Origin of the sequence: Mycolicibacterium xanthum (genome assembly GCF_019710635.1) — a bacterium.
Lineage (GTDB): Bacteria > Actinomycetota > Actinomycetes > Mycobacteriales > Mycobacteriaceae > Mycobacterium > Mycobacterium xanthum.
Window position 1 is genome coordinate 111104 of sequence record NZ_JAIFZS010000025.1, and the last position, 49158, is coordinate 160261.

A 49158-nucleotide genomic window follows, 5' to 3' on the forward strand; every position below is an offset into this window, starting at 1 on the left:
CGGGTGCATGCCTGCCCGGCCGCGCCGATCAATACACTGACCTGTCGTGGGCATACTTTTCGGCTTCGCGCCGTGGATCGTGTACTGGGTACTGGTCGGCAATGTGCCGTTCCACACCGCCGTCCTCGTCGCGCTCGCCGTGTCGGTCGCCGCAGTGGTGGCGGCGCGGGTCAGCGGATCACCCGGACGTACGCTCGAAATCGGCGCGCTGGCAACATTCCTGGTCTTGACGGTGCTCACCTTCACGGTCAGCCGGCAGTTCATGGAGCAGTGGCTGCAGCCGCTCAGCAACGCCGGAATCTTCCTGGTGGCGTTGACCAGCGCACTGATCGGTCGACCGTTCGTCCGGGAGTTCGCCGTCGTCGGCCAGCCCAAGGAGGTCATCGAGAGCGAGACGTTCGCGCGGATCACCTCGGTGCTGACCTGGATCTGGATCGCCGCGTTCGCCGGGATGACGGCGTCCTCGGTGATCCCGCCGATCGTCGACGGCGACGCGACCATCCTCGACGTCCACACACCGCTGTCATTCCTCTGCTACTGGGTGATCCCGTACTCGCTGTTGGGGGTGGCGGCGCTGCTCACCCGCCTGCTGCCGGACCGGATGGTGCCGCCCCCGGAGGAGATCGTCCGCAAGACGACGTTCGTCGCGTTCGCCGAGGCGGAGATCGACCAGCTCATCTACCTGGCCACCGAGCACGCCAACCGTGAGGTCGGCGCGGGCAAGGAAGCCTACGACATCCGGATCGGCAGCAAGGGCGTCCCGCTGGTGGGCGACGACACGCGGGAATCGTGGCCCTCGACCTACAAGGTGCGCGACCGCAAGCGCTGAAAACGCGCCGGGCCCGTCGTTCGGCGTGTCACAGGCGCTGCGGACGTCGGTTCAGCTGTCATCGACCGGCCGGCATGCCATGGTAGGGACCATGCGTCGGGTCGACCTATCCCTGCCCACCGGACGGCTGGAGGCCTTCTCCGACGGGGTGTACGCGATCGTGATCACGTTGCTGGTCCTCGAACTCGACGTTCCGGCCTCACCCGATCGGCTGCTCAGCGCGCTGGCCGAGAACTGGCCGTCCTTCCTGGGCTATCTGGTCAGCTTCGCGTTCATCGGCGCGTCGTGGGTGGCGCACGTGAAGCTGACCCGGTGCATGTCGGCATGCGACGACGTGTTCGTCGGGCTGAACCTGATCAAGCTGCTGTTCGTCAGCTTCCTGCCGTTCACCACCAGCCTGATGGCCAACCACCTGACCGGGGCCGGACAACGTCCGGCGGCGGTGCTGTTCGGGCTGAACCTGGTGATGGCCAACGCCATGCTCACGGTGCTGGCCGCATACAGCCTGCGCGCCAAGGGGCTGGCCGAGCCCGAACGGCGCGCGGACCTTCGCCGCCTCGTGCGCACGCAGTGGCCGTCCACCGTGCTGCTGGTGGCCGCCACCGTCGTCGCTGCGTTCTTCCCCGCCGCCGCGGTGATCTTCTACCTGGCCATCTCGGCGCTGATGCTGATCAGGCCGCTGGTGCGGATCGAGCGCACGATCCGGGTGGGGCGTCAGTCCAGGTAGTCGCGCAGCACCTGAGAACGGCTGGGGTGGCGCAGCTTCGACATCGTCTTGCTCTCGATCTGGCGGATCCGCTCGCGGGTCACACCGTAGACCTGGCCGATCTCGTCGAGGGTGCGGGGCTGACCGTCGGTCAGGCCGAACCGCAGCCGCACCACACCGGCTTCGCGCTCGGAGAGCGTCTCGAGCACCGACTGCAGCTGATCCTGCAGCAACGTGAACGACACCGCGTCGACGGCTACTACAGCCTCGGAATCCTCGATGAAGTCGCCGAGCTGGGAATCGCCCTCGTCGCCGATGGTCTGGTCCAGCGAGATCGGCTCCCGGGCGTACTGCTGGATCTCCAGCACCTTCTCCGGGGTGATGTCCATCTCCTTGGCGAGCTCCTCCGGGGTGGGCTCGCGGCCCAGGTCCTGCAGCAGCTCGCGCTGGATCCGGCCCAGTTTGTTGATGACCTCCACCATGTGCACCGGGATGCGGATGGTGCGGGCCTGATCGGCCATCGCGCGGGTGATGGCCTGCCGGATCCACCAGGTGGCGTAGGTGGAGAACTTGTAGCCCTTGGTGTAGTCGAACTTCTCCACCGCGCGGATCAGGCCGAGGTTGCCTTCCTGGATCAGGTCCAGGAACGCCATGCCGCGGCCGGTGTAGCGCTTGGCCAGCGACACCACCAGGCGCAGGTTGGCCTCCAGCAGATGGTTCTTCGCGCGATCGCCGTCGCGGCAGATCCACTGGTAGTCGCGGCGCACCTGCGTGGTGAGCTTCTCGCCCCGGTCGGCGAACTCCTGCAGCCTCTGGGTCGCGTAGAGACCCGCCTCGATCCGCTTGGCGAGCTCGACCTCCTCCTCGGCGTTGAGCAGCGCCACCTTGCCGATCTGCTTGAGGTAGGCACGCACCGAGTCCGCCGACGCGGTGAGCTCGGCGTCCTTACGGGCCTGGCGCAGCGCCTCGGACTCCTCCTCGTCCCAGACGAAGTCCCCCGAGGCCTTGTCCTTCTCCGACGGCTCGGGGATCTCCTCTTCCTCGGCCGCGCGCTTGGCGGACTTGCCGGCCGCCTTCGGCGCGGTCTCGGCTTCGCTGTCGGCCGTGGCCTCGGCGGGGCTCTCGTCAGCGTCGGACTCGTCGGTGTCCTCGGTGTCTTCGGACTCCTCGGTGTCGTCGGACTCGTCGGTGTCCTCGGAGTCCTCGGAATCCTCGTCGACGTCGAGATCGTCGAGGTCGAGGTCCGACTCGTCGAGGTCGTCGCCGGGCTCGCCGTCGAGCTCGTCGTCGTTCCCGAGGTCCTCGCCGGCCAGCTCCTCGTCGACGGCCTCGGTGTCGCCGGCGGAGGCGGTGGCCTTCTTCGCGCGGCCGCGACCGGCGGGCGCATCGGCGGACTTGGCGGCGCGCGACCGGGTCGCTTTCGCCGGGGCGCTCTTGGCGGCCTTCTTGGCAGGCGTGGCACCGTTCGCCGACTTCGCGGGCGAAGCCTTTTTGGCGGGGGTTTTGGTGGCGGTGCGCTTCACCGGCTCATCGGTTGCCGGGCTTGCCTTCGTCGCTGCCACGTACAGCCTTTCGGTCGTGCGGTTCTCGGCGCGCACACGTGCGCCACCGGTGGGTGTCGGCCCTGTCGAATGTCGGCGTTGATCTCACTCGGGATACCTCGCCGCTCTCGGGTGGGCGGCCGCCGGTGACCATTGTAACGACAGTAGGTGCCGAGACTGCGCCGAGCGGCAAATTCGACGCGCCCGCCGAGCCGCCCGGAGGGGTTACCTGCCGGTAGCCGTGACGTCCATGGACGCCGCCATCGCGGCGCCGACGATGCCCGCGGTGTTCTGCAGCGCCGCCGCGACGACCGGTGTGCGGTTCTTCAGCAGCGGGATCCACTTGCCGGCTTTGCGGCTGATCCCGCCACCGGCGATGAACAGGTCCGGCCAGATCGCGTTCTCGATGGCGACCAGCACCTTTGTCACCTCCTGGGTCCAGCGCTCGTAGCTCCACTCCTTGCGTTCCTTGACCGAGCTGGCGGCCCGGTGTTCGGCTTCCTTGCCGTCGACCTCGAGGTGGCCGAACTCGGTGTTGGGCAGCAACACACCGTTGTGGATCACCGCCGATCCGATTCCGGTGCCGAACGTCAGCAGCACCACGACGCCGCCGTTGGCCCGGCCCGCGCCGAACCTCTCCTCGGCGAGTCCTGCGGCGTCGGCGTCGTTGAGGACCGTGACGGCCCGCCCGCCCATCGCGCCGCCGATGACCTCCTGGACGTTGGCCCCGATCCAGGCCTTGTCGACGTTGGCGGCGGTGCGCACGATGCCGTCGGTGACCACCCCGGGATACGTCACGCCGAGCGGCCCTTCCCACTCGAAGTGGGCGACGACGTCGGCGATGGTCTTGGCGACGGCCTCGGGTGTGGCGGGTTGCGGGGTGAGCAGTTTGAACCGATCGCCGATCAGTGCTCCGGTGTCGAGGTCGACGATGCCGCCCTTGACGCCGCTTCCGCCGACGTCGATGCCGAAACCGCGCCGCTGCGCGCCGGTGGGCGATGGGGTGGCCGGTGACTCGGTGTCGGTCATGCAAGGCTCCTCTGCGCAGATGGGCGGCTTGTCGGGCAGCAAGGACGCGCGCTGATCACCCTATCGGCTCGCCAATTCCGATGTATGCCAGTCGCCCATCCCCGCGCCGCGCGCATGTGCTGCGATGGACGGGTGAGCGACGCGACGATCGAGTCCGGGCCCGAGCAGCTTCGCGCGGTGGCCGCGCAACTGGCCGCCGAGGCGGCCGCGTTCGTCCGGCGGCGCCGCGTCGAGGTGTTCGGCGCGCGGCCCGCAGCCTCGGGCGGAGCGCCGCCGGGGGTGCGGGCCAAGAGCACCCCGACCGACCCCGTCACCGTGGTCGACACCGAGACCGAGCGGCTGCTGCGGGACCGGCTCGCGCGGCTGCGACCGGGGGAGCCGATCCTCGGGGAGGAGGAGGGCGGGCCGGTCGGCGCCGACGACGGGCAGATCACCTGGGTGCTGGACCCGATCGACGGCACGGTGAACTTCGTCTACGGGATCGAGGCCTACGGGGTGTCGGTGGCCGCACGGCGTGACGGTGCCTCACTGGCCGGGGCGGTCGCCGACGTCGCGGCCGACGCCGTGTACTCGGCCGCGCTGGGGCACGGGGCGTGGCTGTCGCGAGCCGGCGCCGTCACGCCGTTGCGCTGCAACGCGGTCAGCGAGCTGTCGATGGCCCTGGTCGCCACCGGGTTCGCCTATCAGCGCGACCGCCGCAGGCGACAGGGCGAGATCGTAGCGAAGCTGCTTCCCGAGGTGCGCGACCTGCGCCGGATCGGTTCGTGTGCGCTGGATCTCTGCATGGTCGCCGCGGGCAGGCTGGACGCCTACTACGAGCAGGGCGTGCACGTCTGGGACTTCGCGGCGGGTGTGCTGATCGCCGCGGAGGCCGGTGCACACGTCCGATCGTCCGAATCGGCCGACGGCGGGACGCTGGTGGTCGCGGCCGCGCCGGGGATCGGTGCGGCGTTCGAGGAGGCACTGGCCCGTGCGGCCGCGCTCGCGGCCGGCGAGGTCACCGACGGAGGCTGACGCCGGGCCGCCGACTCAGCAGGTGCCGTTGTGGATCTTGGCCAGTAGCGCCGGGTCGGCCGGCTGGGTGGCCTCGGGCATCAGGCTGGCGAGCATCGCGTCGATGTCGTCGCTGTGGGTCAGCTCGCTGAAATCCGTCCCCACCGCCAGGTCGACGGTGTCGTCGGTGCGCTGATCCTGGAACAACTCGGTGCAGGGCGCCACCAGCCAGACCGCGGCGGCCGCGGCGCGCCCAGACGGGCCGAACCGGATCTGGCCCTGGCACTGCAGCCGGACCGATTCGTAGATCGTGTCGTTGGCCGCCTCGGGTTCGGCGAAGCCGAGGTCGCGCAGCGCGCCGGCCACCTCGGCGGCCTGACCGCCCTGTCCGCTGGCGTTGAGCACCCGGATGTGGGTGTCGGCGAGCTTGGCGGGGGTGACCTCGATCATCGACTCGCGCGACACCTGCTCACCGAGGTCGATCGGGGGCGCGTTGGGGTCCGCCGGCGCCGGCGGCGGATTGCAGACCGCCGCTTCCTGGATATCGGGTGGGCGCGACAGGGCCATCACCCACACCAGCAGCGCCGCCACTGCCAAGGCGGCGAACATCAGCACGGCGGGCACGAAACGGCGCCGGCGGAACGGCCGTCCGTGCTTGTCGAAGGCGGTGCCTTCGGTGATTTGCGCGACCACGCTGAGCACTCTAAGGCCACCGTCGCCACCCTTACCGACCGGCGGCGGAAGTGATCGGGTCCGAGGTGTGATGCAAATCACATTAGAACCGGTGTCAATACGGGCACGAATCATTTGGCGGATGCGTTCGACGCTGGTACAAAGCACTGCTGCAACAAGCTTCACGGAGGGGACAATGGCTACCGACTACGACGCCCCACGGCGCACTGAGAGCGACGATGTTTCCGAGGACTCCCTCGAGGAACTGAAGGCACGGCGCAACGAAGCCCAATCGGCCGTCGTCGACGTCGACGAATCCGAATCTGCAGAGTCCTTCGAGCTTCCCGGCGCCGACCTGTCGGGCGAGGAATTGTCCGTGCGGGTGATCCCCAAGCAGGCCGACGAGTTCACCTGCTCGAGTTGCTTCCTGGTCCATCACCGCAGCCGGCTCGCCACCGAGAAGAACGGCATGATGATCTGCACGGACTGCGCAGCCTGACCGCTGCCCGGTCAGCTGGCGAGCGCTGCCAGCACCTTGTCCGGACGTCGCGCGCTGACCAGCCAGTACGGCGTCGGATCGTCGGGGTCGTCGAGTACCAGCAGGACCATCGGCCCGACCCACGCGCGGTGCACCACGTAGGCCGCGGGATCGAGCTGACGGCCCAGCGCGGCCGATTTGGCGGTGCGGGGCACCGCCGCGGAGCGGGCGACGACGCCGGCGGGCAGATGCGCGTTGCCCACCCACAGTTCGGCTTCGCCGTGCGCCCCGGAGACCACCCGCAGCTCGGTCCTGCCGAGTGCCAGCAGCACGGCGCCCGCCACCGGCAGCAGGACGGCGTAGGGCACCCAGCGCGGCACGGCCGGGACGCCCTGGTTGACCTCCAGGGCGATCAGCGCGGCCAGCCCCAGCGCGGGCAACCACCACCACAGGGGCACCCGGAGCCGCTCGCGGTAGCGAACGGTTTGCGAGGTGGCGCGCGTGTCGGACACGCGGCCAAGAGTAATCTGTGACGTCGTGTCCACCTCTCTGGCGGTAGTGCGGCTCGATCGTGATCTGCCGCTGCCCGGCAGGGCCCACGACGGTGACGCCGGCGTGGACCTCTACAGCGCCCGTGACGTCGAGTTGGCGCCCGGTGAGCGGGCGCTGGTGGGAACGGGCGTCGCGGTGGCGATTCCGCACGGGATGGTGGGTCTGGTGCATCCGCGCTCGGGACTTGCTGCCCGCGTGGGACTTTCGATCGTCAACAGCCCCGGCACCATCGATGCGGGCTACCGTGGTGAGATCAAGGTGGCCTTGATCAACCTCGACCCCGCCACGTCGATCGCCATCCGGCGTGGCGACCGGATCGCCCAGTTGCTGGTGCAGCGGGTGGAACTGCCCGAACTGGTCGAGGTGGCATCGTTCGATGAGGCCGGATTGTCCGACACCACCCGCGGCGACGGCGGGCACGGTTCCTCGGGTGGGCACGCGAGTCTGTGACACTTGACCGAACGCGCAGCGAAATGGCAGGAAAATGGCACTGAGACGGCACCGCAAGGACAACAGCACCGAGACCCCCGCCGAACCCGACGAGGTCACCCCGGCCGAGGCTGAGGACGAGCTGGACGGCCCGTTCGACATCGAGGACTTCGACGACCCGGCGGTGGCTGCGCTGGCCCGGCTGGACCTGGGCTCGGTGCTGATCCCGACGCCCGAGGGGGGGCAGGTGCAGGTCGAGGTCAACGAGACCGGTGTGCCCAGCGCGATCTGGGTGGTCACCCCGAACGGCCGCTTCTCCATTGCGGCCTATGCCGCGCCGAAGTCGGCCGGGCTGTGGCGCGAGGTCGCCTCAGAGCTCGCCGATTCGCTGCGCAAGGGTGCACCCCAGGTGAGCATCGAGGACGGGCCCTGGGGCCGCGAGGTCGTCGGATCCGGCGGTGAGGGATCGGCCGTGGTCCGCTTCATCGGCGTCGACGGCTACCGCTGGATGATCCGCTGCGTGGTCAACGGCCCGTTCGAGCAGATCGGCGCGCTGGCCGAACAGGCGCGAAATGCACTGGCCGACACCGTTGTACGCCGTGGTGATACGCCGCTGCCGGTGCGCACCCCGCTGCCGGTGCAGCTACCCGAGCCGATGGCCGCACAACTGCGCGCCGCCACGGAGCAGGCCGCCGCCCAGCAGCAGCGGGCGACTGCGCAGGAGGCGCCGCCGCAACCCGTCGCCCGCCGCAGCACCCCGGGCTCGGCGATGCAGCAGCTGCGCACCATCACCGGCGGCTGACGGGTCAACCTCGCACGCTTCTGCGCGCCGGGTTGTCGGCCTCCCACAGCGCCTCGAGGCACTGCTCGCCCAGCACCGCAGGATCGGCGCCGATCTGATCCAGCCTGACCGTGCGCAGCGACGCCACCGGCGCCGCCGAGACCCACTCGATGCCGACCTCCACCGGGTGTACCGGGTCGTCGACGGCCGAGACCACGCCCATCGGCACGTCCAGGCCCTCGAATTCCCCCGTCGTCGGCGCGACGTAGTGCGCGGCCTCGTCCATCGCCTCCGGCAGGTCCGGCCACAGCCCGAGCCACGACCGGGCCAGCTCGTCGGCCAGCCACTTCGGGCTGGACGCCTGCATCTGGGCGGTGGCCGACACCAGACCGTCGCGGCGCAGCAGCTCCGCGGAGTGCCGTGCGGCCAGTGCGGCCGGCGCGGCATCCGGGTCGCCGGTCCACGGCGGCAGCGCGGCCAGCACCGCCACCGCCCTGCCCGGATGCGCGAGCGCCCACTCGGCGGCCACGGCGGCGCCGATCGAGATTCCGCCCACCGCGATGGGTCCCGACATCGCGGCGGCGTGCAGCGCGTCGCGGTAGCCGCCGAGCAGGCGCCGCGGCGTCGGCGCCACCGTCACGACGGCCGCGCCGACGTCGTGCAGCGCGTCCGAAAAGGCCCGGTAGACGAAGTCGTCGTCGGAGCCGGTGCCTGGAAGCAGAACCGTGGTCACGCCGCGCAGATTGACTGCCATACCCTGATCGTGCCCGCTCGCGGATTTCCCCGGCGCGGCGGCCCGCCTCCACGTGGCATCCGGCTGACAAGAGGGCTACCGTGGCCCTTGGTTGAGCAAATCCACAGTGGATTGACAGAAGGTGAACGCCATGGCCACGGCCGAGGGGTATCTACGGCGGCTGACCCGTCGGTTGACCGAGGACCCGGAGCAACTCGACGTCGAGGAAATCAGTGAGGACCCGGCCAACACCGGCGCGCAGAAGGCGATCGACTGCCAGCGCGGGCAGGAGGTCACCATGGTCGGAACCCTGCGCAGCGTCGAATGCAACGGCAAGAGTTGTGCGGGCGGAGTGAAGGCCGAACTCTTCGACGGCACCGACTCCGTGATGCTGGTGTGGCTGGGGCAGCGCCGCATTCCCGGCATCGAGTCGGGCCGCACGCTGAAGGTGCACGGGCGGGTCGGCAAGCTGGACAACGGCAGCAAGGCGATCTACAACCCCCACTACGAGATCCAGAAGTGAGTGAAGAGATCCCGAAGTGAGTGATCCCGGCACCGAACCGGGCAACCAGACCTCACCGGCGCGCGGCGGTGCCCTCCTCGAGCAGATGGGCGGCATCAGCGGGCTGATCTACTCCTCCCTGCCCGTCCTGGTGTTCGTGCCCGTCTCATCGGCGTTCGGGCTGATGCCCGCGATCGGTGCGGCGCTGGCGGTGGCGACGCTGATCCTGATCTGGCGGCTGGTCCGCCGTGAGTCCGCCCAGCCCGCCATCTCGGGTTTCTTCGCCGTCGGGATCAGCGCGTTGATCGCCTACCTGGTCGGCGCATCCAAGGGCTATTTTCTGCTGGGCATCTGGACATCGCTGTTCTGGGCGGTGGTGTTCACCGTCTCGGTGGTGATCCGCAGGCCGGTGGTCGGCTACATCTGGGGCTGGGTGCACGCCACCGACCGGCACTGGCGCGACGTCCGGCAAGCGGTGCTCGCCTTCGACGTCGCGACCCTGGTCTGGGTCGCCGTCTTCACCTCACGCTTCGTCGTCCAGCACCACCTCTACGACGCCGACGAGACCGGCTGGCTCGGCGTGGCCCGCATCGCGATGGGCTGGCCGCTGACCGCGGTCGCGGCGCTGGTCACCTACCTGGCGATCCGTCGCGCACAGCACGCGCTGCGTGCGCGGGACGCCGCCGAGGGTGGGCCGGACGTCTCGGCCGCGGCCGGGCAGGACGGAACCCGCGACGACGCTCAGCGCTGAGCGGGGTGCAGCAGCAACTCGCGTAGCTGGTCCTCGACCTCGGCGACCGCGACGAACAGCAGCTCGTCGCCGCCCTCCAGCGGCTCGTCGCCCTCGGGCACGATCACCCGCGGGCCGCGCAGAATGGTCACCAGCGCGGCGTCACGGGGCAGCTCCAGGCGTTTGACCGGCTTGCCGCCCCACGGGGTGTCATCGGGCAGCGTGATCTCCACCAGGTTGGCCTGGCCCTGGCGGAACTCCATCAACCGCACCAGATCGCCGACCGACACCGCCTCCTCGACCAGCGACGCCAGCATGCGCGGGGTGGACACCGCCACGTCGATGCCCCAGGCCTCGTCGAAGAGCCACTCGTTGCGGGGGTCGTTCACCCGGGCCACCACACGCGGCACCGCGAACTCCGTCTTGGACAGCAGGCTGACCACCACGTTGGCCTTGTCGTCGCCGGTCGCGGCGATGACCACGTCGAACTCCTCCAGCCTGACCGACTCCAGCAGGCTCAGCTCGCAGGCGTCGCCCAGCCGCCAGTGCGCCGCCGGGATCGCATCGACGTCGATATGGTCGGGGTCGCGCTCGAGCAGCGTGACCTCATGGGTGTCGACGAGCTCGCGGGCGATGGACCGGCCGACCGCGCCGGCCCCGGCGATCGCGACTTTCATCTGCGCCGCTCCTCATGATCGTCGTCGGCGGTGTTCATCTGCGCCGCTCCTCATGATCGTCGTCGGCGGTGTTCATCTGCGCCGCTCCTCGCCTGCGCGGCATCACTCCTCCGCCTCCTCGCCCGGCGGCAGCGCCGCGATGGCCAGGGCCTCGGCGATGTGACCGGAGATGGCCGCCAGATAGACCTGGTCACCGGCCTGGATCACGGTCTTGGCATCGGGCAGCAGGCCGGCTCCGAACCGGATCATGAACGACACCCGGCCCGCGGTCGCGGTCTCCAGCTCGGTGATCTTGCGGCCCACCCAGTCCTCGTGCAGCGCGAGCTCGGCGACGCCGACGTTTCCGGTGGGGTCGCGCCATTTGGTGGTCTCGGTGTCGCGGGTCAGCACGTGTAACAGCCGGTCGGTGGTCCACGGCACGGTGGCGACCGTCGGGATGCCGAGCCGCTCGTAGACCGCCGCCCGCTTGGCGTCGTAGATGCGTGCCACCACCCGCGGCACGCCGAAGGTCTCCCGGGCGACCCGGGCCGAGATGATGTTGGAGTTGTCGCCGGAGGACACCGCCGCGAACGCCGCGGCGTCCTCGATCCCGGCCCGGACCAGCACGTCGCGGTCGAAGCCCATCCCGAGCACCCGCTCCCCGGGGAACTCGGGGGAGAGCCGGTGAAACGCGGTGCCGTCGCGGTCGATCACCGCGACGTCGTGGCCGATCCTGGCCAGGCTGTCCGATAGGGATGCGCCCACCCGGCCGCAGCCCATGACCACTACACGCACCTGACGGTCCTTCCCGGCCGGAGCCAGACGTGGCGTCCGCGGGTCTGCGGTTGTACAACCCGCGCCCGGAGAACGCTACCGCTTTCCGACGGCGAAGGGTCTGCGGGCTTAGTGTTGGCACTCGTGTCCAAGCTTTCGACGGTCGCCCGGCGCCTGGTGCTGGGTCGGCCGTTTCGCAGCGACAAGCTCTCGCACACCCTGCTGCCCAAGCGGATAGCCCTGCCGGTCTTCGCCTCCGACGCGTTGTCCTCGGTGGCCTACGCCCCCGAGGAGATCTTCCTGGTGCTCTCGGTGGCCGGGCTGGCCTCCTACTCGATGGCGCCGTGGATCGGGCTGGTGATCGCCGGGGTGATGCTCATCGTCATCGCCTCCTACCGGCAGAACGTGCACGCGTATCCGTCCGGCGGCGGCGACTACGAGGTGGTGACCACGAACCTCGGTCCCACCGCCGGACTCACCGTCGCCAGCGCGCTGATGGTGGACTACGTGCTGACCGTTGCGGTGTCGATGTCCTCGGCGATGACCAACATCGGCTCGGCGGTGCCGTTCGTCGAGCACCACAAGGTGTGGTTCGCGATGTTCGCGATCATCGTGCTGGCGTCGCTGAACCTGCGCGGCATCCGCGAATCCGGCACCGCGTTCGCGATTCCCACCTATGCGTTCATGATCGGGATGTACGCGATGCTGGCCTGGGGGTTCTTCCAGATCTACGTCCTGGGCACCCCGCTGCGTGCGGAGTCGGCGGATTTCGAGATGCACGCCGAGCACGGCGAGGTGCTCGGTTTCGCGATGGTGTTCCTGGTCGCGCGGGCGTTCTCCTCCGGCAGCGCCGCGTTGACCGGGGTCGAGGCGATCAGCAACGGCGTCCCGGCGTTCCGGAAGCCCAAGTCCCGCAACGCGGCGACCACGCTGCTGATGCTGGGCCTGATCGCGATCTCGCTGTTCATGGGCATCATCATGCTGGCCAGGGCGACCGGCGTGCAGATCGCCGAACGCCCCCTCGAACAACTCGTCGGCGCGCCCGCCGACTACCACCAGAAGACCCTGGTGGCGCAGCTGGCCGACGCGGTGTTCCACGACTTCCCGGTCGGCCTCTACCTGATCGCCGGCGTCACCGCGCTGATCCTGGTGCTGGCCGCCAACACCGCGTTCAACGGATTCCCGGTGCTCGGCTCGATCCTGGCGCAGGACCGCTACCTGCCCCGTCAGCTGCACACCCGCGGCGACCGGCTGGCGTTCTCCAACGGGATCCTGTTCCTGGCCTTCGGCGCGGTCGCCTTCGTGGTGGCGTTCCAGGCGCAGGTCACCTCGCTGATCCAGCTCTACATCGTCGGCGTGTTCGTGTCGTTCACACTGAGCCAGATCGGCATGGTGCGGCACTGGACGCGGCTGCTGCGCACCGAGACCGAGCCGAACGCGCGAAGCGCGATGAAGCGGTCCCGGGTGATCAACACCATCGGCTTCCTCTGTACCGGCACCGTGCTGATCATCGTCGTGATCACCAAGTTCGTGGCCGGCGCGTGGATCGCGATCCTGGCGATGGGCGGGCTGTTCGTCATCATGAAGATGATCCACAGTCACTACGCCGCGGTGAGCCGCGAGCTCGCGCTGCGCGCGGCCGAGACGCAGGACATCGTGCTGCCCAGCCGCAACCACGCCGTCGTGCTGGTGTCCAACGTGCACCTGCCGACGCTGCGCGCGCTGGCCTACGCCAGGGCGACCCGCCCCGACGTGCTGGAGGCGATCACCGTCAGCGTCGACGACGCCGAGACCCGCGAGCTGGTGCACAAGTGGGAGGACAGCGACATCAGCGTGCCGCTGAAGGTCATCGCCTCGCCCTACCGGGAGATCACCCGGCCCGTGCTCGAGTACGTCAAACGGGTGTCCAAGGATTCCCCGCGCACCGTGGTCACGGTGTTCATCCCCGAGTACGTGGTCGGGCACTGGTGGGAGCAGGTGCTGCACAACCAGAGCGCCCTGCGGCTCAAGGGCAGGCTGCTGTTCGAGCCGAACGTGATGGTGACGTCGGTGCCGTGGCAGCTGTCGTCGTCGGAGCGGCTCAAGAACCTGGAGCCGCAGTCCGCGCCCGGTGATGCGCGCAAGGGGTTCCTGGGTTGAGCCCGGGTGCCGCCGATGAGCTGACGCTGACCACCGGTGCCCCGGCCAACGGCGGCAGTTGCGTGGCCCGCTACGAGGGCCGGGTGGTGTTCGTGCGCTACGCGCTGCCCGGCGAGACGGTCCGGGTCCGCCTGACCGGCGGGACGGGCCAGGACCGGTCGTACTGGAACGCCGAGGCGATCGAGGTGCTCGAACCCGCCGCCGACCGGGTGGCGCCGCTGTGCCCGATCGCCGGTCCGCACGGCGCGGGCTGTTGTGATCTCGCGTTCGTCGACCCAGCGGCGGCGCGCCGGCTCAAGGGTGCGGTGGTGGCCAATCAGCTTGCGCGCCTTGGCGGTTACCGCTGGCGCGACGAACAGGAGGCGACCGCCGAGCCGGTCGGGCAGCAGGGTGCCACCGGATGGCGCACCCGGGTGCGCCTGGCCGTCGCGCCCGACGGGCGGGCCGGATTCCACCGCTACCACAGCGCCGAGCTGGTGCACCGGCTCGACTGTGCGCAGCTTCCCGCGCCGCTGATCGCCGACGTGGCCGGGAAGCGCTGGCCCGTGGGCGCCCACCTGCACGTGGTGCTGGACGACGACGGTGTGCGGCACGTGGTGTCGGCCGGGGAGCGCGGCGGGCGTCGCACGACGGTCCTCGAGGGTGGCTACGAGGCCGTGCAGCGGGTGGGGGAGCGAACCTGGCACATCCCGGTCACCGCGTTCTGGCAGGCGCACCGCGACGCGCCCGCCCTCTACAGCGCGCTGGTGGCCGAGTGGGCGGAGCTGCGACCCGGCATGACGGCCTGGGATCTCTACGGAGGGGCGGGCGTGTTCGCCGCGGCGCTGGCGGCGGGCGTCGGCGACACCGGCAAGGTGCTCACCGTGGACACCTCCCGTGGGGCCTCCCGTGCCGCCCGGGCCACGCTGGCCGACCTCGGGTACGTCTCGGTGCTCACCGACTCGGTGCGCCGCGCGCTGGCAGCGCAGCGCGGCCGCGCCGACGTCGCCGTGCTCGATCCGCCCCGCACCGGCGCCGGCCGCGAGGTGATCGACCTGTTGTCCGCCGCCGAGGTGCCGAGGATCATTCACATCGGTTGCGAGGCAGCATCTTTCGCACGTGACGTCGGACTGTATCGAGAGCGCGGCTATCAGGTCGAGAAGCTGCGCGTGTTCGACTCGTTCCCGTTGACCCACCACGTGGAATGCGTCGCAGTGCTGCGTCGATAGTCGGCGTGATCGACAGGGGTGGCATAGCATTGCCGACAGGTGAGCCGGGAAGCCTGGTCGGCGCGATCTTGTCGACTCCAACCGAAGGCAGATGGTGATTTCAAAACCCCGAGGACGAATCCCACGAGCGCTGTTCTCGCGAGGATCGTGGTCGGAGACCAGCAGGATCTCCGAGATCCTGCGCAAGGAGACCGTCGGCGGCGTGATCCTGCTGGTGGCGGCCGGAGCCGCCCTGGTGTGGGCCAATTCGCCGTGGAAGGAAAGTTACTTCGGGGTGCGCGACTTCGTCGCCGGCGGGCATTGGCTGGGCCTGCACCTGGACCTGAGCATCGGGGAGTGGGCCGCCGACGGGCTGCTGGCGATCTTCTTCTTCGTCGTCGGGCTCGAGCTCAAACGCGAGTTCGTCGCCGGTGACCTGCGTGACCCGGGCCGCGCCGCGCTGCCGATCGCCGCGGCGGTCGGCGGGATGGTGGTGCCCGCGCTGATCTTCGTCGCGGTCACCGCGCAGGTCGGCGACGGGGCGTTGCGCGGCTGGGCGATCCCGACGGCCACCGACATCGCGTTCGCGGTCGCGGTGCTGGCGGTCATCTCCACGCACCTGCCCTCGGCGCTGCGCACCTTCCTGCTGACTCTGGCGGTCGTCGACGATCTGCTCGCGGTGACGGTGATCGCGGTGTTCTACACCGATTCGATCAACGTGTATGCGCTGCTCGGCGCGCTGGTGCCGCTGGCGCTGTTCACGATCTGCGTGCAGCGCGGGGTGCAGTCGTGGTGGATCCTGGTGCCACTGGGAGTCGTCACATGGACCCTGGTGCACGAGTCCGGTGTGCACGCCACCGTCGCCGGCGTGCTGCTCGGGTTCGCGGTGCCGGTGCTGCGCCCGGCGACCAGGAACGGCCAGAAGGTCGGCGCGAGCATGGCCGAACACTTCGAACACCTGCTGCGCCCGATCTCGGCCGGCTTCGCGATCCCGGTGTTCGCCTTCTTCGCCGCGGGCGTGAGTATCGGCGGGCTGTCCGGCCTGGCCCGGGCGTTCAGCGATCCGATCACCCTGGGCATCGTGCTGGGGCTGGTGCTGGGTAAACCGATCGGCATCTTCACCACCACCCGGGTGCTGGCGGCGGTGACGCGCGCCAACCTGGACAACTCACTGCGCTGGATCGACGTGGTGGGCGTGTCGATGCTGGCCGGAATCGGCTTCACCGTCTCGCTGCTGATCGGCGACCTCGCCTACGGACTGGGATCAGAACGTGACGAATTCGTGAAGATCGGCGTGTTGTCCGGATCACTGTTGGCCGCCGCGCTCGCCTCGGTGCTGCTGCTCTCCAGAAACCGTGCCTACCGGCGCATTTGCCGCGACGAGGAGGTCGACGCCGACCACGACGGGGTGCCCGACGTGTACCAGGCTCGACAGGACTGACCTTCGCCCGCGTGCGTACACTGACCTAATGCTTGAACAGATCCGCGGTCCCGCTGATCTGCAGCACCTGTCTCAGGCGCAGCTGGACGAACTCGCCCGCGAGATCCGCGACTTCCTGATCCACAAGGTCGCGGCCACCGGTGGGCACCTGGGACCCAACCTCGGCGTCGTGGAGTTGACACTGGCGCTGCATCGCGTCTTCGATTCCCCGCACGACCCGATCCTGTTCGACACCGGTCACCAGGCCTACGTGCACAAGATGCTCACCGGGCGGTGCCAGGACTTCGACACGCTGCGCAAGAAGGACGGCCTGTCGGGCTATCCGTCGCGCGCCGAGAGCGAGCACGACTGGGTGGAGTCCAGTCACGCGAGTTCGGCGCTGTCCTACGCCGACGGTCTTTCGAAGGCCTTCGAGCTCAACGGTCACCGCAACCGCCACGTCGTCGCGGTCGTCGGTGACGGCGCCCTGACCGGCGGTATGTGCTGGGAGGCCCTGAACAACATCGCCGCCTCGGGTCGCCCCGTGGTGATCATCGTCAACGACAACGGCCGCAGCTACGCCCCGACCATCGGCGGGTTCGCCGAGCACCTCGCCGGCCTGCGCCTGCAGCCCGGCTACGAGCGGGTGCTCGAGGAGGGCCGCAAAGCGGTGCGTGGCGTCCCCGTCATCGGGGAGTTCTGCTATCAGTGCATGCACAGCATCAAGGCGGGGATCAAGGACGCGATCGCCCCGCAGGTGATGTTCACCGACCTCGGCCTGAAGTACGTGGGTCCGATCGACGGCCACGACGAGCATGCGGTCGAGAGCGCGCTGCGGCACGCCCGCGCCTTCAACGCGCCGGTGGTGGTGCACGTGGTCACCCGCAAGGGGATGGGCTACGCGCCCGCCGAGAACGACGAGGACGACCAGATGCACGCCTGCGGCGTCATCGATCCGCAGACCGGCCTGGCCCGCTCGGTGCCCGGCCCGGGCTGGACCTCGGCATTCTCCGACGCGCTGATCGAGTTGGCCGCGAAACGCCGCGACGTGGTGGCCATCACCGCTGCGATGCCGGGTCCGACCGGGTTGAGTGCGTTCCGGCAGCGGTTCCCGGACCGGTTCTTCGATGTGGGCATCGCCGAGCAGCACGCCATCACCTCGGCGGCGGGGCTGGCGATGGGCGGCCTGCATCCGGTGGTCGCCGTCTACTCGACGTTCCTCAACCGCGCCTTCGACCAGATCATGATGGACGTCGCGCTGCACCAACTGCCGGTGACGATGGTGCTGGACCGCTCGGGGATCACCGGGCCGGACGGCGCCAGCCACAACGGCACCTGGGACCTGTCGATCCTCGGTGTGGTGCCCGGCATGCGCGTCGCGGCGCCACGCGACGGAGCCCGGCTGCGCGAGGAACTGGCCGAGGCGCTCGACGTCGATGACGGCCCCACCGCCGTGCGTTTCCCGAAAGGCGATGTGGGCCAGGATGTTCCGGCAGTCGAGCGGTGCGACGGGGTGGACGTCCTCGCGGTGCCCGCCGACGGGCTGTCCTCGGACGTGCTGGTGGTCGCCGTCGGCCCGTTCGCGTCGATGGCGCTGGCGATCGCCGAGCGGCTGCGCAACCAGGGCATCGGCGTGACGGTGGTCGACCCCCGCTGGGTGCTTCCGGTGCCCGCCCAGATCGCGACGCTGGCCGTCGGCCACAAGCTGGTCGTCACGCTCGAGGACAACGGAGAGCACGGCGGCGTGGGATCGGCGGTCTCGGGTGCGCTGCGGCGCGCCGAGATCGACGTACCGTGCCGCGACGCGGCGCTGCCCCAGGAGTTCTTCGCCCACGCGTCGCGGGGTGAGGTGCTCGCGTCGGTCGGGCTGACCGAACAGAACATCGCCCGGCAGATCACCGGCTGGGTGGCCGCCCTCGGGACCACGGTGACCGATCGGGAAGTCAGCGAACACCTGGACTGACGGAGTCAGTCGATTCGGCCTGGACTGACGCAGGTCAGTCCGGTTCGGCCAGGGCCTGCGCCAACACCGGGACGGTGAGTTCGCGCTGCCACTGACGGGCCCCGGAATCCGCCAGGAACCGCTCGACGGCCGCGGCGGTGTCGGTCGTCGCCTCCCAGTCCCAGCACAACCGGCGGACGGTGTCGGGCGCCAACAGGTTCTCCACCGGCACCGAGAACCGTTCGGCGACGTCGGCCAGGCCGGCGCGGGCCGCCTCCAGCCGGGCCGCGGCTTCGGGCTTGCGCCTGGCCCACCGCGATGCCGGCGGCGGGCCGTTGGACGGTTCGTGCGCGCTGGGAGGTTCGGCGGCACGGGCCCGGTCGAGGGCCTCCAGCCACACCCGCGCGCTACGGCGCTGCTTGGAGCCGCCGAACACGGGCAACGCGGTGAGCTTGTCGACGGTGTCGGGGTTGACGGTGGCGGCGTTGATGATCGCGCTGTCGGGCAGGATCCGGCCCGGGGCGATGTCGCGACGCCGGGCGATCGCATCACGGGTGGTCCACAACTCCCGCACCGCGGCCAGGGTGCGCGGGTCGCGCACCTTGTGAATGCCCGAGGTCCGGCGCCAACGGTCGCGACGGGTCGGGGCCCCCTCGAACGTGCGCAGATGCTCGAACTCCTGACGTGCCCATTCGGACTTGCCCTGCTCGTCGAGCAGCTCTGCGATGGCGTCGCGCAGTTCGGCGAGCACCTCCACGTCCAGCGCCGCGTAGTTCAGCCAGTCATCGGGCAGGGGCCGCTTCGACCAGTCCGCCGCGCCATGGCCCTTGGTCAGCTGGAGGCCGAGCAGGCGCTGCACCATCGCGGCGAGGTTGACCCGGTCGAAGTTGGCCAGCCGACCGGCGAGCTCGGTGTCGTACAGCGTGGTCGGGCGCATGCCGATCTCGGCCAGGCACGGCAGGTCCTGGTCGGCGGCGTGCAGCACCCACTGGTCGGTGGCCAGCACCTGCGCGACCGGGGCCAGCACCTCGACCGGATCGCCCCCGTGACCGACCGGGTCGATCAGGACGGTTCCGGCCCCGGCGCGACGGACCTGCACCAGGTAGGCGCGGTTGGAGTAGCGAAAGCCCGAGGCGCGCTCGGCGTCGACCGCAAACGGGCCGGTGCCCGAGGCGAGAAGCTCGGCGGCCCCGGCGATCTCGCTGCGACTGACCGAGACGTCGGGAACGCCGTCGCGCGGGGCGAGCAGCGGCGTGGCCTCTGGTGCCGGCTGTTCGGCTGCGTCCTGCTCCCCGGTTTCCGCGGCGGATCCATCGGGTTCGGTGTCGGGCATCGAGGTCAGGCGCGGGTGCGCGAGCTCAGGTCGGTCACCCCGGCGGGCGGCAATCCTGCGGCATGTTCGAGCACCTCGCAGAACGCCTCCACATGGGGGCCGAGGTTCAGATCGGTGGCGGTCCACGAGGCGCGCAGCTCGAGCTGGTGGGCGCGGGGCGGGCCGGAGATGTCGCCGTAGCGCACCGAGGTGGTGGCGGTGACCGTGCCACCCAGCGCGGTGGTGTGCTCGGCACGCTGCTCCAGCGCATCGGCCAACCAGCTCCACGCCACCTCGGGCAGCAGCGGATCCACCGCCTCGCTGGAGTCGAGGTCGGCCTGGATGTAGGCGACCAGGCGCATCGTGCCATCCCAGGCTTCGGCACCCTCGGGATCGTGCAGCAGGATGAGCCTGCCGAACGCGTCGCCCTCGGAGCGCTCCGGGATGATCGCGGTCTCGGGATGCTTGATCTCGGCGCCGAGCGCGTAGCTGTACGGCGCCAGACGCTGCGGCGGCCGGATGGGACCGAGCTCGATCTCCGGTCGAACGGTGGTGGCATTCATCGCCGCCACCGCTTCGCGGAACTGAGCCGGTTCGGCGGTGGTCACGCCGTCTGACGGTAGTCCATTCGGGCAGGTCTGTGGTCATGGCGCGCCGATCCGGACGCGTCGGGGACATGGCAGCATGGGGGGCGATGAATACGCGCCGCGAGCTGCCCGAATCCCCCTACCTGGCCGCCGTCGCCGGTCGCAAACCGCACCGGGTGCCGGTGTGGATGATGCGCCAGGCCGGTCGGTCGCTGCCCGAGTACCGGGCACTTCGGGCGAAGAACACGATGATGCAGGCCTGCTTCGATGCCGACTTGATCACCGAGATCACCCTGCAGCCGGTGCGCCGGCACGGTGTGGACGCGGCGATCCTGTTCTCCGACATCGTGGTGCCGCTGCGCGCGGCGGGTATCGCGCTCGACATCGTGCCCGACGTGGGTCCGGTGATCGAGCGCCCGGTCCGCACGCCCGCCGACGTCGCGGCGATCGCGCCGCTGGACCCGCAGCGGGTGGCGCCGGTGGCCACCGCCGTCACGCGGCTGACCGGCGAACTCGGCGACGTCCCGCTGATCGGCTTCGCCGGGGCGCCGTTCACGCTGGCGTCCTACCTCGTCGAGGGTGGGCCCAGCCGCAACCACGAACGCACCAAGGCGATGATGCTGGGCGAGACCGCCACCTGGCACGCCCTGATGACGGCGCTGACCGACATCACGATCGCGTTCCTGCGCGCCCAGGTCGATGCCGGGGTGGACGCCATCCAGGTGTTCGACTCGTGGGCCGGCACGCTGTCGCTGGCCGACTACCGCCGCTATGTGCTGCCGCACAGCGACCGGGTGTTCGCGGCGCTGGCCGATCGCGGGGTGCCGATGACCCACTTCGGGGTCGGCACCGCCGAGTTGCTCGGCGCCATGTCCGAGGCGGTGGCCGGGCACGGTGTGCCCGCGACGGTCGGGGTGGACTGGCGGACGTCGCTGACCGACGCGGCCGGGCGGGTGCAGCGCGGGTGCGCGCTTCAGGGCAACCTCGACCCGGTGGTGCTGCTGGCGGGCTGGCCGGTGGTGCAGCGTGCGGTGCGGTCGGTGGTCGAGGACGGCAGGCGCGCGATCGACGCCGGCGCGGTAGGCCACGTGTTCAACCTCGGGCACGGGGTGCTGCCCGGCACCGATCCCGACGTGATCACCGACGCCGTGGCCCTGGTGCACGAGCTGTGAGCACGTCGTTCTGCATCGTCGGTGGCGGCATCTCGGGGCTGGTCGCGGCCTACCGGCTGCGGGCGGCGGCGGGCCCGGACGCGGACATCACCGTGCTCGACCCCGCCGACCGACTGGGCGGCATCCTGCGCACCGAGCGCATCGGCGGCCAGCCGATGGACGTCGGCGCCGAGGCCTTCGTCGCCCGTCGGCCCGAGGTGCCCGCGCTGCTGGCCGAGCTGGGGTTGGCCGGCAGGCAGATCGCGACGTCGGGGGCCCGCCCGCTGATCTACTCCGAGAACCGCCTGCACCCCCTGCCCGAGGGCACCGTCAACGGGATCCCGTCGCGGCCGTCGGCGCTGACCGGTCTTGTCGACGACGCGACGATCCGGTGGATGGCCGATGAGCCCCACCGGCCGCTGCACTGGCGGGCGGGCGCCGACCCATCGGTCGCCGAGCTGGTCGGTGACCGGTTCGGCGAGCAGGTGGTGACCCGCTCGGTGGATCCGCTGCTGGCCGGTGTGTACGCCGGTTCGGCCGCGACGATCGGACTTCGGGCTGCGGCGCCGACGGTGGCCGCGGCACTGGACCGCGGCGCGCCGAACCTCACCGCGGCGGTGACCGCGGCGCTGCCACCGCCGACGGCGGGCTCGGTGTTCGGCGCGGTCGACGGCGGCTACAGCGTGCTGATCGACGAACTCGTCCGGCGCTCACGGCTGCGCTGGGCGCAGGTCGCGGTGCACCGTGTGCAGGGCGCTCCGGGCGCCTGGGAGCTGACCGACGACGAGGGCGCGGTCTGGCGCGCCGAGGGTGTGGTGCTCGCCGTTCCCGCCCCCCGGCTGCCTGCACTGGTCGCCGGCCTGGCGCCCCGCAGCGCAGCCGCGGCCCGCACGATCCCGGTCGCCTCGGCGGCGGTGGTGGCGCTGGCACTGCCCGGCGGCACCCCGCTGCCCGAGCAGTCCGGGGTGCTGGTCGCCGGCCGCACCGGGCTGCACACCAAGGCGGTCACGCTGTCGTCGCGCAAGTGGGGGCGGCGCGGCAGCGTGGAGCTGCTGCGGCTGTCGTTCGGGCGGTTCGGCGACTCGATCGCGGCCCACACCGGCGACGAGGAGCTGCTGGCCTGGTCGGCCCAGGACCTGGAGGCGCTGTTCGGCGTCTCGGCCGAGCCGGTGGACTGCCGTGTGGTGCGCTGGATCGACGCGATGCCGCAGTACGGGCCCGGGCACGCCGAGGTGGCGGCCGACGTGCGGGCCGGGCTGCCCCCGACGCTGACCGTCGCGGGCGGCTACCTCGACGGCATCGGCGTACCCGCGTGTGTGGCGGCCGCGACGAAGGCGGCCGCCGCGCTGATGGCACGATAGGCGGATGGCCAAGCTGGATTACGACACCCTCAACTCCACCATCCGCTACCTGATGTTCTCCGTGTTCGCCGTCCGCCAGGGCGCGCTGGGCTACGACGAGGACGCGCGTGCGGCCGTCGTCGACGAGACCGCGACGTTCCTCAAGCATCAGGAGGACAACGGGGTGGTCGTGCGCGGGCTCTACGACGTCGCCGGTATGCGTGCCGACGCCGACTTCATGATGTGGACCCACGCGGAGAGCGTGGAAGCGCTGCAGGCGACCTACGCGGACTTCCGTCGCACCACGGCGCTGGGCCGGGCCTCGACGCCGGTCTGGAGCAGCGTGGCGTTGCACCGCCCCGCCGAGTTCAACAAGAGTCACATCCCGGCGTTCCTGGCCGGCGAGGATCCGGGTGCCTACATCTGCGTGTACCCGTTCGTCCGGTCGCTGGACTGGTACCTGCTGCCCGACGACGAGCGCAGGCGCATGCTCGCCGAGCACGGCATGGCCGCGCGCGACTACAAGGATGTCCGTGCCAACACCGTGCCGGCGTTCGCGCTGGGGGACTACGAATGGTTGCTGGCGTTCGAGGCCCCGGAACTGCACCGCATCGTCGATCTGATGCGCGACCTGCGCGCGACCGACGCCCGTCGGCACGTCCGCGAGGAGACCCCGTTCTTCACCGGGCCGCGGGTGTCCGTCGAGCAGCTCGTCTCCGCGCTACCGTAGGAACCTTTCCGGCGGCGGCCGGGGGAGTCGAGAATGCCGAGGCCGCAGGCGAATTGCCGAAGCGCCCGGCCCGCTCCTAGGCCTCGGCCGGGACGAGCCGCAGCGAGATCGAGTTGATGCAGTAGCGCTGATCGGTCGGCGTCGGGTAGCCCTCGCCCTCGAAGACATGGCCCAGGTGGCTGTGGCAGTTGGCGCACAGCACCTCGACGCGGCGCATGCCCAGCGAGTCGTCGGTACGCAGGATCACCGCATCGGAGTCGGCCGGATCGAAGAAAGACGGCCAGCCGCAGTGGGATTCGAACTTCTCGCTGCTGCGGAACAGTTCCGCACCGCAGGCGCGGCACTGGTACACGCCCTCGGCCTTGGTGTTGGTGTATTCGCCGGTGAACGGTCGTTCGGTACCCGCCCGGCGCAGCACCGCGAACTCCTGCGGGCTGAGTCGCCGGCGCCACTCGTCGTCGCTGAGGACCAGTTGCGGGCCGGACTCCGGACCTGTCGCTGCCATGGCTGTCAGGCTACCCGCCGGCGGCGGATGCGGGGGTGGCGTCCTTCGGTGCGGCCGTGAGCCAGAGCGGATCGATGCCGTCGTCGAGCCGACCGTCCTTGCGGGCGTCCAGATAGCGGAACAGCAGTACGCAGAACACCACGATCAACATCAGCGACCAGCCGTAGGTGATCTTGAGGTATTCCATCGCACGCCCGGTCGTCGGCAGCTGCCACAACAGGAACCGGTCCATGGTCAGGAAACCGTAGGCCGCCAGCCAGGCCACCCAGTTGCGGATCACCGAGTTCGGCAGTACCACCGTCATCAGGAACGGGAACAGTGCGATCGAGTAGTAGCCCTGGCCCAGCGAGAGCACCAACCACGAGGTCAGCAGCAACACACCCGAGGACGTCAGCATCCAGAAGAACGGGTCGCGGGTCCGGTAGTAGCGATACAACAGCCACAGCGCTGCCACGCCGAGAGCGGCGAAGGCGATGCGCAGCAACATGATCAGCCACATCGGCAGGCCGTAGTAGATGCCGTTGCCCAGGATCGAGCTGTTGAAGTAGTCGCGGGTGGAGAAGATGTAGGGCACCGTGCGGGTGATGAACCCCATCGGGTCGTTGATCAGCGGCCACGCCGCGAGGTTGAAGACCACCGGCACGATGAACGCTGCCGCCAGCGCCCGCCACTGCCTGCTGACCAGCGGGAGCAGAAGTAGCGGCGCCAGAAGGGGTTTGACCACCAGGGTGAGCCCGATGGACACCCCCGCCAGCCACTCGCTGTTGCGGTTGCCGTCCAGCAGCCACCGGAAGAACAGCACCTCCAGCAGCAGGATCACGCCGTTGACGTTGCCGAAGATCAGCGTGTTGGACACGCTCTCGGTGCAGAACATCGCCAGCAGCAGCGCCGGTGCGGCCACCGAGGACAGCGTGAACCCGAACAGCCGCAACAGGAAGTAGCCCGCGAGCACGACGGCCAGCGCGTTGAAGAAGATGAACCAGTTGCGCGAGGCCACCTCGGGCAGATAGCCGAACGGTGCCATGATCAGCGTGCCGCCCGGCGGATAGAGATAGTGCGGATCCACCTGGGTGAAGTTCTCGTCGTAGATGTCCAGGCCGAGCTTGAAGCGCACGGCCGCCCGGTAGACCGGCGCGAAGTCGTCGGTGATGTACCGGTTCAACACCAGCACATAGCTGCGGTGGAAGACCGTCAGGATCGCCAGGGGCCACAGCACCGACCGCAGGACCGTCGCGGTGGTCGGTGCAGACGTGCGAGGCCGGAAGGCCGCCAGAACAAGATCACGCACGTGCGCACCGTACACCGACGCCGGTGGCGGGCATGTCAGGCCGGGCAGTACGTGTCGGTCTCGGGCACCTCGCCGGATTCCAGGTAGCCGATCACCGGCGGCAGCGCACAGGGCGAGAAGATCGACGCGCCGTGCCCGACGCCCTGCCAGATCACCCGGCGGTTCGACGAGCCCGCGTTGATCGCGGTCGCCGCGACCGCCGCGACGCCCTCGTTGCCCACGATCGGGTCGTTCTGCACACCGAGCAGCAGGGTCGGGATCTTCAGGTCGCTGGGGTCCTTGGGCGTGCTGCCGCTGGGCCAGTTCAGGCACTTGACCATGTCCAGCGCGCCGACGGTGCCGAACTGGGGGTACATCTTGCCCCAGGCCACGACGAGTTCCCGGACCCGGTCGGGGGTCGGCCGGTTGAGGGCGTCGCTGCAGGCGTTGACGAACTGGCCGTCGGTCTGGCGCAGCGACTCGGCCTGGTTGATCAGGTTGTTCAGCCGGCTGGTGTCCCCGGAGCGGGCGTCGGCGACCGCCAGCGCGAGATCGGTCACGGCGTCGACCCGGCTGCCGCGCGGATAGGCCAGTGCGGTGGAGATGGCGTCGGCGACGGCGGCCACCGAGGCGCCGCCGGGCCCGCGGCCCGCCCGTGCCGCGTCCAGCAGCGCGCCGACCGCGTCCTTGGGGTCCGAGCCCAGCGGACAGTTCGCCGCCACGCACTGGGTGGCCCACGCGTCCAGCGCGGCCTGCTCGCCCTTGACGCGCTGCTCGGTGGCGGCCTCCGCGCCGATGCCGAGCGGCAGCGGCGAGTCCAGCACCAGCCTGGCCACCTTGCTCGGGTGGGAACCGGCGTAGGCCAGTGCCACCTGCGCGCCGTTGCCGACCCCGAGCAGGGCCAGTGCCGGGACGTCCCAGGTGGTGCGGAGCCGCTCGAGGTCCTCGGCGGCGTGCGCGTTGTCGTAGGCGGAGTCGCCGGGGGCGATGGTGTCGGTGCAGTTGGTGGTGGCCGTCATCGTGATGGCGCCGAGGTTGGCCACCGGGTCGTCGCCGGACTGGAACTGGGCCTGGTCGAACATCTCCTGCCGGTCGTAGACGTCGCGGCAGTTCAGCGCGCCGGACATGCCGATGCCACGCCGGTCCACCGACACGACGGGGTGCTGTTTGAGCACGTCGGCGCCGGATCGGGACAACCACACCGGCAGCTGAACCGACGACGGGAGATCCGAGCCGGTCGTCATCACCAGCGGCCCCGCATCGGCGGGGGTGTCGGCCGACCGCGCCCGGACCACCCCGATGCCCACGGTCCCGCTGGCCCCGCTGATCGGGTCGAGGTCGGCGTCGTAGCTGGCGCAGTCGAGGCTGACGCCGGGCACCGGGTCGACGCCGGCGCCGGTGAACACCCGTGATGTGCAGTCCCGCCAGGACAGGTCGTTCTTCGGGGCCTCCACCGGCGGCGGACCGGCGGGAGCCTCGGTGGTCTGTGGCTCGCCCTGCGGGCCCGCGCCGGCGTCGGTGGCGTAGCGGGGGTTGGCGGCCAGCCCGGGTGCGCAACCCGCGACCAGCACGGACAGCACGACGGCCGCCACGACACGCACGCGAGGCGCGGTGCGGCCGCCCCACCCGGGTCCCGGCGCCGGACGCAGATCACGCATGCCGACCACACTACTGATCGGTCTCAGCCGGTCGTCTCGGTGCGATCCCGGGTGTAGCGCAGGAACAGATAGCCGTCCTCGTCGGTCAGCACCTGCTGCAGGGTCATCGCCGCGCGGGCCTCGCCGGGACCGCTCACGATGCGCCCCGACTCACCCCCGACCAGCACCGGGGCCAGCGTCAGGCACATCTCGTCGAGCAGGTCGGCCGCGATGAACATGGCCAGGATGCCGGGCCCGCCCTCGGTCAGCACCCGGGTGAGGCCCCGGTCGGCGAGTTCGCCGAGCGCCCGCCGGAGGTCGACGGAGTCCCGCTCGACCCCGGAGCAGTCGATGACCTCGGCGAGCCCGCCGAGGCGGGAACGGGTGGCGGCAGTCGCTTCTGTGCAGGTCAGCACCAACGGGGCGACCTCGGTGCGGTGGAACAGTTTGGCCTCGCGGTCCAGTCGGCCGGAGCGGGTGAGCACCGCGATCGGCGGCACCTCGGACTGGCCGCGGCGCCGGCGCTCCTCGCGCTGGACAGCGGAGAACTGCACTCCCGAGTAGTTCTCCACCCGAGCGGTGGATGCGCCGACGACGATCACGTCGGCGAGCTCACGCAGGGCGGCGAACACCGCGCGGTCGCCGTCGCCGCCCAGTGCGCCGGATTTGCCGCCGCTGGTGGCGCCGCCGTCGGCGGAGCTGACCATGTTGCCGCGCACCCAGCTGGTGGCGATGCGGTCGGGGTAGGAGTAGCGCGCGACGAGCTCGCGCCCGGAGATCCGCCCGGCCGAGCCCAACATTGTGAACTGCGTCCCGTCACCCTGCTCGGACATACGAAGAATCACAGCACGCCGTTAAGGTGCCTGCATGCACGGGTCCAGCGATGTCGCCCATCTGGTCGACCGACAGCCCAGCGTCACCCCGGAGCGGTTGATCGCACAACTGATTCCGCCCCCGACGTTCGCCGAGGTGGGCTTCGACAGCTACCGGCCGGATCCGGCGGAGCCGTCGCAGGCCGCCGCGGTGCAGGCGTGCCGCCGGTTCTGTGAGCAGGCGCTGCAGCGCCGGGCCGGCAAGAAGAAGCTGTTCGGCAAGCGGGCGGTGCTGCCCGGGGTCGGGGTGTACCTCGACGGCGGGTTCGGTGTCGGCAAGACCCACCTGCTGGCGTCGTCGTACTACGCCGTCGGGGAGGCCGTCGGGGAGGCGGAATCCAAGCGGGCGTTCGCGACGTTCGGTGAGCTCACCCAGCTCGCCGGGGTGTTCGGCTTCGTGGAATGCATCGACCTGCTGTCGGACTACGCGCTGGTCTGTATCGACGAGTTCGAGCTCGACGATCCGGGCAACACCACGCTGATCTCGCGGCTGCTCTCGGCGCTGGTGGAGCGCGGGGTGTCGGTTGCGGCGACGTCCAACACGCTGCCCGAGCAGCTCGGCGAGGGCCGGTTCGCCGCACAGGACTTCCTGCGCGAGATCCACACCCTGGCCGCGATGTTCACCACGGTGCGCATCGAGGGACCCGACTACCGGCACCGGGGGCTTCCGCCGGCGCCGGAACCGCCGAGCGACGCCGAGGTGGCCGACCGCGCGGCCCGGGTGGACGGCGCGACGCTGGACGACTTCGACGGACTGTGCGCCCATCTGGCCACCATGCACCCGTCGCGCTATCTGACGCTGATCGAAGGGGTGAGCGAGATCTACATCACCGGCGTGCACCCGATCGACGACCAGAACGTGGCGCTGCGGTTGGTGTCGCTGACCGATCGGCTCTACGACGCCGGGATCCCGGTGGTGGCCTCCGGCGCCAAGCTCGACACGATCTTCAGCGACGAGATGCTGGCCGGCGGGTTCCGCAAGAAGTACCTGCGGGCGACCTCGCGGCTGCTGGCGCTGACCGCGGCCGGTCAGGCCGGGCGCACCATCACGTAGTCCTGCTCGATCTCGCTGCCGAGCCGGAACGTCTTGGTGCCGGCGACGGTGAAGCCGTGCTTGGCGTAGAACCGCTGGGCGCGCCGGTTCTGCTGGTTGACGCCGAGCCACACGCACGCCGCGCCCGTCCTCGCCGCGTGGGCGAGCGCGCCGCGCATCAGGGCCGCGGACGCGCCGGCGCCGTGCGCCTCCGGCAGCACGTACATCTTCGACAGCTCGACGGCCGGGCGGTCGACCACCGCGCGCACCACGTCCGGGTCGTCGGGGACGCCGCGGATCATCATGGCGTAGCCGATGATTCGGCCGTCTTCGGTGGCGACGAGCACGTCTCGGTCGGGGTCGGCGAGGTACTCGGTGAAGCGGGCGTCCGACAGGTTCTCGGCGATGAACGCGCCGATGTCCTCGGCGGTGGATGTCGGTGGACAGGCCAGCGGGAAGGTGGCCGCGGCGACGTCGGCCAGTTCGGCGGACTGGCTCGGGCCGGCCGCGCTGATCTGCGGGGTCAAGGCGTCAGGTCGCGTTCCACTGTGTCAGGCGGACGCCATTGAGAACGGCCGTGGTGGCGATCGGCGCCACGAGCCGGCGACGCATGTCAGAGCCCTCCCTCGACGGCTTTCCTCGACGTCCCCCGTCGACGTCCCTTCCGGACGTGCTTCGGATGATCGCACACCCGGCGCAGGGGGTTCACCGGCTCTGCCGGTCGGTGGGTTGCCGAGCCGTCGATCAGACGGGCGTGAACCCCGCGCTGGTGAGGATGCCGGGTTGCCACCCCTGGGCGCCGAGGCACAGCAGGGGACGGCCGTCCGGCGCCTGTGCGGCGGCCTGCGGTTGCGGGCACGGGCTGCCGATGTCCTGAACGCCGTGCAACTCGTAGGCCGCCTGCCAGAACCCGGTGTAGATCGGTGGCCACTGATTGGGGATCCACCGGCACTGCAGCGCCTCGCCGCCCGGTCCGCGGCCGAACGTGAACCGGCCCATGTTGGTGCACGGTCCGGAGAGGTGGGCGTCGTAATTCATGCCCGGTACGTCGGTCGAGTAGTGGCCGGGGTCATCGGGGAATATCGGGCCCGGCTGAGCGATCGCGGCAGGGGCGGTGCACAGGGCGGTGGCGGCGATCGCGCCGGCTGCGAGCGTCTGGCGAATCATGTGTCATCCCCGCGTCGTCGAATGCGTGCCGGTACACCGCGAACATTAGCGGCCGGGCTGTGACCGCCGCGAGCTTTCGGGACGGTAGGGACGGTAGGAAAGATCTCGGCCCGCCACCCAGGGGGGGTTGGTGGCGGGCCGAGCGTATCGGGGGATGTCTTGCACCTTTGAAGTTATGGGGACTTCCTGAGAGGAACCTGATAGTCGCTTAGGTCTGCGCTTCGAAACCGGACACGGTTGGATTGCGCCGGCGTGGCGCTCAGGTGGAGAAGACCAGGGCCGAGGTGCGCCGGGACAGTTCGGTGCGGGCACGCCGTTCGACGAACAGTGGCACGAACTCACGGACAGGGCTGTCGGTGAATCGGGTGAGCGCGGCGCGCACGACGTGCTCGACCTCGCTGGGCGGTAGGTCGGCGTAGGTATCGGTGAGGGATTCGATGATCTGGCCGATGACCGCCTCTTCACTGAAGTCGCGCATGCACCAAGCGTGGGGCCAATCTTTACACCCGTCAAATTCTGCGGGTAAGGCCTTCGTCACAGCTGGCGGTACCTGGCTGAACGCGTTAATTTTCTCCGATGACCGCGAACGAGCACGCCTCGGCGGCGGCCGATGCGATGCAGGCCGACTACTTCCGGGGCTTGCTGGCGACGCTGCGGTCGGAGCTCGAGGCCGACCTCGCCAAACAGGTCAAGCGGCTGACCGTGTCGATGACGGCCGGCGATATGAGCGCGGTCAGCGTGCTGCGGCGTTCCATCCGTAGCGGTGAGGGCGACCTCCGCGCGATCGGTCGCATGGTCGAGGCGCTCAACGGTCGCTTCCCCGGCGATCACGCGGACCGCAAACTGGGGTGAGGGCCGGGCCGGCAGACCGGCCCGTCGCCGCCCCCGCCGGGCTTATTCTCGGGTGGGGAGGCGATATGGACACGTCAGCTCGGCGCACGCCGCCGGTCCGCGACGAAGAGGTCGAGATCGCAGTGGGGGCGGTGCGCGTCGCCGGCCACCTGACGATCCCGCCACGGCCCAGGGGTGTGGTGGTGTTCGCCCACGGCAGCGGGAGCAGCAGGTTCAGCGCGCGCAACATCTTCGTCGCCGACGTGCTCAACGAGGCCGGCTTCGCCACCCTGCTGTTCGACCTGCTGACGCCCGCGGAGGAAGCCAACCGCGCCAACGTCTTCGACATCGCGTTGCTGGCGCGCCGGTTGGTCGGCGTCGTCGGGTGGCTGGCCGGCCAGGCCGACACCGCGGCGTTGCCGGTCGGGTTGTTCGGGGCGAGCACCGGCGCCGGTGCGGCGCTGCGCGCGGCCGCCGATCCGGGAGTCGACGTCAAGGCCGTGGTTTCGCGGGGCGGCAGGCCCGACCTCGCGGGTGAGTGGCTCGCCCGGGTCGACGCACCGACCCTGCTGATCGTCGGCGGCCGCGACGAGGTGGTGCTCGGGCTGAACCGGCAAGCCCAGCAGGCGATTCGGGTCGAGTGCCAGATCCGGGTGATCCCCGGTGCCACCCATCTGTTCGAGGAGCCGGGTGCGCTGGAGATCGTGGCGGAACTGGCCCGCGACTGGTTCCTGACGCATCTCGCGGCGGGCCGGGCCCAGGGCTGAACCGGCGCCGGGCCCGCTCTGCTGTCAGCTGGCGAAGCAGTACGAATCGCTGGATGCATCACCGCCCTGCAGCCGGGTCTGGTGGACGCGCAAGCCGCGGAAGTCGTCACCGTGCGGGAAGAACCGAGCGTCGGGCGCCAGACCGCCCGCGTCGGTGTCCGCGTCGAACTTGGCCATCCACGCACCCACGCCGTCGGGATAGAACTGGTCGTCCCAGGCCGCGTACAACGAGTTGGTGGCATACACGCGGCGCCCGTCGCGGCTGATCTCCACCATCTGCGGCCCGCCCCTGGGCGCCAGGTCGGGGGCCGCGGGGTGGGGTACCCGGCCGACGATGCCGCCGACGCGCACCGAACCGGTCTCCCGGGGACGGTGCGGATCGGCGACGTCGAACTGCTTGAGTTCCCCTGTGCCCCAGCAGGAGACGTAGAGCCAGCGGTCGTCGACCGACAGGTCGATGTCGCTGACCAGCGGTGGCACCGCGCCGAACGGCTTGAGTGCGGGCGGCAGATCGTCGACGTCGGCCGGCTCGGCGGGGATGGTGATCACCTTCTCGACCGCCCACCGGTCGTCATCGCGGTGCCACAGCCACACCGACGCCGACAGATCCTCGACGCTGATCACCACGCCGGCGAAGCCGTACGGCTTGGTCGGATCGTGGGCCGGGCGCAGTTCGAGCACCATCTGGTGCTGATCACCCAGGTCTATCCGCTGGGTCAGCTTCCGGTCGGACATGCTCCAGAAGTTGAGGTGGTGCCCGTACCTGCGGCCGAGCAGGTCGTCGGGCCGCAGCCCGTCCTCGATCATCGGCGGGCTGCCCCACTCCGAGGTGATGACCGTGTCGTACTGCAGGTGCCACCACACGTCGTAGGCGAAGAACTGCTCGCCGTGGTCGACCTCCCAGGGCCCGATCACCTCGAAGGTGTCGTGGTCGATCAGCGCGACCCCGCCGGGGCCGTCGTTCCCGTTCGCGCCGCCCAGCGCCGACATGAAGATGCCGCCCGGCCCGCAGTGCACGGTGTGCGGCCGCGAGTAGCCCGCCTTGCCGGCCAACTCGGCGGCGCCGATGGTGCGGGTCAGCGCCGGGGCGCGCGGATCGGGTTTGGTGTCCAGCACGTAGGTGTCCGACGACCGGATGCCCGGCACCAGCAGGTAGCGGCGCTCGAGCGGCGCCGTGTGCTCGTGGGCGTGATGGTCGCCGTGACCGGCGTGGCACAGCGCGCTCGAGCAGGCGTTCCAGCCGAAGTGGTGCAATTCGTTGCCCGCCGTCGGCAGTTCCGCCCAGCCGACCACGGTGCCGTACGTCGGGGCGTCCGGATCGCAGTCGACCACGGCCAGCGCGTCGTGCTGCGTTCCCGCCGGATCGAACGCGGCGACGTAGGCCAGGTGCTCGGGATCTGCGGCCACTGCCGCCGCCGGGGTTCGATAGAAGGTGGGGTCGGTCACAGACATGATGCCTCCTTCGACGCGGTGCTTTCCGGGACATCGCCCCGGGTAGCCACTGATTTGATGATCCGCCGCGCGTTGCCCGGAGTCCAGATCCGGAACTACCCGAAGTCGTTGTGTGGTTGTCCGGCGCTCACTGCCGTCGGGGCGACGACGCGGCGGGTCAGCGGCGCCTCTCGAAGTACTTCCGATACGCCTGCGCAGCGACGGCCAGCTCGGGTCGGACATCGAGCACCGGTTGCATCTTTGCGCGAGCCTCTTCGCGTTTGTACGGGAGGAACTCGGTCGGGAAATTGCCGTCGTGCGGGCGATAATCACGCAGCACGCGGCGCGCCACGGTGGCGATGTGCACCTCGTCGACGCCGTCGGCGATGCCCATCGTAGGCGCCGCGGCGTACATCGCCTGGATCGGCGTCAGGTCGGTGGTGCCCAGCGAGCCCAGGATGTGCAGCGCGTTGAACGACACCTCACGCAGCACCTTCGCCATGGTGAACTTGACGGCCGCGATCTCGGTGCGGGCCTCCTGCGTGGAGGTGTTGTCGATCTTCCACGCCGTCTCGAGCACGAACAGGCGCAGCATCTTGATCATCGCGTAGGACTCGGCGATTTTCTCCTGCACCATCTGGTGGTCCGCGATGATCTTGCCGTGCGACTCCCGGCTGAGCGCCCGCTCGCACATCATGTCGAAGGCCAGGTTGCACTGCGCGACGGTGCGCATCGCGTGATGGATGCGTCCGCCACCAAGTCGCCTCTGCGCCAAGACCTTTGCGCCGTCTTCGGGGCCCAGCAGATGATCCAGCGGCACGCGCACGTCGCGGTAGATGATGTGGTTGTGGTTGCGGGGCTCGGGCAGGATCTCCACACCCGGCGTCTTGCGCGGCACCACGAACATGCCGTTGGTGCACATCACGAACAGGATGTCGGCGACCCGCCCGGCCGAGGTGAACCACTTCTCGCCGTTGATCACCCACTCGTCGCCGTAGCGCTCGGCGTGGGTCTTGAACAGGCTGGGATCGCTGCCGCCCTGCGGTTCGGTCATCGAGTAGGCCGAGAAAATGTCCTGGTCGAGCAGTGGGATGAGCCAGCGCTGCTTCTGTTCCTCGGTGCCGTACGCGGCGAGCATCTCCATGTTGCCGGTGTCGGGCGCGGAGGCCCCGAACATGTGCGGTGCGCCCGGGTAGCGGCCGATGATCTCATTCAGCAGCCCCAGTTTGAGCTGACCGAAACCTGGCCCGCCGAGGTCGGGGTCGAGAAAGATCGCCCACAGCCCCTGGTCCTTGACCTCCTGTTGAAGTTCTCGCACATAGGCCTTCACCGCGGGGTCCGGCGAACGCACGGCATGGGGGAAGACGTGGTCGAGCGGTTCGACCTTGTCCTCGCAGAACGTCTTCACCCAGTCCAGCTTCGACTGGAACTCCGGTTCAGTACTGAAATCCCAAGCCATGTAGGTCCCCTCGGGTTCGAAGTTCTCAGCGGCCGACGAAGACGGGCGGGCGCTTCTCCAGGAATGCCCAGTCCGGGTCCAGGGCACGCCGCAGCCCGTTCTTGATCGCCCGCACGTCGTCACCGCTGCGGGACGTCGGGTCGGCCCACGTGATGACAAGGACACGCACCGCGCCGTCGAGGCCGAGCACGGCGTCCTCGATCTCGGTGCAGGTCTCCAGGCGCATGGCTTCTTGTCTAGCACCCTGGTCCCGTCGCCGAAGCTGGGTCGGGAAACCACTGGCGCCGGACCGAATATCGGCATCCCGGACACGTCGATGATCGCGGCATGCGCCAACTTCCCGAATCGTTGGGGCAAACTAGCGTCAGAGGTGGGTGGCCATCACGCTCAGGACCGGAGGTGCGGGATGAACCTCGAGAAGGTGGTCTTCGGTTTCTTCGTCCTGCTCGCCGCCACGCTGAACTTCGGCTTCTTCCTCGGCGCCCTGGACGACCCGCGTGTGCACAACGTCTACGAGCTGTATGCGGCGGTAGCGGTCAACCTGATCGCCACGGTGCTCAAATTCGGCGACCGCACCCAGATCGGCGCCGTGCACCTGGCGACCAGCCTGGTCGCCGACCTGCAGCTGCTGGCGGCCGCGCTGGTGTGGGGCTATGCCGCCTATGTCTCCACCGGCGGTGTCACGCCGGAGGCGATGTCGAGTGTGGTGTCACTGTCCGGCGGCGCGCTGCTGGCCAACATCGTCTCGGTGGTGCTGCTGGTGGTCGAGACCGTGTCGTTCCGCCGACGGTAGCGGGTGCGTCGGTGCCCAACCCGCTACTCGGCTTCTGGTATCACCTGCTCGGCGCTGACGCTCAGCGTGCCCGGCGTCTGCAGCGACTGCCCCACGCCTCGGTGACCGAAGCGTCCGAGACGATCTTCCTGGTGCTGCGCCGGATGCGCGCGCCGCTGATCCTGCTGATCACGATCTTCGCGATCAGCGTCCTGGGCCTGACGTTGATCCCCGGTCAGGACGCGCAGGGCCGGCCGTGGCGGATGGGCTTCTTCGATTCCTTCTACGTCATGAGCTACACCGCCTCGACCATCGGATTCGGCGAGATTCCCTACTCGTTCACCTACGCGCAGCGGATGTGGGTGACGATCACGATCTACCTGACGGTCATCGGCTGGGCCTACGCGGTGGGGTCGCTGTTCGCGATGGTGCAGGACCGGGCCTTCCGGCAGGCGCTGGCCCTGCAGCAGTTCCGCCGCAAGGTGTCCCGGTTGCGCGAGCCGTTCCTGTTGATCGTCGGATACGGGCAGACCGGACAGCTGGTCGGCCACGCGTTCGACGCGCTGGACCGGCGCTTCGTCGTCATCGACATATCGAGTGAGCGGATCGACGACCTGCAGCTGGGCTCATACCGGGCCGACGTGCCCGGCCTCGTCGCGGACGCACGCGACCCGGGGCACCTCGTCGTCGCGGGTCTCGGCCACGAGTCCTGCGAAGCGGTCCTTGCGCTCACCGACGATGACGAGGCGAACCTGGCGGTGACGATGACCGCGGCGTTGCTGCGTCCGGATCTGCCGGTGGTGGCCAGAACCACCTCGTCGGCGACGGCCGCGCGGATGCGCGCCTTCGGCTCGCCGTCGGTGGTCAACCCGTTCGACGTGTTCGGCGACCATCTGCGACTCGCATTGCGCGCACCGGCCTCCTATCAGCTGCTGACCTGGCTGGAGGCCGGGCCGGGTGCGGAGCTGCCCCCGCGCGGCCAAGTGCCGAGGTCCGGTCGCTGGGTGGTCTGCGGATCCGGGGCTGTGGTCGAGGAGCTCACGCTGGACCTGCGTGCCGAGGGTCTGGAGGTCATAACCGTCGAGTCTGGGGCCCCCGCCCCCGTCGCCGGCCAAGACGGCGCGGTCGCCCCCGGGAGCATCTCCGAAACGACGGCGTCGGTGGAGGTTGAGGTGCGGCGCGCAGTCGGTTTCATCGCCGGCACGGACAACGACACCTCCAACCTCTCGCTGGTGGTCGCGGCGAGGCAGTCGAATCCCGAACTGTTCATCAGCGCCTGGCAGAACCGTCCCGCTAACGCCACCCTGTTCGAGGCGATGGCACTCGACACGCTGCTGGTGCCCACCGACGTCGTGGCCCACGAGGCCTACGCGCTGCTGAGCACGCCGTTGCTGAGGAGGTTCCTGCGGGAGATGCCCGAGCGGGGTGATGAGTGGGCCGCCGGCATGGTCGACCGGTTGACGTCGCTGTGCGGCCACCACCTGCAGATGCTGTGGAAGGTAGCGCTCACGGCGGGGGAGGCGCCGGCGGTCCAGCCCTGGCTGGCATCGGGACGCGCGCGACTCGGTGACCTCACCAGGGATCCGACGGAGCGCACCGAACGGATCCCCGCGGTCGCCCTGATGGTGCTGCGGGGGGACGACTCCGCGCTGGCCCCCGACGACGATTTCGTCCTCACCGCCGGCGACGAGATCCTGTTCGCCGGCCGTCCCGCCGCCCGCCGGGCGCTCGACAGCACCCTGCTGCTGGATACCGCCGGTGAGTACGTCGTCTCGGGCAGGCAGGTGCCGTCGAGTTGGATCTGGCGACGGCTCACCCGGCATTCGGGCCGACGCGACCCGGCCTTGCCGGGGTGACTTTCCAGACGGTCGGCTACGCGGCCGTGCGGCAGTCGTCACCGTCGGTCGAAATCCATGCCCTGGGTCGGGGCGATCTTCGAGGTCAGCGCGGGTTCGGTGTGGCATTCTGCGGAGGTGTCCGCTGATCGTGCGGTGCCGCCGTCGGGGGTAGTGACGTTTCTGTTCACCGATGTGGAGGGGTCGACCCGTCGGTGGGAAGCCGATGCCGAGGCGATGCGGGCGGCGCTGGCGCTTCACGACGAGGTGCTGCGCAGCGCCGTCGCCGGACATGGCGGCTGGGTGTTCAAGCACACGGGGGACGGATTGTGTGCCGCGTTCACCTCGCCGCAGGGTGCCGTCGATGCGGCGATCACCGCGCAGCGAGCACTGGAGTTGCCGGTGCGGATGGGCATCGCCACCGGGGAGGCCGAGCGACGGGGGACCGACTATTTCGGTGCCGTGCTGAACCGCGCCGCGCGGGTGATGGCCGCTGGTCACGGCGGGCAGATCCTGCTGGCCGAGTCGACGGCGGGGTTGCTCAGCGGAGTCGGTCTCATCGATCTGGGGCCGCAACGGTTGCGGGATCTGCCGACCCCCGTCGAGGTGTTCCAGGTTGAAGCGGCCGGTCTGCGCACCGAGTTCCCTGCGCTGCGAGCGCTCGACACCGGTCCCGGGAACTTGCGGGCTCAGACGACCAGCTTCATCGGGCGGGAGTACGAGGTTGCCGAGCTGCAAGCGGTGGTGAAGGCTCATCGGCTCGTCACGCTGACCGGGGTGGGCGGGGTAGGGAAGACGCGCTTGGCGATCCAGGTTGCGGCGCAGCTGGCCGACGAGTTCTCCGACGGGGTTTGGCTTTTCGAGCTGGCCGCCGTCGCCGACCCGGCGGCGGTACCCGATGCGGTGGCCGCCGTCCTGGGTATCACCCAACAGCCTGGCAAGACCCTGGGCGAGTCGGTGGCCGCCGCGCTGGAGGGCCGGGTGCGGCTGTTGGTGTTCGACAACTGCGAGCATGTGCGCGACGCTGCGGCAGATCTGATCGAGGCCATCCTCACCCACTCGGCGACGGTGACGATCTTGGCCACCAGCCGGGAAGGACTGGAGGTCGCCGACGAGCAACTGTGGCCGGTGCCCTCGCTGGATGTCCGCGCAGGCGTCGACTCGGCGGCGGTGAGTCTGTTCGTCGACCGCGCCCGCAGCGTGGCCCCCCACTTCACCCTGGCTGAGGGCGGGGAGGCGGGTGCGGTGGTGGAGATCTGCCGCCGCCTCGACGGGATCCCGCTGGCCATCGAGCTGGCCGCCTCCCGCATGGCGTCGATGACAGCCGGCGAAGTCAGGGATCGGCTCGATCAGCGTTTTCGGCTGCTGGTCGGCCCCCGGCGCGGCCGGCACCACCACCACACGCTGCGCGAAGCGGTCGCGTGGTCCTACGACCTGCTCGACGAGGCCGAAAAGTCGCTGCTGATCAGGTGTTCGGTGTTCGCGGGCGGTTTCGACCTCGAAAGCGCTTGCGCGGTGGCCGGATCCGTGGACGTAGACGAATACTCTGTTCTGGACTGGCTTGACACACTGGTGCGCAAGTCGCTGCTGGTCGCAGTCCGGTCGTCGGGGCGAACCCGATACTCGATGCTGGAAACCATCCGTCAGTTCGCCGAGGAGCAACTGGTGGTCAGTGGTGCGGCAGCCGAGGTCCGTGCGGCGCATGCGCACTACTTCGCCCGGCGCGAAGCCGACGTCATGGCCATGTGGGACAGCCCTCGCCAGCGCGAGGCATACGAATGGTTCGGCACCGAACTGGCAAATCTGCGTGCCGCATTCCGCTGGGCCACCGACCACGGCGACCTCGACGCCGCCGCTGCCATCGCCACCTACACGGCATTCCTCGGTTATCTCGTGGAGAACTACGAGCCGATCACCTGGGCCGAAGAGCTCATCGGACCCGCCCGCGCGGTAGACCACCCCCGGCTCGCCTACCTGTATGTGATCGCGTCACAGTGCTGTGTGGCTGGACGACCCGAGGAGGCTGCCGGTTACAGCGACGCCGGACGGAGGGTAATTGGCAAGTACGGCAACGAGTTGCCTTACGGAATCGGGGTCTGGGCCGCCAACGCCTACGTGTACATCGGCCAGCCCGAACGGGCGATCGAGTGGTGTCACAGCGAACTTGCCCGCGGTCGGGACACTCATTCGTTCAAGACGGCGTCCCTGGTCCTGACCCTGGCCATTGCGGGTTTCCCTGAGGAGGCGTTGGCCAGGGCAACCGGCCTCATTGACGCCACCGAGGCCACCCACAACCCTCATGTGCTTTCCTACGTGTTTTATGCCTACGGCTTCGCTCTCCGCGACGCCGACCCTGGCCGCGCACTGGACGTTCTGCGTCGAGGCCTGACAGTGGCCCAGGAGACCAGAAACCGCTGGGACGAGTCCAACCTGGCGGGCAGCCTGTGTCAGCTCGAAGCGAAGTACGGTGACCCGCTGGTCGCGCTCGAGTACTTCTCTGTGGTCATCGGCAACTACCACAATTCGGGCAACACCACCACGATCCGTGTCCCGCTGGCTATCCTTGCTGCCTTTCTCGACCGGCTCGGACGCCACGAACAGGCGGCCACCATCACCGGCTTCGCGTTCAGTCCGCTCACCGCCGCGTGGGTCCCCAAGATCAACGCCACAGTTGCCCACCTGCGCCGGGTTCTTGGCGACCAGACCTACGAATCCCTCGCCGGCAACGGCGCGGCCATGAGTACCGCCGCGATGGCGGCTTACGCCTACGACCAGATCGACCAGGCCCGGGCCAGCCTCACACATTCGGACTGAGCCTCGGTCCCGCCGGTGCGCCGGCGCGGTGGGTTCGCGATGGTCACCCTCCGGTGGTCGTGGTTTATCAGCTTGCGTAGTGCGACGTGTTGTAGTGGCCGCACATGGTGGACCCGTCGTTGCGCTTGGCTTCACAGGTTCCGTAGGCCCGGCTCGGGTTGTAGCCCTTGCAGCTGCACAACGTGCACGCCCCGAACCCCTCGGTGCCGACGGTCGTGTCGACCACCCCGGCGTCCGCGGCGTTTTCCTTCACCGAGGCGATGCCCGTCTCGGCGCCGGCCTTCGTCCCATAGGCCTGGCTGGAGGCGATGACTTCGCCGTCGGCGGCCTTGAGGTGGAACCGGTACTTGCCGGCCTTGTCTTCGATGATTTCGAACGTGGCCGCGATGGTCGCTCCGTTTCGTGGTCGGGTGCGCGGTCCTTCTTGACGCTAACAACCGGACTGGACACGCTGGACAGACTTGCGAGAACTCGGCGCCGGGGGAGTTGGTGGCGGGTGGGTCGTTCAGTGCTGCGTCAGCGCGTAGGCGACGAAGCCTGCCGCCAGCAAGAACAGCGTTGCGACGGTGACGAATCCGACGGCTGGGTGCGCGGTTTCTCGACGCATCTGGAGTTTGCGGCGCAGGTGCCTCAGTCGCCGCCGCATCTGCCTCCGGTAGTGATTTCCCCGATATTCCATCCCCTCGTCTACCGCGTGAACCTGTGTAGACCCTGGTGGTGCGATCGCGGCTGCGTTATTTCCAGATGCACGAACCCGATCACGGAGCATTCGGCCCGTCACCACAACGATAACGGGCCGAATCCGGGCTGGAACATCGCGGTTCGGGGGACATCCCGACGACCCCACCTGGGTTCCAGCATGCTGCGCATTGTCGAATTTTCACATCTGTTTCGCGGCGGCAACCAGTTCTGTTCGAGCCTGGTCGATTTGGTCGTATGCATACGTCACCATGGCGGCGGTGCTCATCGCCTCGCCCTTGCGGGCGAGCGATTCGTACGTCTCGTCGCCGAGAAGCTCGCGGAGGTGGGCAACCGTGGTGTTGACCTCGACGAACCATGCTCCGGTAACGGGGTCGAACGCGAAACCGGCGATGACAGCGCCCGGTTCGTAGCGCCCTAGCCGGTCGAGAAGGGCGGCCATGGCGCACAGAGCGCCACGCAGATTGATCGTGTTACCCGCATCGCGGAAGTTGACGATCGCCGTAGCAAAGTTGTCGAGCGCGGCCAGCGTGTCACCGAAGCCGTTTTCGTGGCGGCCCAAGAAGTTACCTTCGAGGCGGGCCAGCATGGACGTCAGGAAGGTTTCATTGTCTCGGTTACCGCTGTCATGGGCGATGTCCAGGCCCCGGTGCAGCGCGTCACGCGCCCTGCCGGGATCGGCGTCGCTCAACGCGAATCCTTGGGCCATGAGCGCGAACGAGAGCGCGCACGGGTTGTCGGTGGCCTCGGCGGCGTTGACCAGACCGGTCGCGGCTGCCATCGCCTCCTCAGCGGACCCGGCGTTCATCAGCGCCATCACCAGTGCCGACCTGGTGAGGGTGTGGGTGTCCAGACCGTGCGCAATCTGGGCGCGAGACCACTCCACCGATCGTTCGGGCTGGCCGGTGAATTGGTAGGAACTGCCGAGGAAGCCCTGGATACCGAACGGCACATTGTCGCCGTCATCGCTGACGACCAGCTGTCCGGCATCGCTGTAACCGACCGCGGTTTCGGGCCGTCCGGCCAGGCAACACAGCGCGGCCATCACATACAGGAACGCAAGCCGGGGGTGACTGACCGCGCGGGCTGGTTCGATCAACTCTTCGGCCCAGGTGATCGGCTCGTACTGATCGATCCACACGCCGAGGAACGCGGCATACGTGGCAATTGTGGCGGCGACGTCGAGATCGCCCTGGTCTGCGGCCCACCGAAACGCGGTGCGCAGGTTGGGCAGCTCAGTGGTGAACCACGTGTATGCCTCCCGTTGGCGGGGGCTGTCCCACAGGTCCATGATGTCGGCTTCGCGCCCGGCGAAGTAGCGGGCGTGCGCCGACCGGATCTCGGTGGCCTCACCGCGCGTGACCAGTTGCTCCTCGGCGAAATCGCGGATCGTCTCCAGCATGGAGTAACGGGTTCGCCCGTCCGAGCGGTCGGCGACCAGCAGCGACTTGCGCACCAACGCATCCAGCAGGTCGAGCACGGCGAAGTCCCCGGAGTCATCGGTTCCTGCCACCGTACAGGCGCCTTCGAGGTCGAATGCGCCCGCGAACACCGAACACCTTGTCAACAGCGACTTTTCGGCCTCGTCGAGCAGATCGAAGGACCACGCCACCGCCTGGCGCAGGGTGTGGTGGCGGTGCAGGCCGCGCCGGGAGCCGACCAGCAGCCGGAACCGGTGATCGAGACGATCGCGGACCTCGCCGGCTGTCATCGACGCCATCCGGGAGGCCGCCAGTTCGATGGCCAGCGGGATGCCGTCGAGCCGAGCGCAGATCTGCACCACTGCGGTCGCCTCGTCGGACTGGGCCAGACGGAAGTGCGGGACCACGGTACGGGCGCGGTCGACGAACAGGGCCGCTGCCGTCGAGTCGACACCCGAGTCGACCTCCAGCGGGGGCACCGGCCACAGTTGCTCGTCGGGGATGCCCAGTCCTTCACGGCTGGTGGCCAGGACTCGCGCCGTCGCCGAGGCGGCGAGGATGGCTTCGATGAGATCGGCGGCGGCATCCAGTACGTGTTCACAGTTGTCGAGCACCAGCAGCCGGATTCGGCCCTCCAGCGCCGTGGCCACCGACTCGGTGACACTCTTGCCGGGCTGTTGGGTGATGCCCAACACGGCGGCCACCGCATCGGGCACCGCCGCCGGGTCGGCGACGGCGGCCAGGTCGAAAAACCACACCCCGTCGGGAAATTCCTCAGCCACCCCAGCGGCAACCTCGGTCGCCAGCCGGGTCTTGCCGACCCCGCCCGCGCCGGTCAACGTCACCACGCGGTGGGCCCGCACCGCGGACTGGACTTCGGTAACCGCGGACTCGCGCCCGATGAAGCTGGTCGTCGCGGGCCGCAGGTTTCCCGGACTCACATCCGGTGATCGCAACGGCGGGAATTCGGTGCGTAAACCCGCTGCCCGGACCTGGAACACGCCGATCGGGGCCGGCAGGTCCCGCAGCCGTCGGGACCCCAGATCCACCAGATCCACGCCGCTGAGCAGAGCCGCCGTGGACTCGGCCAGCAGGATCTGCCCGCCGTGCCCGGCGGCCATCACCCGCGCCGCACGGTTGAGCGCCGCACCGAAATAGTCCGTCCCGCGCATCTCGGCCTCACCGGTGGCCACCCCCATGCGCACCGGCAGTTCCAGTGCGCGCTGTGCAGCCACCGCGGCATCGACGGCAGATTTCGGCGAGGCGAACGCCGCGCACACTCCATCCCCGGTGTGCTTGAAGAGAAAGCCCCCGTGGGTGTCGATCGCCTCGGCCAGGACCTCGTCGTGGGCGGCCAGCGCCGCCCGCATTCCGTCGGCGTCGTCCTCCCACCGACGGGTCGAACCCTCAACGTCGGTGAACAGAAACGTCACCACACCCGACGGTGCAGCCCCGGCGGACACCCGCTCAGAATCTCACACGAACCCACGTCAGCACGGCCGACCGGCGCGAATGCCATCTGGTGGTTGTAAGCCGGGTTGGGGGCACGCGCGTTCGCTGTGCAGCGCACTGTGGGCTGGTCGCGCAGCTCGAGGTCATGTATTCACTTCAGCCCCCGGCAGATTCTGCTGCCCTCGCCGGATCCGACTTCGAGCCTGCGACAGTTTGTCGCAGCACCAGCGATTGGTGCGCCTATGGCACGAACCGAAAGTGCCGAGGAGTGGGGTGTGCGCTGGCTGCGCGGCGGACCTTCGGCCACACCGTGTGAGGTTCCGGCTCCGCCCATCGCGCGGCCGCCGGCCATGGAAACGGCCGAAGATCGCCTTCCTGCGACACTGAGCGGGTCGGCCTAAACTGGATACACACCTAGGGGAGGTGTGCGATGAAAAAGATCTTCCTCAGCTTGGCCACGGTTGCGGTGTCGGCGGGAATCGCATTCGCTGGGGCCGGAAGCGCCCAGGCCGACGACGACCCCAGCCTGTGCTGGAACGGCATATTCTGGAGCGCCTGCGTGTCGGGACCAGGCTGGGTTGACTGGGACCCGTGGGACACCTGGAATCCTGGACATGGGCCTTGGGATTATCGGCACGGCGGGAAGCATTGGCATTAGCTGGAGCAGTTTCCGGCTCTCCAGCGTGAGCCGTCAGATGCCCGGGTGAAAACGAGGCGCGCCGGCCTGTCTCATCCCGGCCGACGGAGCGGGGCGGCGGTGCAGGACGGCTACCGGCCCCGACAAGCCGCGGACGGCCTCGGCGGCCGCGTGTACGCGATAAGCTCCGCGCATGTCCGAAGAGTCGACATTGCGGGTCGATCTCGCCGCGTGCTATCGCCTCATTGCACATTTCGGCTGGGACGACTTGATCTTCACCCACATCTCCGCGCGCGTGCCTGGCCCTGAGCACCACTTCTTGATCAACCCCTACGGGATGCTCTTCGACGAGATCACCGCGTCGAGCTTGGTCAAGGTCGATCAGCACGGGGAGAAGGTGGATGCTTCGCCGTACCCGGTCAACCCGGCGGGCTTCGTGATCCACAGCGCCGTTCACGCCGCGCGTCCCGACGTTGTCTGCGTGCTCCATGTACACGCGTCCGCAGGTGTCGCGGTGTCCGCTCAGGAGTCGGGCCTCTTGCCCATCTCTCAGCAATCGACCGTCGCGCTTGCCTCACTCGGGTACCACGACTACGAGGGCATCGCGCTGCGCGACGACGAAAAGCCGCGGCTGGTAAGTGATCTCGGCGACAAGACATCGCTCATCCTCCGAAACCACGGCCTTCTGACCGTGGGTCCGACCATCGCCGACGCGTTCCTCTACATGTACTTCTTGCAGCGCGCGTGCGAGATCCAGCTCCTCGCGCAGTCCGGCGGCGGCCCGCTGATCTCGGTGGACAGGTCGATCCTCTCCGGCGTCGAAGAGAACGTGGACGCCGTGCTCAAGGGTGCGGGTGGCGGCCTCGCATGGCCGGGTCTCCTACGGCGGCTCGATCGGATCAATCCCGGCTATAGATCCTGACTCAGTAGTTGCTGTTGCATCTCGACATGAAGGGGCCAGACGCCCCGGCCTGGGTCGACTTACGGGTGCGCAACGCGCTGGTTTCGGGTCGGTAGATCGTCCGCTGGTAGTACAACTCGTCGCGAAGCTCGCGGGTCCGCAGCGATATGGGCTGTTATCGCACTGGTCTGAACCTTGCGTTCACTCTCGAAAGCCCCTTTCTGTGCCGAAACGGCATTCCAGCAGGCCACTACTCGGACTTTCGCTGCCGGAATGCGAGTTCGACGGCGGAGCCGACGTCATCTTCGCGGGTGAGGATCGACTGCGCTGGTGTGCCTGATCGCCCGCGGTGGCGGCATGGCGCAGCGGGCCCAGGAAGCGGCGGCGGCCGCCAAGAAGGAAACCGACGCCTACATCCGTTAAGCTGCCGGACGCTCACCCGCCCGGGAGATCGGGGACGCCAAGTCACTACTGGAGGCGGGGACGATCACCCAGGCCGAGTTCGATGCGCTGAAAGCTAGTGCATTCGGCTAGTTCGACACGGTGCGCAGGATCCAGTCGACGAGGTCAGTCTTGGGGGAGGATTGACCCGATGCGCTATCTGGTACCTGCGAGCCAACGTCGTTCACTCGAGGAGCTCGGCGATCGGCTCGATTTCACCATCGGTGACACGTCTGCGAAAAGATCGGCGTTCTGGGTCATGCTGGCGCTGTCGGGTGTCATCGCGACCTCTGGTGTGGCCGGTGATTCCACCGCGATGGTGATCGGCGCCATGATCGTGGCACCGCTGTCGACGCCGATTCTGGGTGTGGGTCTGGGCATTGCGACGGGGCGCGCCGGTCTGGTGGGCCGAAGCCTGTCGTTGGTCCTGGCCGGCATCATTCTGGTTGTCGTGCTGGGTTATGTTTCCGCGCACTTCATCCCGAATCCCACCAGCATGCTGGGCAATTCACAGGTGCTCGGCCGGACATCACCAACATTGAACGACCTGGTTGCTGCAATGGCGACCGGTCTGGTGGGCGCGGTCGCGGTAACACGTCACGATGTCGGCGATGTCCTACCCGGCGTGGCCATCGCGATCTCACTGGTTCCCCCGCTCGCCGTGGTCGGCGTTTGTCTGGGCTCCGACGCACCGGCTCTTGCGCTCGGCGCTTTCGTGCTGTTCGGATCCAACGCCTTGGCGATGATCATCATGGGGACAGTGGTTCTCGTCGCCACTGGTTATGGACGCGAAGCCGGCTTGGTCTCGGCGCGACACGGACGTGCGTACGCCACGATGGGGGTTGCTCTGGCGGTGGTCGCCATCCCCATGACGGTGAACACCCTCACCTGGGTATGGGCCGGTCAGATTTCCGCTGCCGCACAGGATTGGCTGGCCGAGACGCCAGGCGCCGAGGTACTCGACGTCAACTTGAACAACACCGCCACCGTCGACGTACGCGCGCCGGGCAAGCTTCCTCCGGCGGCAGAGCTGCAAGAGGCCGTGGACGCATTGGTGCCCTGGAAGCCCAAAGTCGTTGTCGTGCATACCGTCGGTAGCCGCATCTCAGAATAGGCCAGGCGCCCGGCTCCGTGGTGCGCGCACGCTGGGCGCCAACCAAGCACACGGGCAGCGACAGAAACGCAACCGACGAGCAATCACTCACCACGAGGTATGAAACCCCGCCACGGCCCCCTGGGTGGTGGTCTCCCCACCCCAGTAGCCGCATCTCGGCTGTGCATAGCCGCATGTCTCTCCAACCAAATACTCATACAGAGGTGGAGAGTGTTGATCTGCCGTTGGATCGACTGCGGCCGTGATCGCTGCTGAGGTTCAGCGCATGCCTTTTTCGGCGAGCTCCCGTTTGAAGGCCTCGATCTCGGGGATGGCGATGATCGTGTCCTCGAGCCATCCGGACATGCCGTGCATCACGCTCGCGTCCTGGTTGGACCCGCCCTTGCTGTCGAGGTACGCCTGATCAGAGACCAGGAAGGGAGCGGGCTCGAAGGCGGCCATCCGCGTGACGATCTGCTGGGGTGTCACGTTGATGACGGTGAAGTCCTGGGTGATCAGGACGGGGCCGTCGTAGCCGGTGCGGATGCCGTCGAGGATCGGCTGTGGGGTCCCCGGGGCGATCATCGAGTGGTAGGAAGACCTCGTCGTTTCCTAGCTCGACCATGAACCCGGCGCAGCCTTGGCCGCGGCGTGCCGGGTATCCGGTTCCCAGCGCGGTGATCCGCATTTCGTTGGCGTCGAGTGGCTCTGAGCCCGCGACGTAGACGTCGGGGTACTCCTTGAGGCCGTCGCCTTCGTCCTCGACCACGACCGGTGTCGTCGTCAGCGGCTGGTCACCGTACGGCTCGGGCAGCTGGCCTGGTGTCGTCGAGGTCGCCTGATCCGAGGACGTTCGACTACAGCCTGCAACGATGCCGGCGCCTGAGGCCGCCAGCGTGGATACGCCTGCGGTGGTCAGGAATCCGCGCCATGACATCCGCTGGATGATGCGGTCCAGAGTTTCTTCTTCGCTGCGAAGAATCTGCAGATCTTCGGTGCTGGTTGACGTCATGGCTACGTCCTCTCGCTCGTCCCATAGCGACGATCCTGCAATGCAGAAGTATACGTACACGTACATGGACGGCAATGCGTTTGAGTGAATGTGGCCGTATGCTAATTTGGTTAGGGGACCCTAGGAAGCCTGGCCTTGCCGCGACGCCGAGGAAAAACCGATGACCGTAGCCGATACACCGCAGACGCGCCGACTCGATGCTGAGCGGGTCGGGCGTCCCGACATCCGAGCTCTGCTCGCGGTGTTATCGGCTGCTTCTCAACTCCAAATGCGCGGCCAGGCCGACCTGCGGCGCATGGACAGCCCATTGAAGATCCACGAGTTCGATGCGCTGGTCGCCGTTGCTGTGCATGGGCCGCTGCGCCCGTCGGAACTCACGCGGAAGGCGTCGCTCGCGCCCAACCCCACGACCGCCTCGTCGATTCTGGCGCGCCTCGAGAAGCGCGGTCTGGTCAAGCGTGAACCGCACCCGGAGGTCGGTGGCGGTGTCATCATCGAAGCGACAGAAGCCGGCATCGAGATGCTCGAGTTCCTCTTTCCCGAAGTGGAGCGCAAAGTTATCAGCTGGTTCGGAGGTCACTTCAGCGATGAAGAACTCGTCTCCCTCGCCGAGAAGCTCGAGCGCATATAGGCAACGGAGTTGTCGAAATTTCTCAGGAGAGCTCGCCGAAAATCTCACCTGTGAGCAGCGGTCGGTGAAGTTGTTGGGGGTTGGGCCGACGTGATCGACGAGCTGCCGATCGGCATTGCGCCGCAGAACGCGCTGGCGACGACCGCACTCGCGGTCGTTGGGCGTGCGCCGAGAACCGAGAGCGACACGGCTGCCTCCTCCTCGGGCGGTCCTCCGTTCGACGAGTGTCGATCGGCAATGACGGGCGAGGCGTCCCGGAGGTGCCGGGCGAGAGCCGAGCGGGTGCAGCCCGGTCGAAACTCCGATCTGGATGCGTCAACAGTTGGGGAAATACTTCTCGAAGGCCATCGGAACGTCGTCTGCCGTCGCATCGCCCCAACATTTCTGATGCGGAAACGCCACGTAGGTGCGCCATTCCCCGCGGATATGGCGGACCATCCGCTGTGAGTCGCCGGGGGTATCCCAGCGGATGACCGCCCATGGGGGTTCGCATTCGGTGATCTCGGCGCGGGCGTTGTGTTGATACTCGGGAAGGTCGAGGTCGTTTGCGATCTCGCTGGCATTGCAGCGCGGATCTGCATCCGTGCTGTCGGAGGCTGTCGCATCGGCAGTGATCGACACCGGGGGAGACCCGCCGTCGGTCGTTTCGCAGGACGTGACGGTCATGACCGCACCGAGGACGATGAAAGCAGCCGCAGCGATCCGAGTGTCCATGGTTTACCCGCCGAGCGCGTCGTCGGGCCCAGGGATCGAACCCGCAAATCGATTCGCCACGGCGTTCATGTGGCCGGTCTGGTCGGGGTCGAGCACCCTGTCAAGCATGCTCACCAGCCGGGAGGTTCGCAGCAGTTCGTCGGGATTGGCGGCGTCTCGGTCCGGTGGCCCCGGCGGCCTCGCACGGTTGACCAGCGGGGTTGATCAGGCCAGCCACCGGGGCCGATTGTGCGGTGGGTTAGTGCTAAAGGGATGACGACGGTGGTCCGCTAGGGTGCGTCCGTGCAAGATCCGCATATGGTATTCCGTGCCGTGTTCGCGCTGAACGCTGTTTTCGCATCGCTTGCATGGTGTATGGCGAGGCCGAACTGGGCTTCGATCCTCGCCGTGGTTGTGTCTGCCGCGCTGTGGCCAGCCGCCAATGAGGTGTTCGAGGGACGCATCCTTCTCACTCTCACCCCTGACAACGGCGTCACGACGTACGACCTGCTTTCCGTGGTGGCGGCCGCTGTCGCGGCTGTCCAAGCGACCAGGTTGATCATGTCCCGGACACG

The 49158-nt window shown here is 68.9% G+C and carries 47 protein-coding genes and 3 pseudogenes; 26 read left to right on the forward strand and 24 right to left on the reverse strand.

Going from position 1 to position 49158, the window contains the following annotated elements; translation table 11 throughout:
- The first annotated feature begins 46 nt into the window (after positions 1-46).
- Both JDV09_RS11865 and JDV09_RS11870 read left to right on the forward strand, forming a co-directional pair.
- A complete protein-coding gene (locus JDV09_RS11865) occupies positions 47-829 on the forward strand; it encodes a hypothetical protein (RefSeq protein ID WP_221369323.1) in 783 nt (260 codons plus the stop codon).
- A 91-nt stretch (positions 830-920) separates the two neighbouring features.
- The gene (locus JDV09_RS11870) at positions 921-1556 is read left to right on the forward strand and encodes a TMEM175 family protein (RefSeq protein WP_221369324.1); all 636 of its coding nucleotides are present in this window, start codon (positions 921-923) and stop codon (positions 1554-1556) included.
- Here JDV09_RS11870 and JDV09_RS11875 read toward each other — a convergent pair.
- Together JDV09_RS11875 and ppgK are read right to left on the reverse strand one after the other, a co-directional pair.
- A complete protein-coding gene (locus JDV09_RS11875; RefSeq protein WP_221369325.1) occupies positions 1544-3097 on the reverse strand; it encodes an RNA polymerase sigma factor in 1554 nt (517 codons plus the stop codon). The two genes, JDV09_RS11870 and JDV09_RS11875, sit on opposite strands and share 13 nt — an antisense overlap.
- 204 nt (positions 3098-3301) lie before the next feature.
- The gene (gene ppgK, locus JDV09_RS11880) at positions 3302-4105 is read right to left on the reverse strand and encodes a polyphosphate--glucose phosphotransferase (protein ID WP_221369326.1); all 804 of its coding nucleotides are present in this window, start codon (positions 4103-4105) and stop codon (positions 3302-3304) included.
- Positions 4106-4219: 114 nt separating this feature from the next.
- Here ppgK and JDV09_RS11885 point away from each other — a divergent pair, with 114 nt between their 5' ends.
- The gene (locus JDV09_RS11885) at positions 4220-5119 is read left to right on the forward strand and encodes an inositol monophosphatase family protein (RefSeq protein WP_221369327.1); all 900 of its coding nucleotides are present in this window, start codon (positions 4220-4222) and stop codon (positions 5117-5119) included.
- Between the two features lie 15 nt (positions 5120-5134).
- Here JDV09_RS11885 and cei read toward each other — a convergent pair whose 3' ends face one another.
- The gene (gene cei, locus JDV09_RS11890) at positions 5135-5791 is read right to left on the reverse strand and encodes an envelope integrity protein Cei (protein WP_221369328.1); all 657 of its coding nucleotides are present in this window, start codon (positions 5789-5791) and stop codon (positions 5135-5137) included.
- Between the two features lie 175 nt (positions 5792-5966).
- Here cei and JDV09_RS11895 point away from each other — a divergent pair, with 175 nt between their 5' ends.
- Positions 5967-6269, forward strand: a complete 303-nt coding sequence (locus JDV09_RS11895; protein WP_221369329.1) for a DUF4193 domain-containing protein — start codon at positions 5967-5969, stop codon at positions 6267-6269.
- A gap of 11 nt (positions 6270-6280) precedes the next feature.
- On the opposite strand, the gene JDV09_RS11900 is transcribed toward JDV09_RS11895, so the two are convergent.
- Positions 6281-6760: a DUF3093 domain-containing protein gene (locus JDV09_RS11900; RefSeq protein WP_221369330.1), complete on the reverse strand. Its 480-nt coding sequence runs from the start codon at positions 6758-6760 to the stop codon at positions 6281-6283.
- A 25-nt stretch (positions 6761-6785) separates the two neighbouring features.
- On the opposite strand from JDV09_RS11900, the gene dut reads away from it, so the two are divergent.
- Positions 6786-7250, forward strand: coding sequence for a dUTP diphosphatase (gene dut, locus JDV09_RS11905; protein ID WP_221369331.1), 465 nt, complete (start codon positions 6786-6788; stop codon positions 7248-7250).
- Positions 7251-7284: 34 nt separating this feature from the next.
- Entirely contained in the window at positions 7285-8031 is a 747-nt protein-coding gene (locus tag JDV09_RS11910) for a DUF3710 domain-containing protein (RefSeq protein WP_221369332.1), read from the forward strand.
- A gap of 4 nt (positions 8032-8035) precedes the next feature.
- Here the strand turns inward: JDV09_RS11910 and JDV09_RS11915 are convergent, their stop codons facing one another.
- Complete coding sequence (locus JDV09_RS11915; RefSeq protein WP_221369333.1) at positions 8036-8764, reverse strand: alpha/beta fold hydrolase; 729 nt, start codon at positions 8762-8764, stop codon at positions 8036-8038.
- A gap of 130 nt (positions 8765-8894) precedes the next feature.
- Here JDV09_RS11915 and JDV09_RS11920 point away from each other — a divergent pair, with 130 nt between their 5' ends.
- The gene (locus tag JDV09_RS11920; protein ID WP_221369334.1) at positions 8895-9266 is read left to right on the forward strand and encodes an OB-fold nucleic acid binding domain-containing protein; all 372 of its coding nucleotides are present in this window, start codon (positions 8895-8897) and stop codon (positions 9264-9266) included.
- A gap of 16 nt (positions 9267-9282) precedes the next feature.
- Positions 9283-9996, forward strand: a complete 714-nt coding sequence (locus tag JDV09_RS11925) for a DUF3159 domain-containing protein (protein ID WP_221369335.1) — start codon at positions 9283-9285, stop codon at positions 9994-9996.
- Here JDV09_RS11925 and JDV09_RS11930 read toward each other — a convergent pair.
- Both JDV09_RS11930 and JDV09_RS11935 read right to left on the reverse strand, forming a co-directional pair.
- Positions 9987-10652 carry a potassium channel family protein gene (locus JDV09_RS11930; protein ID WP_221369336.1) on the reverse strand — a complete coding sequence of 222 codons (666 nt, stop codon included), beginning with the start codon at positions 10650-10652 and terminating at the stop codon, positions 9987-9989. The two genes, JDV09_RS11925 and JDV09_RS11930, sit on opposite strands and share 10 nt — an antisense overlap.
- 102 nt (positions 10653-10754) lie before the next feature.
- Positions 10755-11426: a potassium channel family protein gene (locus tag JDV09_RS11935; protein WP_221369337.1), complete on the reverse strand. Its 672-nt coding sequence runs from the start codon at positions 11424-11426 to the stop codon at positions 10755-10757.
- 114 nt (positions 11427-11540) lie between these two features.
- On the opposite strand from JDV09_RS11935, the gene JDV09_RS11940 reads away from it, so the two are divergent.
- The 4 genes from JDV09_RS11940 (at position 11541) to dxs (ending at position 18114) form a co-directional block, all read left to right on the forward strand.
- Positions 11541-13544, forward strand: coding sequence for an APC family permease (locus JDV09_RS11940; protein ID WP_255605212.1), 2004 nt, complete (start codon positions 11541-11543; stop codon positions 13542-13544).
- Complete coding sequence (locus JDV09_RS11945; RefSeq protein WP_255605213.1) at positions 13541-14752, forward strand: class I SAM-dependent RNA methyltransferase; 1212 nt, start codon at positions 13541-13543, stop codon at positions 14750-14752. The genes JDV09_RS11940 and JDV09_RS11945 overlap by 4 nt, the downstream gene beginning before the upstream one ends.
- 91 nt (positions 14753-14843) lie before the next feature.
- A complete protein-coding gene (nhaA, locus tag JDV09_RS11950; RefSeq protein WP_221369339.1) occupies positions 14844-16172 on the forward strand; it encodes a Na+/H+ antiporter NhaA in 1329 nt (442 codons plus the stop codon).
- Positions 16173-16200: 28 nt separating this feature from the next.
- Positions 16201-18114, forward strand: a complete 1914-nt coding sequence (gene dxs / locus JDV09_RS11955) for a 1-deoxy-D-xylulose-5-phosphate synthase (protein WP_221369340.1) — start codon at positions 16201-16203, stop codon at positions 18112-18114.
- Positions 18115-18148: 34 nt separating this feature from the next.
- On the opposite strand, the gene JDV09_RS11960 is transcribed toward dxs, so the two are convergent.
- Positions 18149-19426, reverse strand: coding sequence for a ribonuclease D (locus tag JDV09_RS11960; protein WP_221369341.1), 1278 nt, complete (start codon positions 19424-19426; stop codon positions 18149-18151).
- A gap of 5 nt (positions 19427-19431) precedes the next feature.
- Complete coding sequence (locus JDV09_RS11965; RefSeq protein ID WP_221369342.1) at positions 19432-20013, reverse strand: DUF3000 domain-containing protein; 582 nt, start codon at positions 20011-20013, stop codon at positions 19432-19434.
- A gap of 86 nt (positions 20014-20099) precedes the next feature.
- Here JDV09_RS11965 and hemE point away from each other — a divergent pair, with 86 nt between their 5' ends.
- Genes hemE through hemQ form a run of 3 tightly spaced genes read left to right on the forward strand, consistent with a single transcriptional unit; the run spans position 20100 to position 23213 of the window.
- On the forward strand, positions 20100-21164 hold the full coding sequence (hemE, locus tag JDV09_RS11970; protein ID WP_221369343.1) for a uroporphyrinogen decarboxylase: 1065 nt from the start codon (positions 20100-20102) through the stop codon (positions 21162-21164).
- The gene (locus JDV09_RS11975; RefSeq protein WP_221369344.1) at positions 21161-22504 is read left to right on the forward strand and encodes a protoporphyrinogen oxidase; all 1344 of its coding nucleotides are present in this window, start codon (positions 21161-21163) and stop codon (positions 22502-22504) included. The genes hemE and JDV09_RS11975 overlap by 4 nt, the downstream gene beginning before the upstream one ends.
- Before the next feature lie 4 nt (positions 22505-22508).
- The gene (gene hemQ, locus JDV09_RS11980) at positions 22509-23213 is read left to right on the forward strand and encodes a hydrogen peroxide-dependent heme synthase (RefSeq protein ID WP_221369345.1); all 705 of its coding nucleotides are present in this window, start codon (positions 22509-22511) and stop codon (positions 23211-23213) included.
- A 76-nt stretch (positions 23214-23289) separates the two neighbouring features.
- Here hemQ and msrB read toward each other — a convergent pair whose 3' ends face one another.
- The 4 genes from msrB to JDV09_RS12000 are packed head-to-tail and all read right to left on the reverse strand — an operon-like array spanning position 23290 to position 27455.
- A complete protein-coding gene (gene msrB, locus JDV09_RS11985) occupies positions 23290-23718 on the reverse strand; it encodes a peptide-methionine (R)-S-oxide reductase MsrB (RefSeq protein WP_221369346.1) in 429 nt (142 codons plus the stop codon).
- Between the two features lie 10 nt (positions 23719-23728).
- Entirely contained in the window at positions 23729-25006 is a 1278-nt protein-coding gene (gene aftC, locus JDV09_RS11990) for an arabinofuranan 3-O-arabinosyltransferase (RefSeq protein WP_221369347.1), read from the reverse strand.
- A gap of 35 nt (positions 25007-25041) precedes the next feature.
- Positions 25042-26643: an alpha/beta fold hydrolase gene (locus JDV09_RS11995; protein WP_221369348.1), complete on the reverse strand. Its 1602-nt coding sequence runs from the start codon at positions 26641-26643 to the stop codon at positions 25042-25044.
- Positions 26644-26666: 23 nt separating this feature from the next.
- Positions 26667-27455, reverse strand: coding sequence for a pyrimidine reductase family protein (locus JDV09_RS12000; RefSeq protein ID WP_221369349.1), 789 nt, complete (start codon positions 27453-27455; stop codon positions 26667-26669).
- Between the two features lie 34 nt (positions 27456-27489).
- On the opposite strand from JDV09_RS12000, the gene zapE reads away from it, so the two are divergent.
- A complete protein-coding gene (gene zapE / locus JDV09_RS12005; protein WP_221369350.1) occupies positions 27490-28548 on the forward strand; it encodes a cell division protein ZapE in 1059 nt (352 codons plus the stop codon).
- Here zapE and JDV09_RS12010 read toward each other — a convergent pair.
- The 3 genes from JDV09_RS12010 to JDV09_RS12020 form a co-directional block, all read right to left on the reverse strand.
- The gene (locus JDV09_RS12010) at positions 28524-29054 is read right to left on the reverse strand and encodes a GNAT family N-acetyltransferase (RefSeq protein WP_255605214.1); all 531 of its coding nucleotides are present in this window, start codon (positions 29052-29054) and stop codon (positions 28524-28526) included. The genes zapE and JDV09_RS12010 overlap by 25 nt on opposite strands.
- 217 nt (positions 29055-29271) lie before the next feature.
- A complete protein-coding gene (locus tag JDV09_RS12015) occupies positions 29272-29694 on the reverse strand; it encodes a hypothetical protein (RefSeq protein WP_221369351.1) in 423 nt (140 codons plus the stop codon).
- A 259-nt stretch (positions 29695-29953) separates the two neighbouring features.
- Positions 29954-30172: a three-helix bundle dimerization domain-containing protein gene (locus JDV09_RS12020; RefSeq protein WP_221369352.1), complete on the reverse strand. Its 219-nt coding sequence runs from the start codon at positions 30170-30172 to the stop codon at positions 29954-29956.
- Positions 30173-30270: 98 nt separating this feature from the next.
- Here JDV09_RS12020 and JDV09_RS12025 point away from each other — a divergent pair, with 98 nt between their 5' ends.
- Together JDV09_RS12025 and JDV09_RS12030 are read left to right on the forward strand one after the other, a co-directional pair.
- Positions 30271-30546 (forward strand): hypothetical protein, encoded by a 276-nt coding sequence (locus JDV09_RS12025; protein WP_221369353.1) that lies wholly within the window; start codon positions 30271-30273, stop codon positions 30544-30546.
- An 86-nt stretch (positions 30547-30632) separates the two neighbouring features.
- A pseudogene (locus JDV09_RS12030) lies at positions 30633-31285 on the forward strand (dienelactone hydrolase family protein); the annotation flags it as partial.
- Between the two features lie 31 nt (positions 31286-31316).
- On the opposite strand, the gene JDV09_RS12035 reads toward JDV09_RS12030, so the two are convergent.
- The 3 genes from JDV09_RS12035 to JDV09_RS12045 all read right to left on the reverse strand — a co-directional run bounded on the left by JDV09_RS12035 (position 31317) and on the right by JDV09_RS12045 (position 34408).
- Positions 31317-32744: a selenium-binding protein SBP56-related protein gene (locus JDV09_RS12035; RefSeq protein WP_221369355.1), complete on the reverse strand. Its 1428-nt coding sequence runs from the start codon at positions 32742-32744 to the stop codon at positions 31317-31319.
- Positions 32745-32901: 157 nt separating this feature from the next.
- Complete coding sequence (locus tag JDV09_RS12040) at positions 32902-34182, reverse strand: acyl-CoA dehydrogenase family protein (RefSeq protein ID WP_221369356.1); 1281 nt, start codon at positions 34180-34182, stop codon at positions 32902-32904.
- 25 nt (positions 34183-34207) lie between these two features.
- Positions 34208-34408 (reverse strand): hypothetical protein, encoded by a 201-nt coding sequence (locus JDV09_RS12045; RefSeq protein ID WP_221369357.1) that lies wholly within the window; start codon positions 34406-34408, stop codon positions 34208-34210.
- A 180-nt stretch (positions 34409-34588) separates the two neighbouring features.
- On the opposite strand from JDV09_RS12045, the gene JDV09_RS12050 reads away from it, so the two are divergent.
- From JDV09_RS12050 to JDV09_RS12060, 3 genes are read left to right on the forward strand one after another with little or no spacing between them, the layout of a single operon-like run.
- Positions 34589-34975: a DUF6394 family protein gene (locus JDV09_RS12050; RefSeq protein ID WP_221369358.1), complete on the forward strand. Its 387-nt coding sequence runs from the start codon at positions 34589-34591 to the stop codon at positions 34973-34975.
- A gap of 11 nt (positions 34976-34986) precedes the next feature.
- Positions 34987-36810 carry an NAD-binding protein gene (locus JDV09_RS12055; protein WP_221369359.1) on the forward strand — a complete coding sequence of 608 codons (1824 nt, stop codon included), beginning with the start codon at positions 34987-34989 and terminating at the stop codon, positions 36808-36810.
- Between the two features lie 57 nt (positions 36811-36867).
- Positions 36868-39603 (forward strand): ATP-binding protein, encoded by a 2736-nt coding sequence (locus JDV09_RS12060; RefSeq protein ID WP_221369360.1) that lies wholly within the window; start codon positions 36868-36870, stop codon positions 39601-39603.
- 211 nt (positions 39604-39814) lie between these two features.
- On the opposite strand, the pseudogene JDV09_RS26780 reads toward JDV09_RS12060, so the two are convergent.
- From JDV09_RS26780 to JDV09_RS12075, 3 genes and pseudogenes are all read right to left on the reverse strand, one after another.
- Positions 39815-39991 (reverse strand): annotated as a pseudogene (locus JDV09_RS26780) (YegP family protein); the annotation flags it as partial.
- A 117-nt stretch (positions 39992-40108) separates the two neighbouring features.
- Positions 40109-40249 carry a hypothetical protein gene (locus JDV09_RS12070; protein ID WP_221369361.1) on the reverse strand — a complete coding sequence of 47 codons (141 nt, stop codon included), beginning with the start codon at positions 40247-40249 and terminating at the stop codon, positions 40109-40111.
- 234 nt (positions 40250-40483) lie between these two features.
- The gene (locus tag JDV09_RS12075; RefSeq protein WP_308124097.1) at positions 40484-43186 is read right to left on the reverse strand and encodes an ATP-binding protein; all 2703 of its coding nucleotides are present in this window, start codon (positions 43184-43186) and stop codon (positions 40484-40486) included.
- An 819-nt stretch (positions 43187-44005) separates the two neighbouring features.
- Between JDV09_RS12075 and JDV09_RS12080 the strand changes: the two genes are divergently transcribed.
- The 3 genes and pseudogenes from JDV09_RS12080 to JDV09_RS12090 all read left to right on the forward strand — a co-directional run bounded on the left by JDV09_RS12080 (position 44006) and on the right by JDV09_RS12090 (position 46268).
- Positions 44006-44734 (forward strand): class II aldolase/adducin family protein, encoded by a 729-nt coding sequence (locus JDV09_RS12080; RefSeq protein WP_221369362.1) that lies wholly within the window; start codon positions 44006-44008, stop codon positions 44732-44734.
- Positions 44735-45034: 300 nt separating this feature from the next.
- A pseudogene (locus tag JDV09_RS12085) lies at positions 45035-45247 on the forward strand (hypothetical protein); the annotation flags it as partial.
- 58 nt (positions 45248-45305) lie between these two features.
- Positions 45306-46268 carry a DUF389 domain-containing protein gene (locus JDV09_RS12090; RefSeq protein WP_221369363.1) on the forward strand — a complete coding sequence of 321 codons (963 nt, stop codon included), beginning with the start codon at positions 45306-45308 and terminating at the stop codon, positions 46266-46268.
- A gap of 258 nt (positions 46269-46526) precedes the next feature.
- On the opposite strand, the gene JDV09_RS12095 is transcribed toward JDV09_RS12090, so the two are convergent.
- Positions 46527-46832, reverse strand: a complete 306-nt coding sequence (locus tag JDV09_RS12095) for a hypothetical protein (RefSeq protein ID WP_221369364.1) — start codon at positions 46830-46832, stop codon at positions 46527-46529.
- Positions 46833-47419: 587 nt separating this feature from the next.
- On the opposite strand from JDV09_RS12095, the gene JDV09_RS12100 reads away from it, so the two are divergent.
- Complete coding sequence (locus tag JDV09_RS12100; protein ID WP_221369365.1) at positions 47420-47890, forward strand: MarR family winged helix-turn-helix transcriptional regulator; 471 nt, start codon at positions 47420-47422, stop codon at positions 47888-47890.
- A gap of 315 nt (positions 47891-48205) precedes the next feature.
- On the opposite strand, the gene JDV09_RS12105 is transcribed toward JDV09_RS12100, so the two are convergent.
- Positions 48206-48556, reverse strand: coding sequence for a hypothetical protein (locus JDV09_RS12105; RefSeq protein WP_221369366.1), 351 nt, complete (start codon positions 48554-48556; stop codon positions 48206-48208).
- 330 nt (positions 48557-48886) lie between these two features.
- Here JDV09_RS12105 and JDV09_RS12110 point away from each other — a divergent pair.
- Positions 48887-49158: hypothetical protein (locus tag JDV09_RS12110; protein ID WP_221369367.1), on the forward strand; the 272-nt coding region annotated here is incomplete at its 3' end.

What these genes read in the sequence shown, in the direction of transcription:
- JDV09_RS11870 (WP_221369324.1), top strand. Translation starts at nt 921, where the DNA reads ATGCGTCGGGTCGACCTATCCCTGCCCACCGGACGGCTGGAGGCCTTC.
- ppgK (WP_221369326.1), bottom strand. Translation starts at nt 4,105, where the DNA reads ATGACCGACACCGAGTCACCGGCCACCCCATCGCCCACCGGCGCGCAG.
- JDV09_RS11885 (WP_221369327.1), top strand. Translation starts at nt 4,220, where the DNA reads ATGTGCTGCGATGGACGGGTGAGCGACGCGACGATCGAGTCCGGGCCC.
- JDV09_RS11895 (WP_221369329.1), top strand. Translation starts at nt 5,967, where the DNA reads ATGGCTACCGACTACGACGCCCCACGGCGCACTGAGAGCGACGATGTT.
- JDV09_RS11910 (WP_221369332.1), top strand. Translation starts at nt 7,285, where the DNA reads ATGGCACTGAGACGGCACCGCAAGGACAACAGCACCGAGACCCCCGCC.
- JDV09_RS11915 (WP_221369333.1), bottom strand. Translation starts at nt 8,764, where the DNA reads ATGGCAGTCAATCTGCGCGGCGTGACCACGGTTCTGCTTCCAGGCACC.
- JDV09_RS11920 (WP_221369334.1), top strand. Translation starts at nt 8,895, where the DNA reads ATGGCCACGGCCGAGGGGTATCTACGGCGGCTGACCCGTCGGTTGACC.
- JDV09_RS11930 (WP_221369336.1), bottom strand. Translation starts at nt 10,652, where the DNA reads ATGAAAGTCGCGATCGCCGGGGCCGGCGCGGTCGGCCGGTCCATCGCC.
- nhaA (WP_221369339.1), top strand. Translation starts at nt 14,844, where the DNA reads ATGGTGATTTCAAAACCCCGAGGACGAATCCCACGAGCGCTGTTCTCG.
- dxs (WP_221369340.1), top strand. Translation starts at nt 16,201, where the DNA reads ATGCTTGAACAGATCCGCGGTCCCGCTGATCTGCAGCACCTGTCTCAG.
- JDV09_RS11960 (WP_221369341.1), bottom strand. Translation starts at nt 19,426, where the DNA reads ATGCCCGACACCGAACCCGATGGATCCGCCGCGGAAACCGGGGAGCAG.
- hemE (WP_221369343.1), top strand. Translation starts at nt 20,100, where the DNA reads ATGAATACGCGCCGCGAGCTGCCCGAATCCCCCTACCTGGCCGCCGTC.
- hemQ (WP_221369345.1), top strand. Translation starts at nt 22,509, where the DNA reads ATGGCCAAGCTGGATTACGACACCCTCAACTCCACCATCCGCTACCTG.
- msrB (WP_221369346.1), bottom strand. Translation starts at nt 23,718, where the DNA reads ATGGCAGCGACAGGTCCGGAGTCCGGCCCGCAACTGGTCCTCAGCGAC.
- JDV09_RS11995 (WP_221369348.1), bottom strand. Translation starts at nt 26,643, where the DNA reads ATGCGTGATCTGCGTCCGGCGCCGGGACCCGGGTGGGGCGGCCGCACC.
- JDV09_RS12000 (WP_221369349.1), bottom strand. Translation starts at nt 27,455, where the DNA reads ATGTCCGAGCAGGGTGACGGGACGCAGTTCACAATGTTGGGCTCGGCC.
- zapE (WP_221369350.1), top strand. Translation starts at nt 27,490, where the DNA reads ATGCACGGGTCCAGCGATGTCGCCCATCTGGTCGACCGACAGCCCAGC.
- JDV09_RS12015 (WP_221369351.1), bottom strand. Translation starts at nt 29,694, where the DNA reads ATGATTCGCCAGACGCTCGCAGCCGGCGCGATCGCCGCCACCGCCCTG.
- JDV09_RS12020 (WP_221369352.1), bottom strand. Translation starts at nt 30,172, where the DNA reads ATGCGCGACTTCAGTGAAGAGGCGGTCATCGGCCAGATCATCGAATCC.
- JDV09_RS12025 (WP_221369353.1), top strand. Translation starts at nt 30,271, where the DNA reads ATGACCGCGAACGAGCACGCCTCGGCGGCGGCCGATGCGATGCAGGCC.
- JDV09_RS12035 (WP_221369355.1), bottom strand. Translation starts at nt 32,744, where the DNA reads ATGTCTGTGACCGACCCCACCTTCTATCGAACCCCGGCGGCGGCAGTG.
- JDV09_RS12040 (WP_221369356.1), bottom strand. Translation starts at nt 34,182, where the DNA reads ATGGCTTGGGATTTCAGTACTGAACCGGAGTTCCAGTCGAAGCTGGAC.
- JDV09_RS12045 (WP_221369357.1), bottom strand. Translation starts at nt 34,408, where the DNA reads ATGCGCCTGGAGACCTGCACCGAGATCGAGGACGCCGTGCTCGGCCTC.
- JDV09_RS12050 (WP_221369358.1), top strand. Translation starts at nt 34,589, where the DNA reads ATGAACCTCGAGAAGGTGGTCTTCGGTTTCTTCGTCCTGCTCGCCGCC.
- JDV09_RS12060 (WP_221369360.1), top strand. Translation starts at nt 36,868, where the DNA reads ATGCCCTGGGTCGGGGCGATCTTCGAGGTCAGCGCGGGTTCGGTGTGG.
- JDV09_RS12070 (WP_221369361.1), bottom strand. Translation starts at nt 40,249, where the DNA reads ATGCGGCGGCGACTGAGGCACCTGCGCCGCAAACTCCAGATGCGTCGA.
- JDV09_RS12080 (WP_221369362.1), top strand. Translation starts at nt 44,006, where the DNA reads ATGTCCGAAGAGTCGACATTGCGGGTCGATCTCGCCGCGTGCTATCGC.
- JDV09_RS12090 (WP_221369363.1), top strand. Translation starts at nt 45,306, where the DNA reads ATGCGCTATCTGGTACCTGCGAGCCAACGTCGTTCACTCGAGGAGCTC.
- JDV09_RS12095 (WP_221369364.1), bottom strand. Translation starts at nt 46,832, where the DNA reads ATGATCGCCCCGGGGACCCCACAGCCGATCCTCGACGGCATCCGCACC.
- JDV09_RS12100 (WP_221369365.1), top strand. Translation starts at nt 47,420, where the DNA reads ATGACCGTAGCCGATACACCGCAGACGCGCCGACTCGATGCTGAGCGG.
- JDV09_RS12105 (WP_221369366.1), bottom strand. Translation starts at nt 48,556, where the DNA reads ATGACCGTCACGTCCTGCGAAACGACCGACGGCGGGTCTCCCCCGGTG.